The sequence below is a fragment of the Pantoea sp. ICBG 828 genome (assembly GCF_002928355.1).
GTDB classification, from domain to species: Bacteria; Pseudomonadota; Gammaproteobacteria; order Enterobacterales; family Enterobacteriaceae; genus Pantoea; species Pantoea dispersa.
Genome location: NZ_POWN01000003.1, coordinates 1 through 57,671, shown reverse-complemented (window position 1 = coordinate 57,671; position 57,671 = coordinate 1). Strand labels below are relative to the sequence as shown.

Here is a 57,671-nt window from a genome sequence, read left to right as displayed (position 1 = left end):
GTTTGCGGATAACCACCAGGCCATGGGTTTGTATCAGCAGTTTGGTTTTGAGATTGAAGGTACCGCCAGAGGTTTCGCGGTCCGCGACGGCCAGATGATCGATACGCACTACATGGCGCGTCTGAAAGGGAATGCGCGATGAATCGCGCCGCTACCGGCCGGTGCACGGTGAGGTAGCGGCGCAATTTATTGCGCGACGTTAATACCCGGCACTCAAATCATCCACCGAGCGCGGGTCGGATGCGCCGTAACGCATGCCGTCCGGGCCAATCATGATGCTCTGCGTGCTGCCCATCGCCGGCAGCACTTTGACATGCTGACCTTTTGCTTCCAGCAGACGCAGCGTATCCGGGCTGAAGCCCTTCTCGACGCGCAGCTGATCCGGCAGCCACTGATGGTGGAAGCGCGGCGCATTGGTGGCTTCCGCCACGTTCATGCCGAAATCGATACTGTTCACCACCATTTGCAGCACCGTGGTGATAATCCGACTGCCGCCCGGGCTGCCGGTCACCAGCCAGGTTTTACCGTCTTTCGCTACAATGGTCGGCGACATTGATGACAGCGGACGTTTGGCCGGCTGAATCGCGTTCGCCTCACCGCCCACCAGACCATACACGTTTGGCGTGCCCGGCTTGGCGGAGAAGTCATCCATTTCATTGTTCATCAGAATGCCGCTGTTTCCGGCCACCACGCCGCTGCCAAAGTAGGTATTCAGCGTATAGGTCACCGCCACCGCGTTGCCGTCTTTATCCACCACCGAGAAGTGAGTGGTTTGATTGCTCTCGTACGGTGCCAGCTTGCCGGGCTTGATGTCGGCTGAGGGGCGCGCCTTGTTGACGTCAATCTGCTGGGCCAGCGTTTTGGCGTAGGCTTTGCTGGTCAGCGCCTGCTGCGGCACCTTAACGAAGTCGGGATCGCCGAGATACTCGGAGCGGTCGGCGTAGGCATATTTTTCCGCTTCGGCCATAACCTGCATCGCGTCCGCGCTGCCGAAGCCCCATTTCGCCAGGTCGAAGTTTTCCAGGATATTGAGGATCTGCACAATATGAATGCCGCCGGACGACGGTGGCGGCATGGAGAACACCTCGTAGCCACGGTAGCTGCCGCTTACCGGCTTGCGTTCCACTGCGCGGTAGGCCGCCAGATCCGCCTTGCCAATCAGTCCGCCGTGCTGCGCCATTTCGGCAGCGATCTCATCGGCAATTTTGCCTTTGTAGAACGCATCCGGCCCCTGCTGGGCAATCAGCTGCAGGCTGTGCGCGAGGTTTTTCTGCACCAGGCGATCGCCCTTCTGGTAAGGCTGACCGTCGGCTTTGTAGAAAATGGCGCGACTGTTGTCGTGGTTGATCAGGTTCTCTTTACCATAGGTAGCGAGATCGTCAGCCAGCGCATCGTTAACAATGATGCCGTCGCGCGCCAGCTTGATCGCCGGCGCCAGCAGCGTGCTGAGCGGCAGCGTGCCGTACTTTTGCGCCGCCAGGGCAAAACCGGCTACGGTGCCCGGCGTGCCGGAAGCCAGATGAGAAGTGAGTGATAACTTACTATCCGCGTTGCCCTGCTTATCAAGGAACATATCGCGCGAGGCACGCGCCGGCGCCATCTCGCGGAAATCGATGGCGGTGGTGCGGCCGGCAGCGGTGCGCAGCAGCATAAAGCCGCCACCGCCCAGGTTGCCCGCCTGCGGGTGGGTGACCGCCAGCGCAAAGCCCACCGCAATCGCTGCATCTACCGCGTTACCCCCCTGTTTGAGGATATCGACGCCCACCCGGGTTGCCATGGCGTCCACTGATGCAACCATCCCGTGCTGCGCTTTCACCGGGTGAAAGGTGTCGCTGTCGACGCCATATGACACCGGCGGTGCGCTGGCTGGCGCCGCCTGCGCCCCCTGCACCACGGTAAAACTCATTAACAGCGCCCAGCCGAACTGGCGCACACCGTTATGTATCCTCATCCCGCCACCATCCTTTCAGTTGTTTACATTTGTTATTGATTGCTGCAAGTGTTTGCAAATACTGTAAAAAAGATAGCAGTTAAGCCAAATTAGGTGCACTCCTGGTTTTGGGGTTTGTGATATCGCATAAACTTATGGTTGCGGCGGTTGCTGCCGGGTGGCGAGCAACCTCACACAGCAGGCCGCACTGATGGAGGAACACCATGAAAAAATGGCTGATTGTTATCGCGGCACTGATGCCGCTGAGCGGCATGGCGAACATGCTGAACAACACTAACCAACCGAATCAACCCGGCTATAACCCAAGCCAGCAGCGGATGCAGACGCGCATGCAGGTCCAGCAGCAGCAACAGCAGCAGCAGTTGCGTCAGGATCAGCAGCAGCAAAATCAGGAGATGCAGCGTAAGCTGCAGGAGCGGCGCGATAGCGCCCGGCAGCGCGTGATTCAGTCGCAGCCGGGCCAGCAGAACAGCAATACACAAACGCAGTACGGCAATTAACGGAAGTCCGGGCCGATAGCATCAATGCGATCGGTACAGATGGCATCCACGCCCCAGCTCAGCAGCTCGCGCGCCCGCGCGGGCTGATTCACGGTATACACCAGAATACGCAGACCGGCGGCTTTAAGCGCGGCGGTGCGTCCGGCGTCCAGTAAGCGATGATTTAAATGGATGGAGACGCAGTCGAGCGCGGCGGTAAGCGTCTGCCAGTCGTCGTGCCACTCATCCAGCAGCAGGCCGCGCGGCAGCTCCGGCGCGGCCTGCATCGCCGCTTCCAGCGCCGCGTACGAGAACGAGGACAGCAGCGGTGCCGTTTGTCCCTGCCACAGCGTTCGTGCGGCCAGCGCCACATCACGTCCGGTTTCCACCTCTGTACCGCTGCTGGGTTTGATCTCAATGTTGGCCATCATCTGATGCTGGCGGCAGCGCGCGGCCACCTCGCTCAGCAATGCCAGCGGTTCACCGTCAAATTCACGGCTAAACCAGCTGCCGGCATCCAGCTGCGCCAGCTGCTGCCACGGCAGATCGCCCGCCACGCCCCAACCGTTGCTGGTGCGGTCCAGCGTGTCATCGTGCAGCAGGAAAATCTGCTTATCCTGTGACAGTTTGGCGTCGAATTCGATCATGGTATGACCGTAGTGCGCGCCGACATCAATCGCCGCCAGGGTGTTTTCCGGGGCCAGCTTGCCGCCGCCGCGATGCGCAACAATGTGCGGATAGGGCCAGTTTTTTACACTCATTCCAGACGCTTTCCATGGGTAGAATCGAAGAAGTGTAACGCATCTGGCGGCAGTTGTAGCCACAGGCTGCTGCCAGCCTGCGGCCGCTCGCTATGCGGCAAACGCACCACCAGCCGCGTGTTGCCAATGTGGCCATGCGCAAGATTGTCCGCGCCGAGGATCTCCAGCGTATCCACCACCAGCGGCACACCGCCGGCCTCACGACTGCTGAGCTGAATATGCTCGGGACGAATGCCGAGCGTCAGCGGACGGTTGGCCCATCGTGCTTTGCCGGCGCCGAGCGGCAGGCTGTTGAGCGCATCGAGCGTAAAGCGCGAGCCATCGCTATTGATCTGACCGGGTAGCAGGTTCATCGCCGGCGCGCCGATGAACGACGCAACAAACTGACTGGCCGGACGCTCATACACCTCCACCGGCGTGCCCACCTGCTCCACCACGCCTTTATTCATCACCATCACGCGCTGCGCCAGCGTCATGGCTTCAACCTGATCGTGCGTGACGTACAGGCTGGTGGTTTTCAGCCGGCGGTGCAGTTGCTGCAGCTCCAGACGCATCTGCACGCGCAGGCGCGCATCCAGGTTCGACAGCGGCTCATCAAACAGAAACACCGCCGGTTCCCGCACGATGGCGCGGCCCATGGCCACGCGCTGACGCTGGCCGCCGGAGAGCTCGCGCGGACGGCGCTGCAACAGGTGATCAAGCTCCAGACTGCGCGCCGCATCCATCACCCGCTGGGTAATCTGTTCCTTGCCCATGCCGCGGATCTTCAGGCCGTAAGCCATGTTTTCTCCCACCGTCATGTGCGGGTAGAGCGCGTAATTCTGGAATACCATGGCGATGCCGCGATCTTTCGGCTCCATGTCGGTGACGCGCCGATCATCGATGTAGATATCGCCCGACGTGACGCGCTCCAGCCCGGCCACCATGCGCAGCAGCGTCGATTTTCCACAGCCGGATGGGCCGACCATCACCATAAATTCACCGTCATTGATGGTGATGTTCAGCGGCTGAATGATTTGGTTTTTGCCGTCATACGATTTCGTCACGGTCTGAAGGGTTACCGCTGCCATCTATTTCTCACTCTCCACCAGGCCACGCACAAAAGCGCGCTGCATCACAAGCACCACCACCACCGGTGGGATCAGGGTTAATAACATCGCCGCCATCACTTCGTTCCACTGCGTCGGACCGCCGCTGGTGTTGATCATACTTTTCACCCCCGCCACGGCAGTGCTCAGGCCGGCATCGTTGATGATCAGCAGCGGCCACAGATACTGGTTCCAGCCGTAAATAAAGGTGATGACAAACAGCGCGGCGAGATTGGTTTTTGACAGCGGCAGCACGATATCCCAGAAAAAACGCATCGGACTGGCGCCGTCAATGCGCGCCGCTTCAATCAGCTCATCCGGCAGCGACATAAAAAACTGGCGGAACAGGAACGTGGCGGTCGCGGAGGCCATCAGCGGCAATGTCAGACCGCTGTAACTGTCCAGCATGTGCAGCGTGGAGATCACCTCCACCGTCGGGAAAATACGCACTTCTACCGGCAGCATCAGGGTGATAAAGATCAGCCAGAAAAACAGCGTGCGCAGCGGAAAGCGAAACCACACCAGCGCAAACGCCGAGAGCATCGACACCGTGATTTTGCCCACGGTGATGCCCAGCGCCATGATCAGGCTGTTCAGCATCATCAGGCCAAACGCCGCGCTGCCGTTGACGCCATCGCGCCAGATGTGGGTGATGTTGTCGATGAGATGCGGGCCCGGCACCAGCGTCATCGGCACCTGATACACCGCGTTGTTATCCAGCGTCGCGGCGACAAACGCCACGTACAGCGGGAACAGAATGGTCAGCACCCCCAGCGCCAGCAGCGTGTGGGCGAAGATATCCAGCCCGCGTCGGTTTTCAATCATTGGTATTGCACCTTACGCTCGACAAAGCGGAATTGCAGAATGGTCAGGCCGATAACCAGCAACATCAGCACCACCGACTGCGCGGCGGACGACGAGAGATCGAGTCCGGTGAAGCCTTCGCGGTAGATTTTGTAGATCAGCGTGGTGGTGGCCTGTACCGGCCCGCCGCCGGTGGCGGCATCGATCACCGGGAAGGTGTCGAAAAAGGCGTAAACCAGATTCACCACCAGCAGGAAAAAGCTGACCGGCGTAATCAGCGGCAGCGACAGATTAAAGAAACGGCGCACCGGTCCGGCACCGTCAATCGCCGCGGCTTCCACCAGCGATTTAGGAATGGACTGCAGCGCGGCAAAGAAAAACAGGAAGTTGTAGCTCATTTGCTGCCAGATCGACGCAAGTACAATCAGGAACATCGCCTGACCGCTGTTCTGCGCATAGTTCCAGTTGTAGCCAAGCTGGTTCAGCAGATGGCTGAACAGCCCCAGCCCCGGATTGAACAGGAACATCCATAGCACCGCCGCAACTACCGGCGCCACCGCATAGGGCAGCAGCAGCAGCGTCTGATAGAGCTTTTTCAGCCGGATAACGTAATCCACCAGTGCCGCCAGCAGCAGCGAGAATGTCATGCCGCATACCGTCACCAGCGCGCTAAACACGAGGGTGGTCCAGAACGAATCAAGGTAGTAGTCGTCACTGAACAGGCGGCGGAAGTTATCAAGGCCAACAAAGGTGCTGGAGATGCCAAACGGATCGATGCTTTGCAGCGAGTACCACAGCGCCTCTCCGGCGGGCCAGAGAAAAAAGATCGCGGTGATCGCCAGTTGCGGTGCCACCAGCAGATACGGCAACAAACGGGCGCGGAAAACCGGACGTGATGATGAGGACATAGCAGGCTCGTCAGAATGAGACAGCGGGACGGACTTACCCGTCCATCCCGCCATTACGGAGTTACTTCACTTGCTGTTCAAAGCGACGCAGCAGTTCGTTGCCGCGTTTCACCGCGTTGTCCAGCGCTGCCTGTGGCGACTGTTTGCCGGTCCACACGCCTTCCAGCTCTTCGTCGACGATGGTACGAATCTGCGGCATGTTGCCCAGACGCATCCCTTTGGTGAACGGCAGCGGATCTTTATTCAGCATCTGCCGCGTGGCGATGTCCGCGCCCGGGTTTTTGTCATAGAAGCCCTGCTGTTTGGTCAGCTCATAAGCCGCGGTGGTGATCGGCAGATAACCGGTTTTCTGGTGCCATTCTGCCGCGATATCCGGCTGGGCGAGGAACTTCATGAACTCCGCCGCACCTTTATAAGTCGCTGCATCTTTGCCTTTCATCACCCACAGGCTGGCGCCACCGATAATGGCGTTCTGCGGTGCGTTCGGCACAGTGTCATCGTACGGCATCATGCCCACGCCAAAGTTGAATTTGGCGTAATGCTTAATGTCGGCCAGCGAACCGGATGAGGCGGTGGTGATACCGCAGTCGCCGTTATAGAACTTGGACGTCGACTCATCTTTACGGCCAAAGTAAGTGAAATCACCTTTCTTATTCATCTCTTCCAGCAGCTGGATGTGGCGCACCTGCACGGGTTTGTTGAACTCCAGCACCGCGTCGGTACCGTCAAAGCCGTTGTTTTTGGTGGCAACCGGCAGGCCATGCCAGGCGCTGAAGTTTTCGATCTGAATCCAGCCCTGCCAGCCGCTGGCATAGCCGCAGCTCATGCCGGCTTTACGCAGCGCGGCGGCATCCTGCGCCAGCGCCTGCCAGGTTTTCGGTGGCTGATCCGGGTTAAGACCGGCTTTTTTGAACGCGTCTTTGTTGTAGTACAGCACCGGCGTGGAGCTGTTAAACGGCTGTGAGATCAGCTGGCCGTTGCTGTCGCTGTAGTAACCGGCAACCGCAGGAACAAACTGTTTCGGGTCCATCGGCACGCCGGCGTCTTTAAACACTTCATGCACCGGCACGATGGCTTTAGAGGCCATCATGGTGGCGGTGCCCACTTCGTAAACCTGCAGAATGGCCGGTGCCTTACCGCTGCGCACCGCAGCGATACCCGCAGCCAGGCTCTGCTCGTAGTTGCCTTTGTAGGTCGGAACGATTTTGTAATCCGGGTGAGCCTGGTTAAAACGCTGTGCCAGAGAATCGACTTCTTTGCCTAACTCGCCTTCCATTGAGTGCCAGAAAGGGATTTCGGTAGCAGCCAGCGCATTACCGCTGATCGCCAGACCGAGCAGCAGACTCATCAGGCGGGGACGAAGCGTAAAAGCGGACATAAGGGTTTCCTGTGCTTGTGGCGCGCGCGATATCACGCATTTTTTGTTCGCGAAGTAACATGACACGAGGAAATGACGGAAAAATAACAGGATTATGACGGGAATATGACGGGGTTAGTGCGCGCTGATGCCCTCACCCCGGCCCTCTCCCACGGGGAGAGGGAGATGAAAGGCCGTGCGTGCTGATGCCCTCACCCCGGCCCTCTCCCACGGAGAGAGGGGGATAAAAGGCGGTGCGCTGATGCCTTCTTCTGCAGGGCGAGAGAAGTCCGGGAGGATGCCAGGATAGCAACCTGGCCTGAAAAACGCTGCCGTACGGTTCCCTCTCCCGCGTGCGGGAGAGGGTTAGGGTGAGGGCAAATCACCGCACCAACGTCATGACCAAAGCCAGGTCAGGCGCCTAAATACGCGCTTCGCACCGCTTCATTGGATAACAACGCTTCACCGCTATCCTCCAGCACCACGTGACCGTTCTCCAGCACGTAACCACGATCGGCCAGCTTCAGTGCCTGGTTGGCGTTCTGCTCGACGAGGAAGATGGTCATGCCCTCTTTACGTAGCTGTTCGATGGTGTCGAAAATCTGCTGGATAATGATCGGCGCCAGACCCAGCGACGGCTCGTCCAGCAGCAACAGGCGCGGCTGGCTCATGAGCGCGCGGCCAATCGCCAGCATCTGCTGCTCACCGCCGGACATGGTGCCGGCGCGCTGCACTTTGCGCTCCGCCAGCCGGGGGAACAGCTGATAAACGCGCTCAATGCGCTCCTGATACTGCTGACGCGTCGCGAAAAAGCCGCCCATCGCCAGGTTCTCTTCCACCGTCATGCGCGAAAATACGCGCCGGCCTTCCGGTACGATGGCAATCGCTTCACGCATGATTTTTGCCGTCTGCCAGTCGGTAATGGTTTTGCCATCAAAGGTGATGGTGCCGCTGGTGGCGCGCGGTTCGCCACACAGCGTCCCGAGCAGCGTGGTTTTACCCGCGCCGTTAGCGCCAATCAGCGTCACGATTTCGCCCTGGCTGATGTGCAGATTAATGTTATGCAGTGCCTGGATCGGGCCATAGTGCGCACTGACGCCCTGTAAAGTTAAAATCGGGTTCGCCATGTTACGCCTCACCTAAATAAGCACGGATCACATCCGGGTTGTTACGCACTTCTTCCGGCGTACCGTTGGCCAGCGGCGTTCCCTGATTCACCACATAAATGCGGTCAGAAATGCCCATCACCAGTTTCATATCGTGTTCAATCAGCAACACTGTCACCTTGTGTTCGCCGCGCAGTTCAGCGATCAGCTCATCCAGCTCGTGCGTTTCGCGCGGATTGAGGCCGGCCGCCGGTTCGTCGAGCATCAGGATTTCCGGACGCGTCACCATGCAGCGGGCGATCTCCAGCCGGCGCTGCTGGCCGTAAGCCAGATTGCCGGCCTGGCGGTTAGCCAGCTCCAGCAGGCCAATGCGCTCCAGCCAGCTGGCCGCGCGGTCCAGCGCTTCGCTCTCGCCGCGCCGGAACGCCGGGGTTTTAAACAGCCCGGAGAACACGCCGCTTTTCAGATGCTGATGCTGCGCCACCAGCAGGTTTTCAATCACCGTCATCTCACGGAACAGGCGCACGTGCTGGAAAGTTCGCACCACGCCCATGCGCGCAATCTTCTGCCCCGGCAGGCCCTGCAATGGCTGATCGCGCAGTTTGATGGTGCCGCCCGTTGGCTTATAGAAACCGGTCAGGCAGTTGAATACCGTGGTTTTCCCCGCCCCGTTCGGGCCAATCAGCGAGACGATCTCCTGCGGATGCAGTTCCAGCGCCACGTTGTTGACGGCCAGCAGGCCGCCGAAGCGCATCATCAGGCCTTCAACGGCTAATAAAGGCTGACTCATGCCTGCTCTCCTTGTTTTGCCTGTTTCAGCTTCAGGTGCGGACGCTTCATCGGCAGCAGCCCCTGCGGACGCCAGATCATCATCAGCACCATCAACCCACCGAGCACCAGCATGCTGTACTCGTTCAAATCACGCATCAGCTCGCGCGACACCACCAGCAGAATCGCGGCCAGGATCACCGCCAGCTGCGAACCCATGCCGCCCAGCACCACAATCGCCAGCACAAACGCGGACTCGACAAAGGTAAAAGATTCCGGGCTGACAAAGCCCTGACGCGCGGCAAACAGCGTACCGGCGAAACCGGCGAACACCGCGCTGATGGTAAAGGCCGTCAGCTTGATGCGCGTTGGGCTGAGACCGAGCGAACGGCAGGCGATCTCATCTTCACGCAGCGCTTCCCACGCACGCCCCAGCGGCATGCGCAGCAGACGATTGATGACGAACAGCGTCAGCACCACCAGCAGCAGCGCCACCAGATAAAGGAAAATCACGCGGTGATTGGGATCGTACGCCAGGCCTGTCAGATCGTGGAAGGTGGTCCAGCCGCCTTCACTGACGCGCCGGCCAAATTCAATACCAAACAGGCTCGGCTTGGGAATCTGCGCGATTCCATTGGGACCGCCAGTGATTGATGTGCTGTTCAGCAGCAGAATACGCACGATCTCACCAAAGCCGAGCGTCACAATCGCCAGATAGTCACCGCGCAGCCGCAGCACCGGGAAGCCCAGCAGCAGGCCAAAGGCACCGGCAACAATGCCGGCCAGCGGCAGACTTTCCCAGAAGCCAAAACCGTAATAGTGATTCAGCAGCGCAAAGGTGTAAGCACCGATGGCGTAAAAGCCGCCGTAACCCAGCACCAGCAGGCCGGACAGGCCCACTACCACATTCAGGCCGAGACCGAGCATCACGTAGATCAGCGTCAGGGTGGCAATATCCACGCTGCCGCGCGACACGAAGAAGGGCCAGGCGACGGCGGCAACAATCACCAGCAGCATCAGCAGCTTTTGTTTTGGTGTCGAACCGTCAAAACCCGGTAGCACCAGCCCTTTGCCACTGCGTTTGAGCTTGCCCTGCAACAGCGGACGCAGCAGCTGGAATACAAACACCACTGCGCAGCCGAGGAAGATCCAGTTCCAGCGCACGGCGCCTGCATTCGCCACTACCAGTTTGGTACCGTCGAGATCGAGGCGCATACCCATAAAGAAGCTGGCGAGTACCAGCAGCATCACCGTGGAGACCACGGCGTTAACCAGACCGAGGCGTTTCATACTTTCTCCACCTCCGGACGGCCAAGGATACCGGTTGGCATCACCAGCAGCACCACGATCAGCAGCGCGAACGACACCACGTCTTTATATTCGGTCGACAGATAGGCTGATGTCAGCGCTTCCGCAATGCCCAGCACCAGGCCGCCAATCATCGCGCCCGGAATGCTGCCAATGCCGCCCAGTACCGCCGCGGTAAAGGCTTTCATGCCAGCCATAAAGCCGATGAACGGGTTAATGGAGCCGTAAAACTGCCCCAGCAGCACGCCAGCCACGGCCGCCATCGCTGCGCCGATCACAAAGGTCAGTGAGATGACGCGGTCGGTGTTGATGCCCAGCAGGCTGGCCATTTTCAGATCTTCAGCGCAGGCACGGCAGGCGCGGCCCATGCGCGAATAGCGGATGAACAGCGTCAGCGCCAGCATCGCGAGGAAGGTGACGACCCAGATAACCAGCTGCATGGTGGTGAGCGTGGCGGCAAAGCCGTTGCTCTCACCCAGCGTCCACTGGCCGGTGATCAGGCTGGGCAGCGCCAGATCGCGCGAGCCCTGCGTCAGGCTGACGTAGTTCTGCAGAAAGATCGACATACCAATCGCCGAGATCAGCGCGATCAGGCGTTTGGAGGAGCGCACCGGCTTATACGCCACGCGCTCGATGCTCCAGCCGTAGGCGCTGGAGATAATCACCGCCATCACGAACCCGGCGGCAATCATCAGCCACGAGGTGTCGATACCCATCATCATCAGGGCGGCAATCACGATAAAGGAGACATAGCTGCCGATCATGTACACCTCGCCGTGGGCGAAGTTGATCATGCCGATGATGCCGTAAACCATGGTGTAACCGATGGCGATCAGCGCGTAGGTGCTCCCGAGTGTGACCCCGTTGAACATCTGCTGAATGAAATAGAGAAACTGCTCGGACATAGTGAGGACCTGCATGTAAACGGGAAATCCCCGGTGCGTTCGACACCGGGTTAGGGTGAGAGCACCGCGTCGCAGCGCCTCATTCAGCGCGTGCGCGCGGTGCCGCACCCTGCCCTCGCCCATCAGGAGAGGGACAATTCAGGAGCGTGCTTACTTAACTGCGGTAGAAGAACCGTCTTTGTGCCATTTGAAGACGCCAAATTCGAAGCCCTTCAGATCGCCCTTCTGGTCCCAGCTCAGGTTACCCATCACGGTGGGCACCGGCGCACCCTCTTTCAGGTTTTTAGCAATCGCATCAGGCTCATCGCTTTTGCTGCGCTCAATGCCCGCCACCAGTGACTGAATAGCCGCATAGGTGGTCCAGACGAACGGGCCGGTTGGATCTTTGCGGTTTGATGCGCTGTTGGCTTTGATCGCGTCCACAATCGCTTTGTTGTCTGGCAGCTGGTCGTAGCGCTTCGGCAGCGTCACGTACAGGCCTTCAGACGCATCACCCGCGATGTTAGACAGGGAAGCGTTGCCGACACCTTCTGGTCCCATAAAGCCGGCTTTCAGACCGGCGGTTTTGGCCTGACGCAGAATCTGGCCCAGTTCCGGGTAGTAACCACCGTAGTAAACGAAATCGACGTTCTCTTTCTTCAGGCGCGCAATCAGCGTGGAGAAGTCTTTATCGCCAGCGGTGATCCCTTCGAACAGCACCACGTTGCCGCCTTTCGCCTTCAGGGTTTTCTGCACGGATTCCGCCAGGCCCTGACCGTACTGCTGCTTGTCATGCACCACGGCAATACGTTTTGGTTTGATCTGATCGAGGATGTAGTTGGCAGCGGTCGGGCCCTGATCGGAATCCAGACCGGTGGTACGCATCACGTCGGCATAGCCGCGCGCGGTCAGTTCAGGCGCGGTCGCCGCCGGGGTGATCATCAGAATGCCTTCATCGTTATAAATGTCTGATGCTGGCTGAGTGGAGGAGGAGCACAGGTGGCCGATAACGTATTTGATGCCGTCATTGACCACTTTGTTGGCCACCGCAACCGCCTGTTTCGGGTCACAGGCGTCGTCATATTCTACGCCGACCAGCTTGTCACCGTTTACGCCGCCTTTGGCGTTGATGTCCTTGATCGCCTGGGCCGCACCGGTGAACTGCATATCACCGTACTGCGCCACCGGGCCGGTTGCCGCACCGACAATCGCAATTTTGATGTCTTTCGCCAGTACCGCATGGCTCATCGCCAGCGCTACGCAACCCGCCAGTAATGCGCGTCCTTTACTCATTTTCATGCGAACTTCCCCATCTGTTGTGTCGTGTCTGTTGTGATTGGTTATTTATCTGCCAGTCAAAGAGCAAAACTGATTTGAGAATAATGAGTTAGCGCTCTTTTCTGGCATTTTTTGTTAAGAAGGCTTTATTTTTCAGGTTATTAAACAGGAACTTTCTTCTGTAAATCAACTGACATATTCAGTAAAAGCTGACGGGAACAGCAGATTACTCTGGTTTTTATGGCCGGTTTTTCACCACCAGGCCAGCGCGTTATGCTGGCTTTTTCAGCGATCGATGCTGGCTTACTCCACAATCCTGGCAAAGTGGCTGGCATTTGACCTCTTTTCATCGCAAAAAAGTGACAGCGCTCTGACTGTCTAAATTCGCTACACTAAGGCCTTTCTGCCAGTACAGGTAAGGGTTATGAAGCTCACTATTCAGCGCATCAGCACGCTGACACCGCAGGATCGACTGGATTTAGCCAAAGTCTGGCCGCAGCAGGATATCGCGCAGCTGGAAGCCAGCCTCAGTGAAGCGCAGCGGCTGTATGCAGCGCGCTTTAACGATCGCCTGCTTGGGGCGCTGCGGCTGGAGATTCGCGGCACGCTGGGCAAGATTACGCAGCTGGAAGTGCGTGAAGTCACGCGGCGGCGCGGCGTAGGGCAATATCTGCTGGAAGAGACGATAGCGCAGAACAGCGCGCTGGATCACTGGTGGGTTGCCGATGACGGCGAAGACGATCAGCGCGTACGCGCGGCGTTTATGCAGGCGTGTGGCTTTCGCGCGCAGAGCGACGGGTGGGTGCGTTGAGCGGCGAATTTACGCTGTGCAGAGCGGTGCGCATGAATGCGCCCTGCGAACGAGCGTACAGATTGCGTGGGATCGTGATTAACGATGCCTATGCATGCGTGTCCTGCAGGGACGTCATTCATGGCGACCGTGCTGTAATCCGCACAGGTCATACGTCGTCGCCGGTTATTGCGCGCATAAAAAAGGGCGACCCGCTGGTCGCCCCATTTATCTGTCAGCCGTTAATCAGGCTTCAATCGCCATACGCAGTTTCTTCATGGCGTTCTTTTCCAGCTGACGCACGCGCTCGGCAGACACACCGTACTGGTCAGCCAGCTCCTGCAGCGTGGTTTTGTTGTCATCATCCAGCCAGCGGGCGCGGATAATATGCTGGCTACGCTCATCGAGGCTCAGCATTGCATCGCTCAGCTTGTCAGCGGCGTGCGCATCCCAGTTATCCTCTTCAATGCCGTCGGCAAAGTCAGAGGTTTTATCCTGCAGATACAGCACCGGTGCCATCGGCTTGCCTTCGCCCGCATCGTCATCAGACGACATGTCGAAGGTCATATCCTGGGCCGCCATGCGCGACTCCATTTCCAGCACGTCTTTGCTGCTGACACCCAGCTCGCGCGCCACCATTTCGACTTCATCCTGATTGAACCAGCCGAGACGCTGCTTGGTTTTACGCAGGTTAAAGAACAGTTTGCGCTGTGCTTTGGTGGTGGCAACTTTCACGATACGCCAGTTACGCAGCACGTACTCGTGAATCTCCGCTTTGATCCAATGTACGGCAAATGACACCAGACGCACCCCGACTTCCGGGTTGAAGCGACGCACCGCCTTCATCAGGCCGATGTTACCTTCCTGGATCAGGTCCGCCTGCGGCAGGCCGTAACCGGAATAGTTACGAGCGATATGAACAACAAAGCGCAGGTGAGACAGGATCAGCGTCTTAGCTGCATCCAGATCGCCCTGGTAATGCAGCCGCTCAGCCAGTGCTTTTTCCTCTTCTGCCGTTAATACCGGCCAGTTGTTAGCAGCCCGGACGTAAGATTCCAGGTTGCCCAGAGGAGCAATCGCTAAAGTTTGCATTTCTTTGGTCATTCAAACCCTCACAAATTCAATGGACTTGCTGCTCGTTTCCCTGCGCAGCCGTTACATTATGTCAACGACGCGTGAAAACCAAAAGCAATCTGTGCTACTTGGACGTCAAAGTTATCCACAAGTTCAATTATAGCAGTGAATATTTTACACACAGATGACGGCGGGGGAAATCGGAGAAATCCTCTGCTCCCAGGTCGTCGGCAGCAGAGGAAGAGTATATCAAAAAATCGTTGCTATGGGTTACTGCGGCGTAAAACGACGTAAATGTTGCACCGTCGCCAGCCACGCGGCAATCCAGCCGATGATGGCCGCGATTAACAGCAGCAGCAGACCTTCATCCCACGAAAAGCCCTCCAGCGCGAAGCTGGTACCGAAGACGGAGGCGACCTGCGCCACCACCGACTGCAGGCGCAGCACCAGCACTTCCGACAGAATCAGCGACAGCACCGCACCGCTGAAACCGAGCAGCGCGCCGCCGTAGAGGAAGGGCCGCAGAATAAAGCCATCGGTCGCGCCAATCAGCTTCTGCACATTGATGGTGTCGCGCCGGGCAAAAATGCTCAGACGCACGCTGTTGCCAATCACCAGGAACACCGCCACCACCATCAGCAGGCCGATCATTGACGCCACCTGCCCCACCAGCCCGGTGAGTGCGGCTAAACGCGCAAACCAGCTGTCATCCATGCGCACCTCATCCACGCCCTGCACTTTCGCCACGCGATCGCGCAGATTGGCCATGGTATCGGAGTTCTGGAAGTTCAGCTTCGGCGTGATGATCGCCACCGCCGGCAGCGGGTTCTGCTCCAGCATATCCATCGCACCACCAAAGCCGGACCAGTTGCGGAACTCGCTTTGCGCCTCTTCACGCGTCAGGTAGTTCACCTTGTCCACGCCATCGAGTTTTTTCAGTTCGGCGGTCACGTTCTCTGCCGCCGTGTCATCCAGCGCTTTGTCGAGGTAAACCGTCAGCTGCGGCGCCGGGTACCACTGTGCGGCGGCCTGGCTGACGTTTTTCCACACCATGTAGCACACGCTGGGCAGCGTCAGCGAAATCGCGATCACCATTACCGTCAGCAGCGTCGCCAGCGGCTGACGATACATGTCGGACAGCGTACCGCGCCACGCGTAGCGCCACTGCTCCTGCCAGCCGCCCTTCAGCGCTTTGCTCTTTGACGGCTGCTTCGCCGCTTTCGGCGCAGCCGGACGCTTGTTACGTTTATTGACCATCGTGGCCTCCGTGCAGACGTCCCTGATTAAGCGTCATCACGCGATAATTGCGGCGTGCGATCAGCCCGATGTCGTGCGTCGCCATCAGTACCGTAACGCCCACGCGGTTGAACTCTTCAAACAGGCGCAAAATATCTTCCGACAGCGCGTTATCGAGGTTACCGGTCGGTTCATCCGCCAGCAGCACGGCCGGTTTATTCACTACCGCGCGGGCAATGCCGACGCGCTGCTGTTCACCGCCAGACAGCTGAATCGGATAACTTTTTGCTTTGTCGAGCAGGCCGACTTTGTCCAGCGCCGCCGACACGCGACGGCGAATATCCTCGCCGCTGGCCCCGGAAATAATCAGCGGGATCGCCACGTTGTCGTAGACCGAACGATCCATCAACAGGTGGTGATCCTGGAAAATCATGCCGATCTGGCGGCGCAGGAAAGGCACTTCGCTGTGACGCAGCCGGGAAATATCGTGACCGCTGAACCAGATTTGCCCGGCGCTCGGGCGCTCAATGCCACAAATCAGCTTCAGTAAGGTACTTTTCCCCGCGCCTGAGTGGCCGGTCAGAAACGCCATCTCACCGGGACGCAAATGGAAATCCACGCCCTGCAGCGCCTGGCGTCCTCCCAGATAAGCCTTACTGACCTCTTCAAAGCGAATCATGCCAATTATTCCTCTCGGGCAAACAGTGCCTCAATAAAGTCGGCGGCCTTAAACGGCCGTAAATCTTCGATGCCTTCCCCGACACCGATATAACGAATCGGAATGCCAAACTGATCGGCCACCGAGAAGATCACGCCACCTTTTGCGGTGCCGTCGAGCTTGGTCAGGGTGATACCGGTCAGGCCGACCGCTTCGTGGAACAGCTTCGCCTGGCTGATGGCGTTCTGGCCGGTGCTGGCGTCAATCGTCAGCATCACCTCATGCGGTGCCTCTTCGTCCAGCTTCTTCATCACGCGGGTGATTTTCTTCAGCTCTTCCATCAGGTGCGCTTTATTCTGCAGGCGGCCGGCGGTATCGGCGATCAGCACGTCAACGTGGCGCGATTTCGCCGCCTGGATGGCATCAAAAATGACCGACGCGGAATCCGCGCCCGTATGCTGCGCGACCACCGGAATATTGTTGCGCTGGCCCCAGACCTGCAGCTGCTCTACCGCCGCCGCGCGGAAGGTGTCACCCGCCGCCAGCATGACGGACTTGCCCTGCGCCTGATACTGACGCGCCAGCTTACCGATGGTGGTGGTTTTACCCACGCCGTTAACGCCGACCATCAGGATAACGAACGGTGTTTTGCCCGCCACGTCCAGCGGAGCATCGACCTTTTCCAGAATGCCGGCCATTTCAGCCTTCAGCAGGCCATACAGCGCTTCGGCATCGCGCAGCTGCTTACGGCTGGCCTGTTGCGTCAGGCTGGTGATGATGCGGCGCGTCGTTTCCACGCCGACATCGGCAATCAGCAGCTGCTCTTCCAGCTCTTCAAACAGCTCGTCATCGATTTTTTTGCCGCGGAACAGGCTGATAAAGCCGGATCCGAGGTTTTCACGCGTTTTGACCAGGCTGCGTTTCAGGCGGGCAAAGAAGCCCTCTTTGGTGGGGCGCTCCTGCTCCTGGGCCACAATCGGCGCGGCCGCCAGCGGCAGATCGCTCACGGTGTCTGTCGCCACGCGCTCTTCAGCCGCGTCTTCGGCGTAGGTTTCCGCTAACGCCAGCGCTTCCAGTTCTTCATCGCTCAGCGGTGCGTCTGCGTCCTCTGCGTCCTCTGCGTCCTCTGGCTGAGGCTCCCCAGATAAAACCGGTGCTTCAATAATCAGTTCTTCAGCCTGCGGCTCCTCTTCAACCGGCATCAGCTCCGGCTGCGGATGATCTTCCGGCAGTACCTCTTCTTCAATCGCGCTGACGGCAGCGATTTCTGCGTCATCAGCGTTAGCGTCGGATTCGGCTGCGGTTTCTGCTTCCGCAACGGGATGCGTTTCAGCGTCGGCGTGAACCGGCGATTCGGCCTGCTGTTCTGCCACCTGTTCAGTGACGATCACGGTTTCGGCGGCCTGCGCTTCGGCGCTTGCTAACGCGCTCTCTTCAGCGGCGGGTGCCGGTTGATCGGTCGGCTGCTGCTGCGCCTGCTCTTCCGCTGGCTGCTGCTCTTCTTTGCCAAAGCCCAGCCAGGAAAAAAAGCCGCGTTTTTTCTCTTTTGCCATTGTGTGACCACACTCCTCGATGGCTTATTCCCGGTAGCACGCTGTTCCCAGGGGATAAAAAATTCACTTTTTCGCGCGTGAGCGGCGTAAAAATCAGGCAATTACGTCCGCTTTATCAACTTAGTAGTCTAACACTTTCCTGCCAGCGCACCACAGCACCCTTTTTTAACGTTTCTTCTGCCTGCTACGCCCGTTAAACTACGCAACAAATTATGACGAGTTGTGAGCGAAATGAGTAAATCCCCCCGCAACAGCGGCGCGGCAGGCCAGATTCGCCTGATTGGCGGACAGTGGCGCGGCCGCAAATTGCCGGTGCCGGACAGCGCCGGCCTGCGCCCGACCACCGATCGCGTGCGTGAAACGCTATTCAACTGGCTGGCGCCGGATATCCAGCAGGCGCGCTGCCTCGATTGCTATGCCGGCAGCGGCGCGCTGGGCTTAGAAGCGCTGTCGCGCCATGCCGCCTCCGCAACCCTGCTGGAACTGGAACGTCACGTGGCGCAGCAGCTGACGCAAAACCTGCACACGCTGCGTGCCACCAACGCCAGCGTCGTCCAGACCAATACGCTGCAGTGGCTGAGCCAGCCCGGCGAGCCATTCGACGTGGTGTTTGTTGATCCGCCGTTCCGCAAAGGCCTGCTGCAGGAGACACTAACGCTGCTGGAGAACAATGGCTGGCTCGCCGCCCACGCGCTGATTTATGTTGAAAGCGAAGTGGAGCACGGCACCCCGCTGGCACCGGCTAACTGGGATCTGTATCGCGAGAAGATTGCCGGTCAGGTGGCCTATCGCCTCTATCAACGCCAACAGGAGACCGATGATGTGGCTTAATCTGGGACGTTTGCTGATGATTTGCGTCTGGGCATTTCTGCTGCTTAACCTGGTGCATCCCTTCCCGACGCCGCTGCGCTACTTTGTCCATGTTGCGCTGTTCTTTATGGTGGTGATGCACGGCCTGCAGCTGGTGCTGCTGCGTGCCACGCAACCGAAGGAAGCGCCAAAGCTGAGCCGCGCCACGCAGGCGAAAATCTTCTTCTTTGGCGTATTTGAACTGCTGGCGTGGCAGAAAAAGCACTATCCGTCGTAACGCAAGGCAGCGCGCGCGGCTTCAGCCCCGTGCGCTTTAGCGTCTATTGCGCCGGGGTAAAGCTGACAAAGCGCGTGCCCTGCATTTTCAGCTCGCCCTTCACGCCTTTGTCCATCTGGTGATAATCGCTGGCGCTGACGTTGACCTTAAAATCACCGGCGCCGTTCAGCGGATGGAACCAGGCTTCATACTTCATCTCTTCCGCCACAATCTCTTCGCGCTGACGCGAACGGCGATTGGGGGCCGGAAACTCTCGCTTGGTTTTCACTTCCACACTCATTGAGCGCACCGGTGAAGCGTCGTTGACCGCGGCTTCGCGGCGCTGCTTGATAAACTGACGGGTTGCCAGGATGGCAATTACAGCCAGGACGATAAAAAAGATTAGCGGTGGTTTGCTCATGTTTTCTCTCGCACTTTACGTCGGGGGTTAACAGATAAAAGACGCCAAAGCATACAACCAGAGTTGCCCGATTGTCACATTTGCCGCCAGTAACTTAAACTGAGATCGCGATTTTGGGAAAATTCATCAATGTGGGCGACACGTTCACAAAAGGGAGAAAAAATGCTTTGGTCTTTCCTTGCAGTCCTTTTTTCCGGTTGGCTGTATGTCGATGCCTCCTACCGCGGCCCGCAGTGGCAGCGCTGGCTGTTCAAACCCGTTACGCTGCTGTTGCTGGTTGCCTGGGCGTGGCAGGCTCCCACGCTTAACACCACCGACTACCTGATTCTGGCTGGCCTGGTCGCTACGCTGGTGGGCGATGCGTTAACCCTGCTGCCGCGTCAGCAGATGCTGTATGCGCTCGGCGCCTTTTTCCTTTCGCATCTGCTGTACACCATCAGCTTTGCCGCGCACATGACCATGAGCTTCTTCTGGCCGATTCCGCTCACCTTCCTGGTGATTGGTATCATTGTGATCGCCATTATCTGGTCAAAACTGGATACGCTGCGCTGGCCGATTTGTACGCTGATTGGCATGACGCTGGTGATGAACTGGATGGCGGCGGAAAATTACTTCTTCCGTCCGACCGATTACAGTTTCTCGCTGCTGGTGGGTGCCGTGCTACTGTTGCTGGCTAACATCGTGTGGTTTATCTCGCACTATCGCCGCCGCTTCAGCGCTGACAGCGCGATTGTCGCCGCCTGCTACTTTGCCGGTCACTTCATGATTGTGCGTTCACTGTGGCTGTACTGAAAAAAGTGACCTCACCGCTTGACTCTGGAGTCCACTCCAGAGTGTAGCATGCAGACTGCGGGCATCGGCCCGCTTCTGCAACCGGAGGTCACATGCATCAACATGCCCACTCTTGCCGCTGTGGCAAATCACACCGTCAGCCAAAACCGCTGTGTGCGGTACGCAGCGTTCAGCCTGCATCCCTGAAGATTTCCGCCGCGCAGCCGGTGGCCGCGTCCAGTGATTGCGGCTGCTGCACCAGCGATGACGATAGTCCCGGCGGCGGCGACGCCGACAGCGACAGGCGCGCATCCGCGTCCTATCAGTTCCGCTGGCAGATTGCCGGCATGGACTGCCCGAGCTGCGCCCGCAAAATCGAAACCGCCGTGCAAAAGCTGCCGCAGGTCGCCAGCGCGCGGGTGATATTCGCCAGTGAAAATCTGCTGGTGGAGGCGCACAGCGATATTCGTCCGGCTATTGAACAGGCCGTTAACCATGCCGGCTTTAGCCTGAAATCCACAGAGAACCCCGCACCGACGGCGCGCCGCTGGCGCGATAATGCCTCGCTCATACTGCTCACGCTGTTGATGATTGCCAGCTGGCTGCTGAGCCAGCTCACGCCGCTGTGGGGCGATCGCCTGTTTGTGCTTACCACGCTGGTCGGTCTGGCGCCGGTAGCCCGCAGCGCATGGCAGGCCATACGCAGCGGCTCACCGTTCAGCATTGAAACCCTGATGACCCTCGCCGCCGCGGGCGCGCTGGTGATTGGCGCCCACGCCGAAGCTGCCATGGTGCTGCTGCTGTTCCAGCTGGGAGAACGGCTGGAAGCCTATGCCGCCGCGCGGGCGCGCCGTGGCGTCACCGCGCTGATGGCGCTGCGTCCGGACACCGCCACGCGCGTCAATGGCACACAGCGTGAGCAGGTGGCACTGGCGGCGCTCAAGCCCGGCGATGTGATTGAAGTGGCGGCAGGCGGTCGTCTGCCCGCCGATGCCGAGCTGCTGCACGCCAGCGCCAGCTTTGATGAAAGCGCCCTGACCGGCGAATCGCTACCGGTGGCCCATCAGCCGGGCGATGCCGTGATGGCAGGCGCCACCAGCGTGGATCGGCTGGTGACGCTGCGCGTGACCTCACAGCCGGGCCACAGCGCTATCGACCGCATTCTGCAGCTGATTGAAGAGGCCGAAAGTCACCGCGCGCCGGTGGAGCGTTTTATCGATCGCTTCAGCCGCCTTTACACGCCGGCCATCATGCTGCTGGCACTGCTGGTGATGGTGCTGCCGCCGCTGCTCGGATTCGGCGCCTGGCTGCCGTGGATCTACAAAGGGCTGACGCTGCTGCTGATTGGCTGTCCGTGCGCGCTGGTGATCTCCACGCCTGCCGCTATCACTTCCGGCCTGGCGGCGGCGGCTCGCCAGGGCGCGCTGATTAAAGGCGGCGCGGCGCTGGAACGCCTCAGCCGGGTGCAGGCGCTGGCGTTTGATAAAACCGGCACCCTGACCGCCGGTAAACCGCAGGTCACCGACGTGCAGCCGTTTGGCGCGGATGCACAGCAACAGCTGCTCAGCCTTGCGGCCGCCATTGAGCAGGGCTCCGGCCATCCGCTGGCGCGGGCGATAGTGGCGGAAGCACAGCGCCAGCAGCAGGTGATTCCGCCGGCGCAGCATCAGCTAACGCTGGCCGGCAGCGGCATTCGCGCGCAGATCAACGGCGTGATGCATCAACTGCTGGCACCGCGTGATGCGGCGGCGCTGAATGACGCGCAGCAGCAGCAGATTGCACAGCTGGAGGCACAGGGCAAAACTGTGGTGGTGCTGTTGCGCGAAGCACAGCCGATCGGGCTGCTGGCGCTGCAGGATTTGCTGCGCGAGGAGGCGCGCAGTGCGCTGGCGGCGCTGCAGGCGCTGGGAATTCGCAGCGTGATGCTGACCGGCGATAACCCGCGCGCCGCCGCCGCGATTGCCGCCGAACTCGGCATCAGCTATCGCGCCGGTCTGTTGCCTGCGGATAAGGTAGCCGCCGTGCGTGAACTGGGCGAGCAACAGCCGCTGGCGATGGTCGGCGATGGCATCAACGATGCGCCAGCCATGAAGGCCGCAACGCTGGGGATTGCCATGGGCAGCGGCACCGATGTGGCGCTGGAAGCGGCCGATGCGGCTCTGACGCAGAATAACCTGGCGATTCTGCCGCGCACCGTGCAGCTGGCACGCCGCACGCGCGCCATCATCCGTCAGAATATTGCGCTGGCGCTGGGGCTGAAGGCGATTTTCCTCGTCACCACGCTGCTCGGCTTTACCGGCCTGTGGCTGGCAGTGCTGGCCGATTCCGGTGCCACCGCGCTGGTCACCGCCAACGCACTGCGCCTGCTGCGTCAGCGCTGAGGCGGGCGGATGCCGCGGTCAGGCATCCGCGCCTTTCTGGATCAGATACTGGTACGGCAGGCTCTCGGTCTGCTGTGCCAGCAGCTGATGCTCCATAAAGCGGCAGAAGCCGGGAATATCACGCGTGGTCGCCGGATCGTCGGCGATGATCAGCAACGTTTCGCCCGCCTGCATGGTACGCACGGTTTTGCGCACCATCATCACCGGCTCCGGGCAGCGCAGCCCAAGCGCATCAAGCGTATGGTCCGCAGCGGAAAAAGGATCGCTCATGATTCTCTGTCTTTATTCAGGGTGGGCGCTCATTCTAACGCGCTACAGCGCGCGCGCAAGGCGAGAACGATTGCGCTAAAATTAACCATTGCATTTGTTGCGCAACACGCTAAGATGCCGTCCGATTTTTTAATGTTACTGCCAATTCCTCAAAATAATTCAGGTTTTAGGAAGGCGGCAAGCCTGCTCACCTCAGGAGCTTACTGAAGTAAGTGACTGGGGTGAGCAGGCGCAGCCAACGCACATAAAACCTGAAGTATGAAGAGGATGGGTTCCCTCACCCCATTTTTAAAAAAAGGCCTTTATGATCAACTTCTCTGCTCGTCAGCGCATGCATGCGCTATTCTGGCTATCGCTGTTTCACCTGCTGGTGATTACCTCCAGTAACTATCTGGTGCAGCTGCCGGTCGCGATTTTCGGCTTCCACACCACCTGGGGTGCGTTTAGCTTCCCGTTTATTTTTCTCGCCACCGATCTCACCGTGCGTATTTTTGGCGCACCGCTGGCACGGCGCATTATCCTTGCGGTGATGATTCCGGCGCTGTTTATCTCCTACATCGTGTCGTGTGTGTTTTATCAGGGCGCGTGGCAGGGCTGGGCCTCGCTGCAGGAGGTCAATCTGTTCGTGGCGCGTATCGCCTGCGCCAGCTTTATGGCCTATGCGCTGGGGCAGATTCTTGATGTGCACGTGTTCAACCGCCTGCGTAAACTGCCGCAGTGGTGGATTGCGCCTGCCTGTGCCATGTTCCTCGGCAATATCAGCGATACGCTGGCCTTCTTCTTTATCGCCTTTTATAAGAGTCCGGACCCGTTCATGGCCAGCCACTGGGTGGAGATCGCGCTGGTGGATTACAGCTTCAAAGTGCTGATCTGCATGGTTTTCTTCCTGCCTGCTTACGGTGTTCTGCTCAATGCGGCACTTAAGCGCCTGGCGGAACGTTCGGCTCAGCGCCAGATGAATTTCGGCTAATTGAACGTAGACGAAACGCCACGGCACGCTAAGATTTCCTGACAAAGCGCTGATTGCTTTTAAGCACCGATTCCGTTTTGATAACGGCTGATGGAAACCTTACGAAGGGATAAGAATGCGTAACTTAGTGAAATATGCGGGCATCGGCCTGCTGGTGTTAGGCCTGGCGGCGTGTGATCAGAAGAAAGACGACACGGCGGCAAACAGCAACGGCGCCAGCGCCAGTCAGTCAGCACAGACAGTAAACCTGATGGACGGTAAGCTGAGTTTCAGCCTGCCAGCAGGCATGTCAGATAAGAGCGGCAAGCTGGGTTCGGAATCCACCAATATGCACGTGTATGCCGATGAAACCGGCCAGCGCGCAATTATCGTGATTGCGGGCGATCCGACCAGTGAAGGACTGGATGCGCTGGCTCAGCGTCTGGAGCAGCAGCAGCGCAACCGCGATCCGCAGCTGCAGGTGGTGTCGAATAAAGCGGTGACGCTGAAAGACCAGCCGGCACAGCAGCTGGATACGGTGATTTCCGCCAATAACCAGACCTCCTGGTCCTCGGTTATTCTGGCGAAGGTGGACGGTAAACTGCTGACACTGCAGATCACCCTGCCCGCCGACAATCAGCAGCAGGCGCAGAGCGATGCCGATGCGATTGTGAAGAGCATTACCCTGAAGTAAGTTTGCACCAACGGTAGCGGCGCGATTTATCGCGCGTTGTTAAAAACCGCGCAATGAATTGCGCCGCTACAGAATGTGCCTCGTTTATAACCTCACCGGCGAAATATGCCAGATCTCATCCGCGTACTCCTGAATGGTACGGTCGGCGGAGAAATAGCCCATATTGGCGATGTTCAGCGCCGCACGCCGCTGCCACTCTTCCGGCTGGCGATAAAGCTTATCCACCTTATCCTGGGTATCCACGTAACTGCGGTAATCCGCCAGCAGCTGATAGTGATCGCCAAAGTTGACCAGCGCGTCGAACAGGTTACGGTAGCGCCCCGGCTCCTGCGGGCTGAAGACGCCGCTGGCGATTTGCGTCAGCGCCTGGTGCAGTTCCGCATCCTCTTCATAGTATTTACGCGGGTTATAACCCTCAGTGCGCAGCTTCTCCACCTGCGGCGTGGTGTTGCCGAAGATAAAGATATTCTCTGCGCCGACGTGCTCGCGCATCTCCACGTTGGCCCCGTCCAGCGTACCGATGGTCAGCGCGCCGTTTAGCGCAAATTTCATGTTACTGGTGCCGGAGGCTTCGGTGCCGGCGGTAGAGATCTGCTCGGAGAGATCCGCCGCCGGAATGATGATCTGCGCCAGGCTGACGCCGTAGTTAGGGATAAACACCACCTTCAGCTTGTTCTTCACCTGCGGATCGTTGTTGATCACGTTGGCGACATCGTTGATCAGGTGAATGATGTGCTTGGCGACGTAATAGGCCGACGCCGCTTTCCCGGCGAAGATATTGACGCGCGGCACCCACTCTGCGGTCGGATCGGCTTTGATGCGGTTGTAACGCGTGATGACGTGCAGCACGTTCAGCAGCTGACGTTTGTATTCGTGAATACGCTTGATCTGCACGTCGAACAGCGCCTGCGGATCCAGCACGATATCCATATTCTTCGCCACCCACTCCGCGAGGCGCTTCTTGTTGGCGAACTTGGCATCGGCGATCTGTTCAATAAACGCCGGATAGTCAATGTGCGGCACCAGCTCGCTTAGCTGAGCCAGATCGGTACGCCAGGTGCGGCCAATCGCGTCATCCAGCACTTCTGACAAGGCCGGGTTGGCCAGCGCCAGCCAGCGGCGCGGCGTCACGCCGTTGGTTTTATTGCAGAAGCGCCCCGGGAACAGACGGGCAAAATCGGCGAACAGCGACTGCACCATCAGATTAGAGTGCAACTCCGACACGCCGTTGACCTTGTGGCTAACCACCACCGCCAGCCACGCCATGCGGATGCGGCGACCATCGTTTTCGTCGATGATCGAGATGCGCGCCATCAGATCCCAGTCGTCCGGATAGTAGTCCTGAATGGTCTTCAGGAAGTAGTCATTGATTTCGAAGATGATGCTGAGGTGACGCGGCAGGATCTTGCCGATCATGTCCACCGGCCAGGTCTCCAGCGCTTCGCTCATCAGCGTATGGTTGGTATACGAGAACACCTGGCAGGTGACTTCAAAGGCGTCGTCCCAGGTAAACTTGTGCTCATCAATCAGCAGACGCATCAGCTCGGGAATCGCCAGCACCGGATGGGTATCGTTGAGGTGGATGGCAATTTTGTCGGCCAGGTTGTCCCAGGTTTCATGCATCTGCCAGTGGCGATTGAGGATATCCTGCACCGTGGCGGAGACGAGAAAATACTCCTGGCGTAGACGTAGCTCGCGCCCGGAGTAGGTCGAGTCGTCGGGATAGAGCACGCGCGACACGTTCTCCGAGTGGTTTTTATCTTCCACCGCCGCGAAGTAGTCGCCCTGATTAAACTTGCCGAGGTTGATTTCGTTACTGGCCTGCGCGCCCCACAGCCGCAGCGTGTTGGTGGCATCGGTATCGAAGCCAGGGATGATCTGATCGTAGGCCATCGCCACGATCTCTTCGGTCTCAACCCAGCGTACCCGGCTGCCTTCATGCTGCAACCGCCCGCCAAAACGCACTTTGTAACGGGTGTTAAAGCGCTGGAACTCCCACGGATTGCCGTACTCCAGCCAGTAATCCGGCGATTCACGCTGCTGGCCGTCAACAATGTTCTGTTTGAACATGCCGTAATCGTAGCGAATACCGTAGCCGCGTCCGGGCAGGCCCAGCGTGGCCAGCGAGTCGAGGAAGCAGGCCGCCAGCCGGCCAAGACCGCCGTTGCCGAGCCCGGGGTCGTTCTCTTCTTCCATCAGCTCGCTGAGGTCGAGTCCCATCTCATCCAGCGCCTGGTTGAGATCGTCATAGATGCCCATCGCCAGCAAGGCATTGCCCAGCGTACGCCCCATCAGGAACTCCATCGACAGGTAATAAACCTGGCGCACATCCTGCGACAGTTGCGCACGGCTGGAGCGCAGCCAGCGCTCCACCATGCGATCGCGTACCGCCAGCAGCGCGGCGTTAAGCCACTCATGCTTGTTGGCGATCGACGGATCTTTACCAATGGTAAACATCAGCTTATAGGCGATTGAGTGCTTGAGGGCGTCAACCGTCAGCGTGGGTGAGGCATAGGTGAAAGGTGCGTTCATATGCGGTATCCCAATCTCTCATTACAGCAAGCGTTGATAAAGATCGCGGTAGGCTTGTGCTGCCACCTGCCAACTAAAATCCATCCCCATCGCCTGGCGCTGAACATAACGCCAGAGTGAAGGACGGGACCATAAAACAAAAGCACGACGAATCGCGCGCAGCAGTGACCAGGCATTGCTGTCTTCGAAGCTGAAACCGCTGGCTACGCCGTCGGCGAGGTTTTCCAGCGAGCTGTCCTGTACGGTATCCGCCAGTCCACCGGTGCGCCTGACCAGCGGCAGCGTGCCATATTTCAGGCCGTACAACTGCGTCAGACCGCACGGTTCGAAACGGCTGGGCACCATAATGACGTCCGCACCACCGACAATGCGGTGCGAGAACGCTTCGTGATAACCAATTTGCACGCCGACGCTACCCGGATGCTCAGCGGCTGCGGCGAGGAAGCCCTGCTGCAGTTCCGCATCGCCCTGGCCCAGCAGCACCAGTTGCCCGCCCTGCGCCAGCAGTCCCGGCAGCGCTTCCAGCACCAGATCCAGCCCTTTCTGTTTGGTTAAACGGCTGATAACGCAGAACACCGGCACTTTGTCATCGACCTTCAGCCCCATGGCAATCTGCAGCTGACGTTTATTCTCCGCTTTGCTCTCCAGCGTGTCGCGGTCGTAGCGGGCGGTCAGCAACAGGTCGTGTGCCGGATCCCAGATGCCGGGATCGACGCCGTTGAGAATCCCGCTCAGCCGTCCTTCGCGCAGCCGCTGCTCCAGCAGCGCTTCCATGCCGTAGCCGAACTCCGGCCGGGTGATCTCCAGCGCATAGGTCGGGCTGACGGCAGTTATATGATCGGCATAAAACAGGCCGGCCTTTAGGTAAGAAATCTGGCCGTAGAATTCCAGCCCGTGCATTTCAAAATAGGCGCGCGGGATCTGGATTTCGTCCAGATGCCGCGCGGAAAACAGCCCCTGATACGCCAGGTTATGCACGGTAAACACCGTTTTCGCCGGACGTCCGCGTGCGGCGATATAGGCCGGAGCCAGACCGGCGTGCCAGTCGTGCGCGTGCACGATGTCCGGTTGCCAGTAAGTATCCAGCCCGCTGGCCAGCTCGGCCGCCATCCAGCCGAGCAGCGCAAAGCGCAGGTAGTTATCGACATAGGCAAACTGCGACGTATCGTGGTACGGGCTGCCGGGACGATCGTACAGTCCCGGCGCATCAATCAAATATATCCCCACGCCGTTGAAGGGCCCAAACAGCAAGCGGACCGGCCCGGCAAAGGTTTGCAGCTCCGCCACCACTTCGGTATCAGGAATCCCTTTACGCAGATCCGGAAACGCCGGAATCAGCACCCGCGTGTCCATACCTTCGGCAATTTGTGCCTGAGGCAATGCGCCGACGACATCAGCCAGTCCGCCGGTTTTTAGCAGCGGGAAAAGCTCTGAACAGACATGTAAAACCTGCATCCTGAACCCCTATTGTGTTATCGCCCGCGTTCCACGCGGCAATGTTCTTTGCCTTTCGTCACTTACTGACCCGCAGCGGCCAATTTGGCCAGCATGGCGCGCGTCACCAGTACGATGCCCTCTTCTGAACGGTAAAAACGGCGACTATCCTCATCCGGATTTTCGCCAATCACCATGCCTTCCGGAATGACGCAGGCACGGTCTATGACGCAGCGACGCAAACGGCACGATCGCCCGATAACCACATCGGGCAGCAGCACCGCCGAATCAATATTGCAAAACGAGTTAACGCGCACACGCGGGAATAGCACCGAATTCACCACCACCGAGCCGGAAATAATGCAGCCGCCGGAGACCAGCGAGTTCATGGTCATGCCGTGACTGCCGGATCGATCCTGGACAAATTTGGCCGGCGGCAGCGGCTCCATGTGGGTACGAATCGGCCATTCGTGGTCATACATATCGAGTTCGGGCGTCACCGAGGCCAGATCGAGGTTGGCGCGCCAGTAAGCTTCCAGCGTACCGACATCGCGCCAGTAAGGTTCCGCGTTTTCGTCGTTCTGTACGCACGACAGCGTGAAGGAGTGCGCGTAGGCTTCGCCGCTGGCGACGATCTTCGGCAGCAGATCTTTACCGAAATCGTGGCTCGAGTCGGCGATCTGCAAATCCTCCTCCAGCAGCTCATAGAGGTAATCGGCGTTGAACACGTAAATGCCCATGCTGGCCAGCGCTTTGCTGTCGTCGCCCGGCATGGACGGCGGCTGCGCCGGTTTCTCAACGAAATCGATTACATTGTTGTCCGCATCGACTGCCATCACGCCAAACGCGGTGGCCTCATGCAGCGGTACGGGCAGACAGGCGATGGTGCACTTGGCGCCACGATCGGCGTGGTCGAGCAGCATGCGCGAGTAATCCATTTTGTAGATGTGATCCCCGGCGAGAATCACGATGTACTGCGCGTTATAGCGGCGAATGATGTCGAGATTCTGCGTGACCGCATCGGCGGTACCGCGATACCAGTGTTCGGTCGAGGCGCGCTGCTGCGCCGGCAGCAGATCGACAAACTCATTCATCTCTTCGTTGAACAAGGACCAGCCGCGCTGAATGTGCTGCGTCAGCGTATGTGACTGATATTGAGTGATGACGCCGATGCGCCGAATCCCGGAGTTGATACAGTTGGAGAGCGCAAAGTCGATGATGCGGAACTTGCCGCCGAAGTGCACGGCAGGCTTGGCGCGTTTGGCGGTAAGATCTTTCAGGCGCGTACCGCGCCCGCCAGCAAGGATCAGGGCAACCGTCTGTGTAGGGAGCTGGCGCGCCAGCATCAGGGGGTCGTTTCTATCTAATTTCACCATGTCTGACTCCTTATGATTGCTTTAGGAACACACACACGCCGTGTGCGGGCCCGTGCCAGACAGTTGTCAGGATGGGGTTATCTTCCCCGGCGAAAGGAGGAATGGCTCGCCATTCTCCGTCTGGTAAGGCAAGGTCACTAACCGAATCCGTGGCGTTTATCGTTAGTAACCAGCGGCCGGAGAGCAGGATCTGCAGTCTGTGCATCCCCTGTTCCCACTCATCCCTTTCCAGTGGTTTGCCGCTGGCATTCAACCACTGCACGTTACCATCGCCCTCCTGCCACCAGCTGTCCTGCGTCAGCGCGGGAATATGCTGACGCAGCCGGATTAACGCGGCTGTGAAGTCGACCAGTCCAAAATCATCCTGTTGCCAGTTCAGCCAGGTGAGTGGGTTATCCTGACAGTACGCATTATTGTTGCCGTGCTGGCTGTGACCGCGTTCGTCACCGGCCAGCAGCATCGGCGTGCCCTGCGCTAGCAGCAGCGTGGTCAGCAATGCGTGCACGCTGCGCCGCCGCCGCTCGACCACATCGAAGTTGCCCTGCAGCCCTTCAAAACCATGGTTATGGCTGAAATTACTGCTGCTGCCGTCGCGATTATCTTCGCCGTTGGCCTGATTATGCTTCTGGTTATAACTCACCACGTCACGCAGCGTGAAGCCGTCGTGCGCGGTGATCAGATTAATGCTGGCGTGCGGCAGACGCGCCGCGCGCTGAAATACATCGCTGGAGCCGGCAAAGCGGCGGGCAAAATCACCGTTACTCAACTCACCGTGCAGCCAGTAGCGGCGCGCCGTATCGCGAAAGTGGTCGTTCCATTCGGCGAAGCCGGGCGGAAAGTTGCCCACCTGATAGCCGCCGGGCCCGATATCCCAGGGTTCAGCGATCAGCTTCACCTGCGACAGCACCGGACAGGCCTGCATGGCCACAAACAGCGGTGCATCCTGGCGATAATCCGGCGTGCGCCCGAGCACGCTGGCCAGATCGAAACGAAAGCCGTCAACGTGGCAGGTTTGCACCCAGTAACGCAGCGCGCCCAGCGCCCAGTCAAGCACCTGCGGATCGCTGAGGTTCAGCGTATTACCGCAGCCGGTCCAGTTGTGATATTCACCGTTATCTCCCAGCCAGTAATAGCTGGCGTTGTCGACGCCGCGCAGCGACAGCGTCGGGCCAATCTCTTCCAGCTCGGCGCTGTGGTTGAACACCACGTCCAGAATCACTTCAATGCCCGCCGCGTGCAGCGCTTTTACCGCCTGCTGAAACTCCTGCAGCGGCGTCTGGCCCGCTTCACCCGCCGTGTAATGCGGATGCAGCGCCCACAGCGCAAACGGGTTGTAGCCCCAGTAGTTGCTCAGGCCGAGCCGTTGCAGGCGCGGTTCGCTGGCAAACGCGGCTATCGGCAGCAGCTCCAGCGCGGTGATACCCAGCCGGCGCAGATAGCTCACCATAGCAGGATGCCCCAGCGCCGCATATGTCCCGCGTAGCCTTTCCGGAATTTCCGGATGCTGCTGCGTCAGGCCGCGAACGTGCGCCTCGTAAATCACCGTCTTGCCCCACGGCGTGCGCGGCGCACAATCGTCCTGCCAGTCAAAATCGTCGGCGATCACCAGCGATTTGGGGGCAACGCCAGCGCTATCGGCATTATCCTGCTGCCACTCTCCACCCAGCAGGCGCGCGTCGTCTGGCACCGCGCCGCATACCGCTTTGGCACAGGGATCGACCAGCAGTTTGGCCGGATTGAAACGATGACCGCGCTCTGGCTGCCACGGTCCATGCACGCGGTAGCCATAGCGCTGCCCCGGCTTTAGCGCCGGAACATAGCCGTGCCAGATGTCACCACTGCGCGCCGGCAGAGGGAAGCGTTGTTCACTCCCTTGTTCATCAAACAGGCACAGCTCTACCCGCTCCGCGTGGCGCGAGAACAGCGTAAAGTTAACGCCGCGCCCGTCATAATGGGCACCCGGCGGTACCGGCTGGCCCGGCTGGAGCATCAATCGCCCTCCCGCACCAGCCACAGCGTGGCGAGTGGCGGCAGCGTCAGGCTTAGCGACTGCGCGCGCCCGTGGCTGGCGATGTCATCGGTATGTACGATACCGTGATTGCGCAGATCGCTGCCGTGATAATCATGCTGGTCGGTGTTCAGCACTTCGCGCCAGCCGCCGCGCTGATTCACGCCGAAGCGATAGTTGTGACGCGGCACCGGCGTAAAGTTACTGGCGACAATCAGTTCGTTGCCCTCGCAGTCGCGGCGCACAAATACAAAGACCGAGTTTTCGTGATCGTCGACCACCAGCCACTCGAAGCCGCTGGCATCGAAATCGAGCTGATAGAGCGGCGAAAAGTGGCGATAGCTGTGGTTCAGGTCACGTACCAGACGCTGCACGCCGTGGTGCCAGTTATCCAGCCCCTCCAGCAGATGCCAGTCGAGGCTGGTGTCGTGGTTCCATTCCCGCCCCTGAGCGAATTCGTTGCCCATAAACTGCAGTTTTTTGCCGGGAAAGCCCCACATCCAGCCGTAATAGGCGCGCAGGTTGGCAAACTTCTGCCAGGTATCACCCGGCATGCGGTCAAGGATCGACTTTTTGCCGTGTACCACTTCGTCGTGCGACAGCGGCAGCACAAAGTTTTCCGTGTAGTTGTACAGCATGCCGAAGGTCATCAGCTGATGATGGTAGCGGCGATGCACCGGATCGAGCTTCATGTAGTCGAGGGTGTCGTGCATCCAGCCGAGGTTCCATTTGAACCAGAAGCCCAGGCCGCCATCTTCGGATGGCCGCGTCACGCCCGGATAATCGGTAGACTCTTCCGCCACGCTGATGCTGCCGGGTGCGGCGCGGCCCAGCGTGCGATTGGTATGGCGCAGGAAGGCGATGGCTTCGAGGTTTTCGCGGCCGCCAAACTGGTTGGGTACCCACTCCCCCTCTTTACGGCTGTAGTCGCGATAGATCATCGACGCCACCGCATCGACGCGCAGGCCATCAATGCCGAAGCGCTCCATCCAGTACAGCGCATTGCCGGAGAGATAGTTGCTGACCTCGCGCCGGCCAAAGTTGTAGATCAGCGTATTCCAGTCCTGATGGTAGCCTTCACGCGGATCGCTGTGCTCGTACAGCTCGGTACCGTCGAATTTGGCGAGGCCAAAATCGTCGCTGGGGAAATGGCCCGGCACCCAGTCGAGCAGCACGTTGAGACCTGCCTCGTGGGCAGCGGCGATAAAGTGACGAAACTCATCGCGCGTGCCGAAGCGGCGCGTCGGCGCGTACATGCCGAGCGGCTGATAGCCCCAGCTGCCGTCGAACGGATGCTCGTTGATCGGTAACAGTTCGATATGGGTAAACCCCATCTCTTTGACATAGGGCACCAGCTGTTCGGCCAGCTCTTTGTAACTCAGCCAGAAATTGTTGTCGGTGTGGCGACGCCACGAACCGAGATGCACCTCGTAAATGGAGATCGGCTGGTCAAAGCCGTTGGCGATTTTGCGCTGTGGCTGCATCTCCAGCTTCGGCGGCAGGCCGCAGATCATCGAGGCGGTCTGCGGACGCATTTGCGCCTCGAAGGCGAACGGATCGGCTTTGATGCGCATCTGACCGTGCGCATCAATGATCTCGAATTTGTACAGCTGGCCGTTAACCGCGCCGGGGACAAACAGCTCCCAGATGCCGAGTTCGCGGCGGAAACGCATCGGATGGCGGCGGCCATCCCAGAAGTTAAACTCGCCTACCACCGAAACGCGCTGCGCGTTCGGGGCCCAGACGGCGAAGCGCGTGCCGGCAACGCCATCAATGGTGGTGCCGTGCGCGCCGAGCGTTTCATACGGCCGCAGGTGCGTGCCTTCGGCCAGCAGCCAGGCATCCATCTCCGCCAGCAGCGGGCCAAAGCGGTAGGCATCGTCGATCAGGTTTTGCTGGCCGTGCCAGTTGACTGCCAGCTGGTAGCGAAACAGGTTTTTACGGCGCGGGATCACGCCGCTGAAGAAGCCGCGCGAATCAAGACATTTAAGCTGGGCGCATTTGCGGCCGGTGTTGGTTTCAATCACCCAGACTTCGGATGCATCCGGTAACAGCGCACGCACTTCGAGACCTTGTGTGGTCTGGTGCATCCCCAGTACTGAGAAGGGGTCGGCATAATTCCCGGCGAAAAGGGCATTGATCGCATGGCGATCGGGAAGCTCTGACATGACTTTCTTCCTATGATTTTTTGCGCAGGCGACCGGAGAGACAGGATTGTCGCTATAGGTGCGCTGCTTTTCATGAGCCATACATACAGCAGCAAGGAAGGACACCCTCCGTGGGAAAGATCCTGGCCGTGTACAACAACTATTCCATTCGCAAAGTAAAAACAGTTAACAACCGGCACATCACTGTTAAATCATAGCTTGGGGTTGGCAGAAGCCAGGGTGGAACGCAAAAAATTGTTATCGGGCGAGCAAAAAGGGGAAGCTGATCACTTGTCGGGCGCAATTTGGGTTAAGTTTTGCACTCCCGTGGAAAGAAAAAAGGCCGGGAAACCCCGGCCTGTCTGGATTCGCGCTGCGCTTAGTCGATCAGCAAACGCAGCATGCGACGCAGCGGTTCGGCAGCGCCCCACAGTAACTGATCGCCGACGGTGAAGGCCGACAGATACTCCGGCCCCATGTTCAGCTTACGCAGACGGCCCACCGGCGTGGTCAGCGTACCGGTCACCGCGGCAGGCGTCAGTTCACGCATGGTGATGTCGCGATCGTTCGGCACCACTTTCACCCACTCGTTGTGCGCGGCCAGCAGCTGTTCGATTTCGTTCAGCGGCACATCTTTCTTCAGCTTCAACGTGAACGCCTGACTGTGGCAGCGCAACGCGCCGACGCGCACGCACAGGCCATCGACCGGAATGGTGTGACGGGTCGAGAGAATTTTGTTGGTCTCCGCCTGGCCTTTCCACTCTTCGCGGCTCTGGCCGTTGTCCAGCTGCTTGTCGATCCACGGGATCAGGCTGCCGGCCAGCGGTACGCCGAAGTTGTCGGTCGGCAGCGTGCCGGAACGGGTAAAGTCAGTCACGCTGCGCTCGATGTCGAGAATAGCGGAGGCCGGATTTTGCAGCGAAGTCGCAACGTGATCGTGCAGCATGCCCATCTGGGTCAGCAGTTCGCGCATATGGCGCGCGCCGCCGCCGGAGGCCGCCTGATACGTCGCGACGGAGGCCCACTCGACCAGATCGTTAGCGAACAGTCCGCCCAGCGACATCAGCATCAGGCTGACGGTGCAGTTACCGCCGACAAAGGTTTTGATGCCGCTGTCGAGGCCCTGACGAATCACCTGATGGTTGACCGGATCGAGAATAATGATGGCGTCATCTTTCATGCGCAGCGTGGAGGCCGCATCAATCCAGTAGCCCTGCCAGCCGCTCTCGCGCAGCTTCGGGTAGACTTCACTGGTATAATCGCCGCCCTGGCAGGTGATGATGATATCCAGCGCCTTCAGCGCCTCAATATCAAACGCATCCTGCAGCGCACCGGTCGACTTACCGCCAAACGTCGGCGCAGCCTGACCCAGTTGCGAAGTGGAGAAGAAGACCGGATTGATCACATCGAAATCGCGTTCTTCGCTCATACGTGACATCAGCACAGAGCCGACCATGCCACGCCAACCAATAAAACCTACATTCTTCATTTTCTGTCCGTCTCTAGAACTCGGGCCGGGGCCTGGGTGGTGCGAAAAAAGACCAGCGCCAGCAATGCGCCAGTCTGCGTAATAATCAGGTTTACCTATGACCCACAACTCTACAAAATGCAGCACTTCTGGCAAGTGAATTAATTCGATTGCGCTAACTTTTTCAGCAGTACAACTTATAACGGCTGTGGCCGACCTGAAGGGATGGTTTACCTCTGATGACTGAAATGATATCCGCGACCATATTGTTGCTGTTGATTATGGACCCGCTGGGCAACCTGCCGATTTTCATGTCGGTGCTGAAGCACCTGGAGCCGAAGCGCCGCCGCGTGGTGCTGATGCGCGAGATGCTGATCGCCTTGATTCTGATGCTGCTGTTCCTGTTCGCCGGTGAACGCATCCTGGCGTTTCTTAATCTGCGCACCGAAACGGTGTCGATTTCCGGCGGCATCATTCTGTTTCTGATCGCCATTCGCATGATTTTCCCGTCCGGCGAGACCAGCACCAGCGGCCTGCCCGCCGGCGAAGAGCCGTTCCTGGTGCCGCTGGCGATCCCGCTGGTCGCCGGGCCCTCGCTGCTCGCCACCCTGATGCTGCTGTCACACCAGTATCCCAACCAGATGACGCACCTGGTCGGCGCCCTGCTGATTGCCTGGGGTGTCACGGTAGTGATTCTGCTGATGTCCGGCCTGTTCCTGCGCCTGCTGGGGGATAAAGGCGTCAACGCGCTGGAGCGATTAATGGGCCTGATCCTGATAATGCTGGCGACGCAGATGTTCCTGGACGGGATTCGGGTTTACCTGAAGCTATAGCGTTTCGCATGGTGGCGGCGCTAATTAATAATACCAGGAATGGCATGATTCAACACATGTTATTGCCTGGTATTTAATAGACAACATTCAGGTTCACAACACGCGTTATCCGTTTTATCGTAAAATCTCTACTTTACGTGTTTTTCGACGGTGAACAGCTTGCTGTCTCTCATCATTTTTGTGGTGGTTAGAATAAAATGGCGCTGACTCTCTTATTAACATCCATAAAGAATGGATTGATTAAGACATTTGATTATAGTGGCAAAGATAGCCGCTTATGCTACATCATTTTTATGATGTTCCAGATTATCTGGTTTTGTTGTTATCTCAGTGTGTTCGCTTCATCCACGAATGAAATAGCATGGATTCCTTTACTGCTTTTCGTTCTGCCATCGCTGGCTTGTGGCAGCAGAAGAATAAACGATGCGGGATATTCACGGGGAGTGTTTATTCTTTTGATCGTTGCGCCTTATTTACTATTTCCCTTTCTGGCTTTTCCTGCATCAGTAAAAAAAGAATAAATCGGGCTGGCCCGTGTAGGGGTTCCTGGTGCTTGCATATTTATATGAGGTAAGAATTAGTGCGCCAGTGGAATATTGTTGAATGACGATTTATGACGCCACGCTGTCCGTTGCGTGTTTGCGGTCGCCATGAATGGCGACCCTACAAGATTATTGCGCGTTTTGCAGAGGGCGGATTTATTGCGCCCCTGCAAGATCATTGCGCGTTTTGGTAGGGTGCGCATTTATGCGCACCGGCATCAACAGGTCGATGGTGCGTAACCGATCGTCATTGATGGCGACCGGTACGCATGCCACGTTATTTCTGCTTCTTCTCAATCGTTTTACCCGACCAGTAACCCGCCAGCAGGGAACCGGACAGGTTGTGCCACACCGAGAACAGTGCGCCGGGCAGTGCGGCCAGCGGTGAGAAGTACAGTTTGCCCAGCGTGGCCGCCAGTCCGGAGTTCTGCATACCGACTTCCAGCGCCAGCGTGCGGCAGGTGGATTCGTCAAAGCCAAACAGCTTGCCACCCCAGTAGCCGCCGAGCAGCCCAATGGCGTTGTGCAGGATCACCGCCGCGATCACCATCAGCCCTACCGAGCCGATAAAGCCCTGACTACCGGCGACCACCGCGCTAATGATCAGCAGAATACACACCATCGAAAACGCCGGCAGATACGGCTCAACGCGGCGCACCACGCTGTTCATGGAGTGGTGAATAATCAGGCCAAGCCCAATCGGGATCACCACGATTTTGACGATGCTGAGCAGCATGCCCACCACATCGACCTGAATGTGGGTATCTACGTAGAAGCGCGTCAGCAGCGGCGTCGCGAACACCCCCACCAGCGCCGAAACCGACGAGATGGTCACCGACAGCGCCACGTCGCCCTTCGCCAGATAAATCATCACGTTCGAGGCTGTCCCGCTGGCCACGCTGCCGACCAGAATCATCCCGGCGGCCAGATCCGGTGGCATCTGGAACAGTTTCGCCAGCGCCCAGGCAGCCAGCGGCATTACCAGATAGTGCAGGAACGTGCCGGCAATCACCGGCGCCGGACGCACCAGCACGCGTTTAAAATCGTCAATGTTGAGCGTCACGCCCATGCCGAACATGATCAGCATCAGCAGGTAGGTTACCCACGGCCCGATGCCGAGGAAGGTGGACGGCGAATAATAGGCTGCAACGGACAGCAGTACGGCCCAGAGCGGAAACAGGCGGGTGAGTTTGGCGAGCATGAAGAAATGTCCTTAGCGTTTTACTTAATTGGTTTTTTGCCACAGATGAAACGGCGCGCGGGGAACGACCGCAGCGACCTGCGCCGGATCATAACATTTCATTATCATAAGCGTGGCCGACGACAGAAAATGCCTATCGGCTGCTAAAGATCGCCGGGCAGACACGGGCATTCCGCTGGCATTTGTCCGAAATAGCGTCAGGCTGAACGGCAGAGATAAAAAAAGCCGGACATTGTCCGGCTTCGGGTGACTTACGCATCAATTAAGATTCGAACAGATTCTTATGCAGCGCGCGCACCACCTCTTCCGCGTCCGGCGTTGGCACCAGGAAGCACAGGTTGTAGCTGCTTGCGCCGTAGCAAATCATGCGCAGGTTAAACGGCTCCAGCGCGCCGAACACCTCTTTGCCGACGCCGCAGGCTTTCGACAGGTTGTTGCCGATGATCGCCACCAGCGCCAGATTCTCTTCCACTTCCACCCGGCACAGGGAAGAGAGCTCGGTCAGCAGCGCCTGGGTCAGCAGACTGTCGGCGGTGCTGGTCGAACCGGTGGTATCCAGCGTCAGCGCCACGCTCACTTCCGAGGTGGTAACCAGATCAACCGAAATACTGTGGCGTGCCAGGATAGCAAACACTTCGGCCAGGAAGCCGTGCGCGTGCAGCATGTTCAGGCTGTGAAGTGTCAGCAGCGTCTGTTTGCGCCGCAGCGCCAGCGCGCGGAACAGCGGCGGATTTTTAGTTTCGTTGCAGACGCGCGTGCCGCCCGCCGCCGGATCTTTGCTGGAGCCGACAAACACCGGAATATCACTGCGCACCGCCGGCAGCAGCGTCGCCGGATGCAGCACTTTCGCGCCGAAGATTGCCATCTCCGCCGCTTCTTCAAAGGTGATCTCTTCGATGCGTTTCGCCTGCGGCACCACACGCGGGTCAGTGGTGTAGATGCCCGCCACGTCGGTCCAGATATCCACACGCGTCGCCTGCAGCGCTTCGCCGAGCAGCGCAGCGGTGTAATCGCTGCCGCCACGGCCGAGCGTGGTGGTGCGACCTTTGCCTTCGCTGCCGATGAAGCCCTGCGTGATCACCAGCGCTTCTGCGGTGCGCGGCTGCAGCTGAGCCGCTGCCAGCGTTTTCAGCTCGGCTACGTCCGGCTCGGCGCGGCCGAAACGGTCGCTGGTGCGCATCACTTTGCGTACGTCAAACCACTCGGCATTCACCTGGCGCTCGCGCAGAATCTCCACGAACAGCAGGCTCGACATCAGTTCGCCGTGGCTCACCAGCTCATCGGTCAGCGCGGTCGAACGGGCTAATGCCGCCGCTTCCGCCAGCATGATGATGTTCTCCAGCATGCGATCAATCTCCTGACGGATGACGTCCGGCGACTGCAGGCGATCGATGATGGAATATTGAATGGTGCGGATTTGATCCAGCAGATAAGCGCGCTGCTCGAGTTCCTGGCCTTCAGCCAGCGAAACCAGCAGGTTAGTCACGCCCGCCGAGGCAGAGAGCACCACCAGACGGGTATTGGCATCAGACAGCACGACGTCCGCGCTGCGGTTCATGGCATCGAAATCGGCAACGCTGGTGCCGCCAAATTTTGCCACGATCAACGATTGAGACATGTAACAAAACCTCGTGTCAGGTTATCTCCTCCCATTCGCGGAAGAGAAGATCGGGTAACAGCCTTGGCACAAGAGAAGAGCAGAATTGGACAGACAAGATCAGGAGATGAGTCACCAAAAGCACTTCACCTTGCGAAACGTCCGACTGCGGACGCTTCTGGTGACAACCCAGAGGATTCAGCCCCTGCAGCCGACAGCACAACACTCCGCGTGTTGCACCACCTCGGCGTCGCACCCCCTGATGTGTTCTCGCTGGATACGGATCCTCAAACACACTGCCTGGGCGACGCGCCTCTTCTGGCTTGCACCCGGAGGTGCAAGTCGCGCGCACAAAATACTGATTAATTGTTCCGCTGTCCAGCCTTGCGGCGCCGGGAAAATTCATTTTTACACTTATGCAGCGCATTGCTAAACAAACCCGGAAGCCGCCAGCCGCCTAAAGTAGTCAGCGGTGCGAAAAAACCGGTGTTTTGCTGATGCCGCGCAGAGTAATGCGCGGCGAACCGGCCGACAATCGCCGCCGGATTTACCTGAAACGCTGCGGCTGGCGTCACAAATTTTTTCCTTTCAGTTGCAACTGTGGTCATACTGAAACGCGTGCAAGCCGTAACAAATGCTCAGCATGCCGGGCCAGACAGGATGCGCCCGGATGGAATGACGGTTCTTATATCAACAAGAGTGTTGCCATGAAAAATATCAATCCGACACAAACCGCAGCCTGGAAAGCGCTGCAGCAGCATTTTGATCAGATGAAATCGGTAGAGATTGCCGACCTGTTTGCGCAGGATGCCGATCGTTTTGCGAAATTCTCTGCCACCTTTGATGATCAGATGCTGGTGGATTTCTCAAAAAACCGCATCACCCAGGAAACCCTCGACAAACTCCAGGCGCTGGCGAAAGAGACCGATCTGGCGGGCGCCATCAAATCCATGTTCTCCGGTGAGAAAATTAACCGCACCGAAGATCGCGCCGTGCTGCACGTAGCCCTGCGCAACCGCAGCAACACGCCGATTCTCGTGGATGGCAAAGATGTAATGCCGGAAGTGAACGCGGTGCTGGCGAAGATGAAAGCCTTCTCAGAGCGCATCATCAGCGGCGAGTGGAAAGGTTACACCGGCAAGCCGATTACTGACGTGGTGAACATCGGTATCGGCGGTTCAGACCTCGGCCCGTTCATGGTGACCGAAGCGCTGCGTCCGTATAAAAACCACCTCAACATGCACTTTGTTTCCAACGTTGATGGCACGCACATTGCCGAAACGCTGAAACCGCTTAGCCCGGAAACCACGCTGTTCCTCGTGGCGTCGAAAACCTTTACCACGCAGGAAACCATGACCAACGCCCACAGCGCGCGCGACTGGTTCCTGAACACCGCCGGCGATCAGCAGCACGTGGCGAAGCACTTTGCCGCGCTCTCAACCAACGCGAAAGCGGTCGGCGAGTTTGGTATTGATACCGCCAACATGTTCGAGTTCTGGGACTGGGTCGGCGGCCGCTACTCACTGTGGTCCGCGATTGGTCTGTCGATCATCCTGTCCATCGGCTTCGAAAACTTCGAACAGCTGCTGAGCGGCGCGCATGCCATGGACCAGCACTTTGCGAACACGCCAGCGGAGCAAAACCTGCCGGTGCTGCTGGCGCTGATCGGTATCTGGTACAACAATTTCTTTGGTGCCGAAACCGAAGCGATTCTGCCGTACGACCAGTATATGCACCGTTTTGCCGCTTACTTCCAGCAGGGCAACATGGAATCCAACGGTAAGTACGTCGACCGCGACGGCAACCCGGTGGATTACCAGACCGGTCCGATTATCTGGGGTGAACCCGGCACCAACGGGCAACACGCGTTTTATCAGCTGATCCATCAGGGCACCAAACTGATTCCATGCGACTTCATTGCGCCGGCGCAGACCCACAACGTGCTAGCCGATCACCACCAGAAGCTGCTTTCCAACTTCTTTGCTCAGACCGAAGCGCTGGCGTTTGGTAAAGCCCGCGAGGTGGTAGAGAAAGAGTTTACCGATGCCGGTAAATCGGCAGAGTCCGTCGCGCATATCGTGCCGTTCAAGGTGTTTGAAGGTAACCGCCCGACCAACTCGATTCTGCTGCGTGAAATCACTCCGTTCAGCCTCGGCGCGCTGATTGCGCTGTACGAGCACAAGATCTTCACTCAGGGCGCGATTCTCAACATCTTCACCTTCGATCAGTGGGGCGTTGAGCTGGGCAAACAGCTGGCTAACCGCATTCTGCCGGAGCTGGAAAACGATGCGCAGATTAACAGCCACGATAGCTCCACCAATGGCTTAATTAATCGCTACAAATCCTGGCGTTAATTTAACCCCCAGGCTCATCAGGCGGCAGCACATGCCGCCTTTTTTTGTTCCGATCAACTGCCCCGCGGCAAATAAGCGGATTTTGCTGCCACGCTGCGGTTAGATAATTCTTAAAATGCCCTAAGGAAAATCGGAAGATGCCATCATGCGTGGCGGGCTTATCTGATAAAAAATGGATCTGATTCATCCATCTCACCCACCTAAACAACTGATTAAATTTACCTTTCTATTTTAACCCTTTCAGGAAAATCTGATTATTCCTATTCCGTGCCATTTTTTAATGCAAAAGTGAAAAATGCTGCCGTGCCATAACGTCCTGCGCAAATATTCCAGCCAGCGAAAAAAGCGCAATTAAAAAAAGCAGCTAACGCCAATTCGCCTTATTTATCACCAGAAATGTCCCGCTTAATCCCCCTCTTTTTCTGGCGCTGAACTCTGGTAATTTGTTGCCCTATACTGAACGCGCCTTCAAGGCTGCCCTGAATACTTCCCCGCTGTCGCCCGGCGGCCCGGGAAACATTATTGCGCGCTGACCACGGTTAGCCAGCTGCATGCGGCCCAGCGGCCATCGGACGGCAGCGTACGGTATGACGGGTAATATCCTTCATTCACGTTTTATCAAGATACAGGAAACGTTGTTATGAAAAAACTGATGGTTGCCGGTGCAGCCTTACTTTACGTTGCCGTTTCTTCCGCTGCGATTGCCGCACCGGAAGAAGCCGGTGCTGCAGCAGGCGCGCAGGCGGGAGCAATCTCGACCGGTGCGACCACCGCTGTGGGTATCGGCGCACTCGGTGCGTTAGTGGGTCTCGGCGTTGCCGCTGCTGGCGGTGGCGACGGTGCAAATACCGGTACAACAACCACTACCACAACGAGCACCACTCGTTGATGTAGCACCTTTAAACATAACCACACAGTCGTGTGGTTATTTTTTGTTTTTTGCCTCTATTGAGACAGGGATACACAGTGCGCCGACTCTCTTTGCTGCTTCTTTGCCTGTTGCTGCAGGCTTGCACACAAACGCAAAAAGGCCTCGAACAGACCGTGATGCTCGCCATCAGCGGTCCGGACGATGTCACCGTCAGCGATGAACAAATCGCTAACCTGCCCTATGCCAGCCTGTATGCGCGCGTCGACAACGGTCCGCGCATTTTTGTGGTGCTGGGCTACCTGGAAAACGGCCAGCAGAAATGGGTAACCCAGGATAAAGCCATGCTGGTGATGCAGCACGGCCGCCTGGTGAAAACCCTCGGCCTGCGCGACAACCTGCAGGCCGTCAGTAACCTGGCGCAGGATCCGCTGGCCGATGCGCTGCGGCTGCAAAATGGCGCGCAGTGGACGCGCGTCGTGCAGTGGCGCGAGCAGGACAACGTGCGCGCCGCCACCGCTCACTCCACCTTTCAGCGCGGCGACGATGAAGTGCTGAACCTCGCCGGCGAGCGGGTGCCCTGCCGCGTCTGGCACGAAACGGTAGAGATGGAGAGCCCCGGCGTCAGCTGGCAGAACACCTTCTGGATCGATAACCGCGACGGTACGGTGCTGCAGGCGCAGCAGATGCTGGCGGCTGACCAGTTCCCGATTGCAACCACCCTTCTGAAGCCGGCGAAATCATGAAAAAAATCAATTCTTTGCTGGCGGCATTCGCCCTCACGGCGGCCAGCCACGCGCTGGCGGATAGCCAGGTGACGGTACACCCTGCGCACGATCAGCGCAGTTTCCAGATCGATCATGCCAGCACGCTTAGCGAACTGGTAACGAACCCGGCGCTGCACAGCTGGTGGCCGGGCACGGTGATTGCCGAACGCGGTGCGACCGCCGTGGCGCAGCAGCAGCACGCTCAGCTGCTGGCGGATCTGCGCGCCTGGCAGGCCGACAGCGGTACTTCACTGGCCGCAACCATCGGCAGCGTAATCCAGCAGCTCAGCGCCCTGCAGGTTACCGGGCGCCAGTTTACTTCGCTCGATCCCGACTGGGTGCGGCTGCGTCCGGAAGCCAACCGTAAACTGCAGGGCAGCTACGACCTGTACATCGTGGCAGCGCCGACGCAGGTACGGGTGATGGGCGCACTCAGCCATCCCGGCAGTGAGAGCTGGCAGCCAGGACGCACGGTGCGTGACTATCTCGCGCCGCATGCGCGTTTATCGGGTGCCGAACGCAGCGTGGCCACGGTGATTGCGCCGTCAGGTGAGACGCAGCAGGTGCCGATCGCTTACTGGAATCAGCGGCATGTTGAAGTCGAGCCTGGCAGCATCATCTGGCTGGGCTTTTCCACATGGAGCCTGCCCTGGGGCCAGCCTGATTTGAATGCGCGCATGCTTTCCGTTCTGACTCACCGGATGCCAGACTGATGAAAAAACAATTACTCCTCAGCCTGTTGGCTGCTTCTGTCGCCGCCGCATGCCAGGTGCAGGCGGAAACCTGGCCGGAACCGGTCGGTCCTTCACAATCTGATTTTGGCGGCGTGGGCCTGATGCAAACGCCGACCGCGCGCATGGCAAAAGAGGGCGAATTTAGCCTGAACTTCCGCGATAACGATCAATATCGCTACTATTCTGCGTCATTGCAGCTGTTCCCATGGCTGGAAACCACGGTGCGCTATACCGACGTACGCACCCGCCGCTACAGTGCGGTGGAAGGCTTCAGCGGTAACCAGAGCTATAAAGACAAAGCCTTCGACCTGAAACTGCGCCTGTGGCAGGAGAGCTTCTGGCTGCCGGAAGTGGCGGTCGGCTCGCGCGATTTGGGCGGTACCGGCCTGTTCGACAGTGAATATCTGGTGGCGAGTAAAGCCTGGGGGCCGTTTGATTTTAGCCTCGGGCTGGGCTGGGGCTATCTCGGCAACAGCGGCACCATCAAAAACCCGTTCTGCTCCTACAGCGATAGCTTCTGCAGCCGCACCGGCGGCGGTTCGGCGGGTTCCATTAACGGCTCGCAGATGTTCCACGGCCCGGCAGCACTGTTTGGTGGCATCGAATACCAGACGCCGTGGCAGCCGCTGCGTCTGAAGCTGGAGTATGAAGGCAACGATTATCAGGACGATTTTGCCGGCCGGCTGGAGCAGCGCAGTAAGGTCAACGTTGGCGCAATCTATCGCCTTACCGACTGGGCGGATATCAACGCCAGCTACGAGCGCGGCAATACCTTTATGTTTGGCGTGACCGTGCGCACCAACTTTAATTCGTTACACCAGTCGCACCTTGATAGCGCAAAACCGGCTTATCAGCCACAGCCGCAGGGCGATCTGCTGCAGCCGACGGTGGTCGCTAATCAGCTTACCGATCTGAAATACAATGCCGGACTGGATGGTCCGCGCATCCAGACTAAAGGCCGCACGCTGTACGTTTCCGGTGAGCAGACCAAATATCGCGACACGCGCGAAGGCGTTGACCGCGCTAACCGCATCATCATGAACAATCTGCCGGCTGGCATTGATACGATTGAAGTCACCGAGTCGCGCTTTAACATGCCGCAGGTCACCACGCGCACCGATGTGGCCAGCCTGAATAACGAACTGCGCGGCTATCCGCTCGGTCACGAGCAGCCGCTGCAGCAGACGCGTGAAGAACCGATCGATCCGGGCACCACCGAACAGGGCTATTTCATCCGTAAGGATCGCCTTAACTACAGCCTGTCGCCGGTGCTGAACCAGTCGGTCGGCGGTCCGGAAAGCTTCTACATGTACCAGCTCGGCGTAATGGGCAATGTCGATTACTGGCTGACCGATCACTGGCTGATTGGCGGCAGCCTGTTTGGCAACATCGCCAACAACTATGACAAGTTCAACTACAACGGCGCGCCAGCCGACTCGACGCTGCCGCGCGTGCGCACCCACATTCGCGACTACGTGGAGAACAACGTTTACGTGAATGATCTGCAGGCCAACTACATGCGCTATCTCGGCAATGGCTTCTACGGCCAGGTGTATGGTGGCTACCTGGAAACCATGTATGGCGGCGTGGGCGGCGAGCTGTTGTATCGCCCGGTGGACAGCAACTGGGCTTTCGGTCTCGATGCGAACTACGTGAAGCAGCGTGACTGGGACAACATGATGCAGTTCACCGATTACAAGGCACCGACCGGGCACCTTACCGCTTACTGGCGTCCGTGGTTCATGCAGGATGTGCTGGTGAAAGCCAGCGTCGGAGAATATCTGGCGAAGGACAAAGGGGTCACGCTGGATGTGTCGAAGCGCTTTGACAGCGGCGTGATGGTCGGCTTCTACGCCACCAAAACCAACGTGTCAGCCGAAGCGTATGGCGAAGGGGATTTCACCAAAGGTTTCTATATTTCGATTCCGATGGATCTGTTTACCGTCACGCCAACCCGTGGCCGTGCGCAGGTGAACTGGGTGCCGCTGACGCGTGACGGTGGTCAGATGCTGGGCCGTAAGTACCAGCTGTACGATCTGACCGCCGATCGCGATGCGCGTTTTAATTAAATCGTAGCGCGGGGTTAAACCCGCGCCATTTAACGGTGCGCATTAATGCGCACCCTACGTGAACCATGTAGGGTCGCCATTGATGGCGACCGCCTGCCAGCATTTGATTGCGCGCGCTCTGCGCCGGCAATTCATCAATCCGCGTCGTAGCCTAAATTCGGTGCCAGCCAGCGCTCCACGTCGCTGACGCTCATGCCTTTACGCGCCGCGTAATCTTCCACCTGGTCGCGCTGAATCTGCGCCACGGCGAAATATTTACTCTCCGGATGACTAAAATACCAGCCAGACACCGCAGCACCGGGCCACATGGCAAAAGATTCGGTCAGCTTCATGCCGGTGTGATGCTCCACATCCAGCAGCTGCCAGATTTGTGCCTTCTCGGTGTGTTCCGGGCAGGCCGGATAGCCCGGCGCCGGACGAATGCCCTGGTAATTTTCGCGAATCAGCTCATCGTTGCTGAGATTTTCATGGGCGGCATAGCCCCAGATCACCTTACGCACGCGCTCATGCAGATATTCGGCAAACGCCTCCGCCAGGCGATCCGCCACCGCTTTCACCATGATTTTGTTGTAATCATCGTGCTGCTGGTCGAACGCCGCCGCCAGCGCATCCTCCTCCAGCCCGCCGGTGACGGCAAACGCGCCGAGATAGTCCGCTTTACCGCTGGATTTCGGTGCCACGAAGTCCGCCAGACAGTAATTGGCGAAGTCGGTTTTTTCCGTCTGCTGGCGCAGATGATGGCTGACGCACAGCACCTCGCGCCGGGTCTCGTCACGGTAGATTTCAATGTCGTCGCCAACCCGGTTAGCCGGGAAAATACCGACCACACCGCGCGGCCTGAGCGTGCCCTGCGCGCTGAGGTTATCCAGCATCGCATTGGCATCGGCAAACAGCCGCGTGGCTTCTTCGCCCACCACCTCATCTTCCAGGATACGCGGATATTTGCCGGCCAGCGACCAGGTCATAAAAAACGGCGTCCAGTCAATGTAGTTGCGCAGCGTATCGATACTGGCCTCCACTGCGCTGACGCCGGTGCGATGCGCCACCGGTGGCGTGTAACGTTGCCAGTCAATGACGTAATGATTATCGCGCGCGGCCTGCAGCGTGACCGGCGGCGTACGCGGCTTTTTACGCGCGTGCTGGATCCGCACGGTTTCGTACTCCTTACGCGTGCGCGCCACAAACGCCTCTTTCAGCGTGGGTGACAGCAGCGAAGAGACCACGCCGACGGTGCGCGAGGCGTTCTGCACATAGACCGTCGGGCCGCTGTAATTCTGCTCAATCTTCACCGCCGTGTGCGCTTTCGAGGTGGTGGCCCCGCCAATCAGCAGCGGCAGCGTAAAGCCCTGGCGCTCCATCTCTTTTGCCACGTTCACCATCTCGTCGAGCGACGGGGTAATCAGGCCGGAAAGTCCGATGATGTCGGCGTTTTCCTCACGCGCGGTTTTCAGGATTTTGTCGCCCGGCACCATCACGCCCAGGTCGATGATTTCGTAGTTGTTACACTGCAGCACCACGCCAACAATGTTTTTGCCGATGTCGTGCACGTCGCCTTTTACCGTCGCCAGCACGATTTTACCGTTGCTGCGGCCGGCCTCTTTGCTCGCCTGGATAAAGGGTTCGAGGTAGGCCACCGCCTGCTTCATCACGCGCGCCGATTTCACCACCTGCGGCAGAAACATTTTGCCCTCGCCAAACAGATCGCCGACCACATTCATGCCAGACATCAGCGGCCCTTCAATGACTTCAATCGGCCGTGCCGCGGCCTGGCGCGCCTCTTCGGTGTCCTGCTCGATAAACTCGGTGATGCCTTTCACCAGCGAATATTCCAGCCGCTTCACCACGTCCCAGCTGCGCCATTCGGCCTGCTGCTTGTCCTGCTCACCCTCGCTTTTGTTGCCGCGATACTTCTCCGCCAGCGTCAGCAGTCGCTCGGTGCCATCGTCGCGCCGGTTGAGGATCACGTCCTCAACCGCATCGCGCAGCTCCGCCGGCAGATCGTCATAAATCGCCAGCTGACCGGCGTTGACGATGCCCATGTCCATGCCGTTGCGGATGGCGTAGTAGAGGAACACCGCGTGAATCGCCTCACGCACCGGTTCGTTACCGCGGAACGAGAACGACACGTTGGAGACGCCGCCGGAGATCATCGCATGCGGCAGTTCGCGTTTGATGTCTTCACAGGCACCGATGAAATCCATCGCGTAGTTGTTGTGCTCTTCGATGCCGGTAGCGACGGCAAAGATATTGGGGTCGAAAATGATGTCTTCCGGCGGGAAACCAACCTCTTCGGTAAGGATGTGGTAGGCGCGGCGGCAGATCTCAATTTTGCGCGCGCGGGTGTCCGCCTGGCCCACTTCGTCGAACGCCATCACTACCACCGCCGCGCCGTAGCGCCGCACTTTGCGCGCGTGCGCAATAAACGGCTCGACGCCCTCTTTCATCGAGATGGAGTTGACGATGCCTTTGCCCTGAATGCACTGCAGGCCTTTTTCAATCACCTCCCATTTCGAGGAGTCGATCATGATCGGCACACGCGCGATATCCGGCTCACCGGCAATCAGGTTGAGAAAGCGCACCATGGCCGCTTCCGCGTCCAGCATGCCTTCATCCATATTGATATCGATAATCTGCGCGCCGTTTTCCACCTGCTGGCGCGCCACGTCCAGCGCTTCGTTGTACTTCTCTTCTTTAATCAGGCGCTTAAATTTGGCCGAGCCGGTCACGTTAGTGCGCTCACCCACGTTGACGAACAGTGAATCGGCCTGAATATTGAGCGGTTCGAGGCCAGACAAACGGCAGGCGACGGCTATTTCCGGCAGCGGCCGCGGTGGCACGCCCTCGACCGCTGCCGCCATCGCCGCAATGTGCTGCGGCGTGGTGCCACAGCAGCCACCGATAATGTTGAGGAAGCCGGCGCGCGCCCACTCGCCAATCTGCGCCGCCATCGTCGCCGCATCAAGGTCATATTCGCCGAAGGCATTCGGCAGACCGGCGTTGGGGTGAGCGCTGACATAGCCTTCCGCAATACGCGACAGCTCCTGCACATACTGGCGCAGTTCGTCCGGACCAAGCGCGCAGTTGAGGCCGAACGACAGCGGCTCCGCGTGGCGCAGTGAGTTGTAGAATCCTTCCGTGGTCTGGCCGGAGAGCGTACGGCCTGACGCATCGGTAATGGTGCCGGAGATCATCAGCGGCAGCGTCACGCCCATCGCTTCCATCTCGCTCTGTACCGCATAGATCGCCGCTTTAGCATTCAGGGTATCGAACACCGTTTCGATCATGATGATGTCAGCACCGCCGCTAATCAGCGCATGGGTCGATTCGCGGTAGGCGTCCACCAGCTGATTGAAGGTGATGTTACGAAACGCGGGATCGTTGACGTCAGGCGAGATCGAGCAGGTGCGGTTGGTCGGGCCGAGCACGCCAGCAACGTAGCGCGGGCGATCGGGCGTTTTTGCCGTCCACGCGTCGGCGCAGGCGCGCGCCAGTTTCGCCGCTTCGAAGTTGATCTCCGCCGACAGCGCGGCCATTTCATAATCGGCCATGGCAATCGGGGTGGCGTTGAAGGTGTTGGTTTCGAGAATATCCGCGCCAGCCGCCAGGTAAGCATCGTGGATTTCGCGAATGACGTCCGGCTTACTCAGCACCAGCAGGTCATTATTGCCCTTCACATCGCACGGCCAGTCAGCGAAGCGGCTGCCGCGGAAATCCTGCTCATCCAGTTTGTAACTCTGGATCATGGTGCCCATGCCACCGTCCAGAATCATGATGCGTTGTGCCAGCTGCTGCTGTAGCGTTGCGGTTTTATTGCTCACTCTTGCCCCATCCACGTCATTACGCTGGCTAAATGCCAGCCAGTCATACTGGCACAACTTTCAAATGAGCAAAAGTCACCCGTTTGCGGCCACCGGCGGCAAAATGACCAGCAGATCCGACCAGTCAGCCAGCGTTTGCATTCATACCATTAAAAACGAAAATGGTTTCCATACCTGCAATGACTGTGGAGATGTTATGGCAACCCCTGCGCCCGCGAAACGCGGCAAAAAACCCCGTACGGCTCCGGCGGCCAGTGCCCCTGCCGGCGGCCAGGTACAATCTCTGACGCGCGGGCTGCGTTTGCTGGAGCTGATTGCCGAATCACACGGTAGCGTGGCGCTGACCGAGCTGGCGCAACAGGCCGGGCTGCCCAACTCCACCACTCATCGCCTGCTGACTACCATGCAGCAGCAGGGATTTGTGCATCAGGTGGGCGATCTCGGTTTATGGACCATTGGCGCTCATGCCTTTGTGGTCGGCAGCAGTTTTCTGCAGAGCCGCAATCTGCTGGCGATCGTGCACCCGATTCTGCGCCGGCTGATGGAAGAAGCCGGCGAAACCGTGAATCTGGCGGTGCTGGATCTCAGTGATTATCAGGCGGTGATTATTGACCAGGTACAGTGCACCCAGCTGATGCGCATGTCAGCGCCGATTGGCGGCAAGTTGCCGATGCATGCGTCCGGTGCCGGCAAAGCGTTTCTCGCTCACCTTAGCGATGATCAGGTCACCGCTCTGCTGCATCAGAAGGGATTACATCACTACACGCCGAAAACCCTGATGTCGCCGCATAGCCTGAAGGAGAATCTGGCGCTGATCCGTAAGATGGGTTTTTCGCACGACGACGAAGAGCACGCGCTCGGCCTGCGCTGTGTGGCGGCACCGATTTATGATGAACACGGCGAACCGTTTGCCGCCATCTCCATCTCCGGCCCGCTGGCGCGCATGACCGACGACCGCATTACTGAACTCGGGGCGCTGGTGATCCGCGCGGCGAAGCAGGTAACACTGAGCTATGCCGGCCGCTAGGCGGCCACTGACGCGTAGCGCGCGCTGAAACGCTGTCCGGCGCGCCACGCCATCACCTCTTCGATATGCCCGGCACGGATCCGCGCCTGCAGTGCGCGCCACCAGCCGGGATCGAACAACTGCGGATGCAGCGCCTGCAGCAGTTTTCCGGTCGCCGGTTCGCTGCACAGCGCGTAGCGGAAGGTTTCCGGAAACACATCATCCGGCCCGACGCTGTACCACGGCTCGGCCTGCAGCTCATCCTCTTCGTAACGCGCCGCCGGGACATCGCGGAACACCAGCTCGGTCATCGGGCGGATTTCATCATAGTCGTAAAACACCACGCGGCCATGGCGCGTCATGCCGAAGTTTTTAAACAGCATATCGCCGGGGAAGATATTGGCCGCCGCCAGCTGACAAATCGCATCGCCGTACTCCTCAATGGCGTGCTGGCGCTGTTCCGGCGTCGCCTGCATCAGCCACAGGTTAAGCGGCTGCATACGACGCTCCAGCCATAAGTGGCGGATGATCACTACGTCATCGCGCAGCTCGATTTTTTCCGGAATCTCGCGCTCAAATTCCGCCATCAGCGCCGCCGGAATGCGCGCGCGCGGGATGGCGAAATGCTCAAACTCCTGGGTGTCAGCCATGCGCCCGACGCGGTCATGCTCTTTGACCAGCCGGTAACAGGCGCGCACCTGCGCATCCGTCACCTCTTTTTGCGGCGCGAAGCGATCTTTAATCACCTTAAATACCCGATCAAAACCGGGCAGCGTAAATACCAGCATCACCATACCGCGCACGCCGGGCGCGATGGTGAACGCTTCCTGACTGTGCGCCAGGTAATCTAAATATTCGCGATAGCATTCGGTTTTACCGTGTTTCTGGCAGCCAATCGCCATATAGCGCTCGGCGAGGGTTTTGCCCGGCAAAATCGGCTGCAGCCAGGCCACCAGCGCGGCCGGCACCGGCGCATACACCATGAAATAGGCGCGGGCAAAGCCAAACACGATGCTGGCGTCATTGCTGTCGGTGAGACAGGTATCAATCCACAACCGGCCGGCGTCATCGCGCTGGATCGGCAGCAGGCACGGCACGATTTCGCCCGCGCTCAGCTGTAGCCGCGCCACAATCCAGGCGGTTTTGTTGCGATAAAACAGCTCGCTGGCGACATCCAGCGTGGCATGGGCCAGCTGTGCCGCGCTGAACTGCTCGTGCAGGTGACGCACAATCCAGCCGATGTCGCGCGTCTGATCCTGCCACGTCAGCCGCAACGGAATGTCATTCAATACCTGACGCAGCGTCTCATGCCAGCTGTGCTGCGGCCGGTACAGGCGCGACAGCGGTCGCTGCGCCGGCGGCGCGGGCGCGTACGGCTGTGACGGCAGGATAAACAGCCGCTCAGGCAGTAAGTGGCTGTGCCCCAGCAAGCGACAATAGACAGAATTAAAAAAGCTTTCGGCAATTTCATGACGCGGATAGCCCGGCAGCAGCGTGGCATAGTGGCTTTTCACCCGCAGCCAGAAGGCGTCATCCCAGTCGGCCATCTCGTTGAGGATGCGCAACTGATTGGCGACCAGCCCGACGTGATGATCATACAAATGGATACGCGCTTTCATCGCCTGCTGCACCGCCTGCCAGTCCGCCTGTTCAAAGCGCTGCTGCGCGCCTGCGGTAATATCGAGAAAGCGACCGTACTGCGCATCAAAACCCTGCAGAATCGTGTGGGCGATAAGGGATTCTCTCGGTGACATCGGCAATCTCCGGCAAGCGTGAGCCAGTGAAACGGTGCGCCATGCTGCGCACCGGGAGTACGCTGATCAGAACTGTGCGGCTTCGGTGGAGCCGGTCAGCGCGGTAACCGACGAGCTGCCGCCCTGAATCACCGTGGTGATGCGGTCAAAATAACCGGTGCCCACTTCCTGCTGATGCGCAGAGAAGGTGTAGCCGCGTTCGCGTGCGGCAAATTCCGGCTGCTGCACCTTTTCCACGTAGTGGCGCATGCCTTCGCCCTGCGCATAAGCGTGCGCGAGGTCGAACATGTTGAACCACATGCTGTGAATGCCGGCCAGAGTGATGAACTGAAAGCGGTAGCCCATCTCGCTCAGTGCCTGCTGGAAGCGGGCAATGGTGCGATCGTCGAGATTCTTCTTCCAGTTAAACGAAGGCGAGCAGTTGTAAGCCAGCAGCTTGCCGGGATACTGCGCGTGAATCGCCTCGGCGAAGCGCTGCGCCAGCGCCAGATCCGGCGTGGAAGTTTCGCACCACAGCACATCGGCATACGGCGCATACGCCAGGCCGCGGGCAATCGCCTGTTCGATACCGGCATGGGTGCGGAAGAAGCCTTCAGCGGTCCGTTCCCCGGTAATAAACGGCGCATCGCGCTCGTCGCAATCGGAGGTAATCAGATCGGCAGCGTCGGCATCGGTGCGTGCAATCAGCACCGTGGGCACATCCATCACATCGGCCGCCAGCCGCGCCGCCACCAGTTTCTGAATCGCTTCCTGCGTCGGCACCAGAACTTTGCCGCCCATGTGCCCGCACTTCTTCACCGCCGCCAGCTGATCTTCAAAGTGCACCGCGCCGGCACCGGCCTGTATCATCGCTTTCATCAGCTCAAAAGCATTGAGCACCCCACCAAATCCGGCTTCCGCATCGGCGACAATCGGCAGGTAGTAATCGATAAAGCCGTCATCGTCCGGCGACAGCCCGCTCGCCCACTGGATTTGATCGGCGCGCTGAAAACTTTGGTTAATACGTTCCACCACGTTCGGCACCGAATTGACCGGGTACAGCGACTGGTCCGGATACATCTGCCCGGCCAGGTTTGCATCGGCCGCCACCTGCCAGCCGGAGAGATAAATCGCCTCAATGCCGGCTTTCGCCTGCTGCACCGCCTGCCCGCCGGTCAGGGCACCGAGGCTGTTGATATAGCCTTTGCGCGCGTCACCGTTGAGCAGTGCCCACAGCTTTCTCGCGCCGCGATCCGCCAGCGTGCAGGCGGGATTGACGGAGCCGCGCAGGTTAATGACCTCTTCGGCACTGTAAGGACGGGTAATGCCCTGCCAGCGTGATGCCAGCCAGCTGTTTTCCAGTTGAGCGATCTGTTGGGTACGATTTGACATAGCAGTATCTCCAGAGTCAGGGCAGCAGGCGGTAGCCCGGCAGGGTGAGGAAAGGAACCAGTTGTTCGTCGGTGGTGATTTGCGCCATCAGCGCAGCCGCATCTTCATAGCGACCGGCGTCAAAGCGCGAGTCACCCAGGCTGTGGCGCAGGGCCGCCAGCTCTTCATCAAGAAACTGTTCGAACAGCGCGGCGGTCACCAGCTGACCATCGCTGAGGATTTGCTTGTGGTGAATCCACTGCCAGATGGAGGTGCGGGCAATCTCCGCGGTAGCGGCGTCCTCCATCAGCCCATCAATAGGCACGCAGCCATTGCCGCTGATCCACGCTTCCAGATACTGCAGCGCAACACGGATGTTGGCACGCATTCCGGCTTCGGTGCGCTGACCACGGCACGGGCGCAACAGGCGCTCGGCGGTGATCGGCGTATCCTGTTCACGACTGACGTTCAGCTGATTGGGGCGATCGCCCAGCTGACGGTCAAACTCCGCCATGGCGATATCCGCCAGGCCAGGATGGGCGACCCAGGTACCGTCATGGCCGTTGCCCGCTTCACGTGCTTTGTCCTCCTGCACTTTCTGCATCACCCAGGCGTTGCGTTCAGCGTCTTTGGCCGGGATGAGCGCCGACATGCCGCCCATCGCCAGCGCACCGCGCCGGTGGCAGGTTTTGATCAGCAGGCGCGAATAAGCCTCAAGGAACGGCTGGTCCATACTGATCTGCTGACGATCCGGCAGAATGCGGTCACCATGCTGGCCCAGCGTTTTGATGTAGCTGAAGATGTAATCCCAGCGACCACAGTTGAGGCCAACTACGTGATCGCGCAGTTCCCACAGGATCTCATCCATCTGGAATACCGCGGGCAGCGTCTCGATCAGTACCGTGGCTTTGATGGTGCCGCGCGGCAGATCGAAACGATCTTCACTGAAGCGGAAGATTTCCCGCCACCATGCCACTTCCACCGCATGTTCAGTTTTCGGCAGATAGAACCACGGACCGTGGCCCTTATCCAGCAGCGCGGTGACGTTGTGAAACAGATAGAGCGCAAAGTCGAATAACCCGCCGGGAATGGCCCGATCGCGCCACTCAACATGCTTCTCATCCAGATGTAAGCCGCGAACCCGGCACATCAGCAGCGCCGGATCGGATCGTAACTGGTAGATCTTGCCGTTTTCGCTGGTGAAGCTCAGCGTGCCGTTAACCGCATCGCGCAGCGCCAGCTGGCCATCAAGCAGTTTTTGCCAGGTCGGTGCCAGCGAATCCTCAAAATCGGCCATGAACACTTTGACGTTAGCGTTCAGCGCGTTGATCACCATTTTGCGATCTGGCGGACCGGTGATTTCGACGCGGCGATCGCGCAGCAGCTGAGGAATGGGTCTCACCTGCCAGTCACTTTGCCGAATGGAAGCGGTTTCCGAATCAAAGTCTGGCAACGCCCCCTGATCGTAGCGCTGCTGGCGCTGCTGACGCGCTTTCAGCAGACGCTCGCGCTCGGGTGCAAAGCGCACTACCAGCGAGTGCAGGAAATCAATGGCTTCGGGCGTGAGCAGCTGCTTTTCCGCGTGGGTAAAGGGCTGGCTAAAGGTCAGTGTCGGGCTGATAACCGTGTCTGTCATGCGGGCTGCCTCCTGGTTTGATCCTTTTTCTAACAACAGGATCGGGCTGTAGGGTGTTTTTTAACCGGCAAGATCAGAGCATAATCATTTTTATTTTAATTTCAAAAACTATTTCCATTTTAGTGTTTATTTGATTTTATTTATCTGATTTAACTGTAATTTAATCTCACGAAATAAAGGCAATACGTTCCATCATAGAAAAAAGGCAAAAAAAAGCCGCGACAACACGCGGCTGTCACGGCAGGTTTAAACGCGTTGTTAGCAGGCGTTTTACTCGAGCGTTGGATTCATGTGGCGCAGATCGAATGGCGTAATCTGGTAGACGTAGTAGTTGAGCCAGTTGGAGAACAGCAGGTTGCCGTGGCTACGCCAGGTGGCGCGCGGCGGCAATTCCGGGTTGTCCTGCGGGAAGTAGTTGAACGGCACCTCAGGGTGCAGGCCGGCCTCGTAGTCCCGATGGTACTCACCCGACAGCGTGAGAGCGTCATATTCCGGATGGCCGGTAACAAAGGCCAGGCGCTTGTCTTTACTCGCCATCAGATAGGCACCGGTGCTTTCTGATTCGGCAAACAGCTCGAGATCGGTATAGTCACGAATCAGCTGGCTGGGAAAATCAGCATAGCGTGAATGCGGTGCCAGGAAGTTGTCATCAAAACCGCGCGTCAGTAGCGCGTGCGGATGAAGGATCTGATGCTCATAGACGCCAGACAGCTTGTTCTGTCGCGTCTGTTTAGGAATGCCATACAGGATGTTAAGCGCCGCCTGCACCGCCCAGCAAACGAACAGGGTAGAAGTGACGTGCTCTTTCGCCCAGTGCAGCACGCGCTGAATCTGTGGCCAGTAGGCAACATCATTGAAATCAACCAGCCCCAGCGGCGCGCCGGTGACAATCAGGCCGTCAAAGTTATCGTTAGCGATATCGTCGAAGTTGCAGTAGAAGTTGTTCAGATGCTCGCTTGGCGTGTTGCGCGACTCGCGGCTGTCGATGCGTAACAGCTGAACATCGATCTGCAGTGGCGAGTTAGAGAGCAGGCGCAGAAACTGGTTTTCGGTTTCAATTTTCTTAGGCATCAGGTTAAGGATCAATACTTTAAGCGGACGAATCTCCTGAACACTGGCGCGCGATGAGGTCATGACAAAGACATTCTCATTACGCAAAAAATTCACTGCCGGTAATTCGTCGGGGATCCTGATTGGCATAACCTGCTGACCTCTTGCTGATAACCATATAAACGTTTAGACATCCAGATGCCCGAGATTAGCCTGGCTGCCGCTGGATGTCGAGTCTTCATGCGGTTTATGAAAATGTTTCAGCATTGAGCGGCAATAGCCGTGAGCGCCGCGCGGTGAGTAGCAGCAATAAGGTCGGAATAAGAGCGCGTTAGAATTTTTTCAGGATTAAATAAGTCGTTATGGAGGGGTTTTTTAGCGGGAAATTTGCCGGAGTACGGACGTAAAAAAGCCCCGGACTCTCGTCCGGGGCTTCTTTACTGGTTTGATGCCTGGCAGTTCCCTACTCTCGCATGGGGAGGCCCCACACTACCATCGGCGCTACGGCGTTTCACTTCTGAGTTCGGCATGGGGTCAGGTGGGACCACCGCGCTGTTGCCGCCAGGCAAATT

General features: G+C 58.5%; 49 protein-coding genes, 1 rRNA gene and 1 riboswitch (1 of these 51 running past the window's edge). Of the genes, 17 read left to right on the top strand and 33 right to left on the bottom strand.

The features are described 5' to 3' along the window. Nucleotides 1-142, top strand: partial view of a GNAT family N-acetyltransferase gene (locus C1Y43_RS07985; RefSeq protein WP_104187820.1) — the 3' end only. Its footprint begins 362 nt before the window's first position; 142 of the gene's 504 nt are visible here — the last part of the coding sequence; its start codon lies off the left edge, out of view; it ends in the stop codon at nucleotides 140-142. A 57-nt stretch (nucleotides 143-199) separates the two neighbouring features. Here the strand turns inward: C1Y43_RS07985 and ggt are convergent, their stop codons facing one another. Next, nucleotides 200-1,951, bottom strand: coding sequence for a gamma-glutamyltransferase (gene ggt / locus C1Y43_RS07980; RefSeq protein ID WP_021507998.1), 1,752 nt, complete (start codon nucleotides 1,949-1,951; stop codon nucleotides 200-202). A 203-nt stretch (nucleotides 1,952-2,154) separates the two neighbouring features. On the opposite strand from ggt, the gene C1Y43_RS07975 reads away from it, so the two are divergent. Beyond that, nucleotides 2,155-2,451: a DUF2756 domain-containing protein gene (locus C1Y43_RS07975; RefSeq protein ID WP_058757576.1), complete on the top strand. Its 297-nt coding sequence runs from the start codon at nucleotides 2,155-2,157 to the stop codon at nucleotides 2,449-2,451. Here the strand turns inward: C1Y43_RS07975 and ugpQ are convergent. The 11 genes from ugpQ to C1Y43_RS23790 form a co-directional block, all read right to left on the bottom strand. Further along, a complete protein-coding gene (gene ugpQ, locus C1Y43_RS07970; protein WP_104187819.1) occupies nucleotides 2,448-3,191 on the bottom strand; it encodes a glycerophosphodiester phosphodiesterase in 744 nt (247 codons plus the stop codon). The genes C1Y43_RS07975 and ugpQ overlap by 4 nt on opposite strands. Further along, nucleotides 3,188-4,261: a sn-glycerol-3-phosphate import ATP-binding protein UgpC gene (locus C1Y43_RS07965; protein ID WP_021508001.1), complete on the bottom strand. Its 1,074-nt coding sequence runs from the start codon at nucleotides 4,259-4,261 to the stop codon at nucleotides 3,188-3,190. Before C1Y43_RS07965 ends, ugpQ begins: the two co-directional genes overlap by 4 nt. Continuing rightward, nucleotides 4,262-5,104, bottom strand: a complete 843-nt coding sequence (gene ugpE, locus C1Y43_RS07960; protein WP_021508002.1) for a sn-glycerol-3-phosphate ABC transporter permease UgpE — start codon at nucleotides 5,102-5,104, stop codon at nucleotides 4,262-4,264. Then, entirely contained in the window at nucleotides 5,101-5,991 is an 891-nt protein-coding gene (gene ugpA, locus C1Y43_RS07955) for a sn-glycerol-3-phosphate ABC transporter permease UgpA (protein ID WP_031279792.1), read from the bottom strand. Before ugpA ends, ugpE begins: the two co-directional genes overlap by 4 nt. 61 nt (nucleotides 5,992-6,052) lie before the next feature. Next, on the bottom strand, nucleotides 6,053-7,369 hold the full coding sequence (gene ugpB / locus C1Y43_RS07950) for a sn-glycerol-3-phosphate ABC transporter substrate-binding protein UgpB (RefSeq protein WP_058757579.1): 1,317 nt from the start codon (nucleotides 7,367-7,369) through the stop codon (nucleotides 6,053-6,055). Nucleotides 7,370-7,761: 392 nt separating this feature from the next. After that, on the bottom strand, nucleotides 7,762-8,475 hold the full coding sequence (livF, locus tag C1Y43_RS07945; protein WP_010615896.1) for a high-affinity branched-chain amino acid ABC transporter ATP-binding protein LivF: 714 nt from the start codon (nucleotides 8,473-8,475) through the stop codon (nucleotides 7,762-7,764). A gap of 1 nt (nucleotide 8,476) precedes the next feature. After that, nucleotides 8,477-9,244: a high-affinity branched-chain amino acid ABC transporter ATP-binding protein LivG gene (gene livG, locus C1Y43_RS07940; RefSeq protein WP_021508005.1), complete on the bottom strand. Its 768-nt coding sequence runs from the start codon at nucleotides 9,242-9,244 to the stop codon at nucleotides 8,477-8,479. After that, the gene (locus C1Y43_RS07935) at nucleotides 9,241-10,512 is read right to left on the bottom strand and encodes a high-affinity branched-chain amino acid ABC transporter permease LivM (protein ID WP_058780903.1); all 1,272 of its coding nucleotides are present in this window, start codon (nucleotides 10,510-10,512) and stop codon (nucleotides 9,241-9,243) included. Before C1Y43_RS07935 ends, livG begins: the two co-directional genes overlap by 4 nt. Beyond that, nucleotides 10,509-11,435, bottom strand: coding sequence for a high-affinity branched-chain amino acid ABC transporter permease LivH (livH, locus tag C1Y43_RS07930; RefSeq protein WP_010615899.1), 927 nt, complete (start codon nucleotides 11,433-11,435; stop codon nucleotides 10,509-10,511). The genes C1Y43_RS07935 and livH overlap by 4 nt, the downstream gene beginning before the upstream one ends. A 150-nt stretch (nucleotides 11,436-11,585) precedes the next feature. Next, complete coding sequence (locus C1Y43_RS07925) at nucleotides 11,586-12,713, bottom strand: branched-chain amino acid ABC transporter substrate-binding protein (protein ID WP_021508007.1); 1,128 nt, start codon at nucleotides 12,711-12,713, stop codon at nucleotides 11,586-11,588. Nucleotides 12,714-12,853: 140 nt separating this feature from the next. Further along, entirely contained in the window at nucleotides 12,854-13,027 is a 174-nt protein-coding gene (locus tag C1Y43_RS23790; RefSeq protein ID WP_158252660.1) for a hypothetical protein, read from the bottom strand. Nucleotides 13,028-13,116: 89 nt separating this feature from the next. Here C1Y43_RS23790 and panM point away from each other — a divergent pair, with 89 nt between their 5' ends. Then, nucleotides 13,117-13,503, top strand: coding sequence for an aspartate 1-decarboxylase autocleavage activator PanM (panM, locus tag C1Y43_RS07920; RefSeq protein WP_021508008.1), 387 nt, complete (start codon nucleotides 13,117-13,119; stop codon nucleotides 13,501-13,503). Between the two features lie 225 nt (nucleotides 13,504-13,728). Here panM and rpoH read toward each other — a convergent pair whose 3' ends face one another. The 4 genes from rpoH to ftsY form a co-directional block, all read right to left on the bottom strand. Beyond that, nucleotides 13,729-14,586, bottom strand: coding sequence for an RNA polymerase sigma factor RpoH (rpoH, locus tag C1Y43_RS07915; RefSeq protein WP_021508009.1), 858 nt, complete (start codon nucleotides 14,584-14,586; stop codon nucleotides 13,729-13,731). A 240-nt stretch (nucleotides 14,587-14,826) separates the two neighbouring features. Continuing rightward, nucleotides 14,827-15,813, bottom strand: coding sequence for a permease-like cell division protein FtsX (gene ftsX / locus C1Y43_RS07910; RefSeq protein ID WP_058770000.1), 987 nt, complete (start codon nucleotides 15,811-15,813; stop codon nucleotides 14,827-14,829). Further along, a complete protein-coding gene (ftsE, locus tag C1Y43_RS07905; protein WP_021508011.1) occupies nucleotides 15,803-16,471 on the bottom strand; it encodes a cell division ATP-binding protein FtsE in 669 nt (222 codons plus the stop codon). The genes ftsX and ftsE overlap by 11 nt, the downstream gene beginning before the upstream one ends. Before the next feature lie 5 nt (nucleotides 16,472-16,476). Beyond that, a complete protein-coding gene (gene ftsY, locus C1Y43_RS07900; RefSeq protein WP_104187817.1) occupies nucleotides 16,477-18,003 on the bottom strand; it encodes a signal recognition particle-docking protein FtsY in 1,527 nt (508 codons plus the stop codon). Between the two features lie 231 nt (nucleotides 18,004-18,234). Between ftsY and rsmD the strand changes: the two genes are divergently transcribed. Next, nucleotides 18,235-18,834, top strand: a complete 600-nt coding sequence (rsmD, locus tag C1Y43_RS07895; protein WP_104187816.1) for a 16S rRNA (guanine(966)-N(2))-methyltransferase — start codon at nucleotides 18,235-18,237, stop codon at nucleotides 18,832-18,834. Then, nucleotides 18,824-19,090, top strand: coding sequence for a DUF1145 family protein (locus tag C1Y43_RS07890; RefSeq protein WP_021313674.1), 267 nt, complete (start codon nucleotides 18,824-18,826; stop codon nucleotides 19,088-19,090). Before rsmD ends, C1Y43_RS07890 begins: the two co-directional genes overlap by 11 nt. 43 nt (nucleotides 19,091-19,133) lie before the next feature. Here C1Y43_RS07890 and C1Y43_RS07885 read toward each other — a convergent pair whose 3' ends face one another. Then, the gene (locus tag C1Y43_RS07885) at nucleotides 19,134-19,490 is read right to left on the bottom strand and encodes a DUF2500 domain-containing protein (RefSeq protein ID WP_021508014.1); all 357 of its coding nucleotides are present in this window, start codon (nucleotides 19,488-19,490) and stop codon (nucleotides 19,134-19,136) included. A gap of 162 nt (nucleotides 19,491-19,652) precedes the next feature. Here C1Y43_RS07885 and C1Y43_RS07880 point away from each other — a divergent pair, with 162 nt between their 5' ends. Next, nucleotides 19,653-20,282 (top strand): lysoplasmalogenase, encoded by a 630-nt coding sequence (locus C1Y43_RS07880; protein WP_021508015.1) that lies wholly within the window; start codon nucleotides 19,653-19,655, stop codon nucleotides 20,280-20,282. Nucleotides 20,283-20,374: 92 nt separating this feature from the next. Further along, nucleotides 20,375-22,642, top strand: coding sequence for a zinc/cadmium/mercury/lead-transporting ATPase (locus tag C1Y43_RS07875; protein WP_104187814.1), 2,268 nt, complete (start codon nucleotides 20,375-20,377; stop codon nucleotides 22,640-22,642). 18 nt (nucleotides 22,643-22,660) lie between these two features. On the opposite strand, the gene tusA is transcribed toward C1Y43_RS07875, so the two are convergent. Then, complete coding sequence (gene tusA, locus C1Y43_RS07870; protein ID WP_021508017.1) at nucleotides 22,661-22,912, bottom strand: sulfurtransferase TusA; 252 nt, start codon at nucleotides 22,910-22,912, stop codon at nucleotides 22,661-22,663. Nucleotides 22,913-23,216: 304 nt separating this feature from the next. Here tusA and C1Y43_RS07865 point away from each other — a divergent pair, with 304 nt between their 5' ends. Both C1Y43_RS07865 and C1Y43_RS07860 read left to right on the top strand, forming a co-directional pair. Then, entirely contained in the window at nucleotides 23,217-23,882 is a 666-nt protein-coding gene (locus tag C1Y43_RS07865; RefSeq protein WP_021508018.1) for a 7-cyano-7-deazaguanine/7-aminomethyl-7-deazaguanine transporter, read from the top strand. Nucleotides 23,883-23,997: 115 nt separating this feature from the next. Then, on the top strand, nucleotides 23,998-24,555 hold the full coding sequence (locus C1Y43_RS07860; protein WP_021508019.1) for a DcrB family lipoprotein: 558 nt from the start codon (nucleotides 23,998-24,000) through the stop codon (nucleotides 24,553-24,555). Nucleotides 24,556-24,639: 84 nt separating this feature from the next. On the opposite strand, the gene glgP is transcribed toward C1Y43_RS07860, so the two are convergent. The 6 genes from glgP to asd all read right to left on the bottom strand — a co-directional run bounded on the left by glgP (nucleotide 24,640) and on the right by asd (nucleotide 35,541). Further along, complete coding sequence (gene glgP / locus C1Y43_RS07855; RefSeq protein WP_058769996.1) at nucleotides 24,640-27,087, bottom strand: glycogen phosphorylase; 2,448 nt, start codon at nucleotides 27,085-27,087, stop codon at nucleotides 24,640-24,642. A 21-nt stretch (nucleotides 27,088-27,108) separates the two neighbouring features. Beyond that, a complete protein-coding gene (gene glgA, locus C1Y43_RS07850; RefSeq protein ID WP_058757589.1) occupies nucleotides 27,109-28,542 on the bottom strand; it encodes a glycogen synthase GlgA in 1,434 nt (477 codons plus the stop codon). Between the two features lie 62 nt (nucleotides 28,543-28,604). Beyond that, complete coding sequence (gene glgC / locus C1Y43_RS07845; protein WP_058757590.1) at nucleotides 28,605-29,897, bottom strand: glucose-1-phosphate adenylyltransferase; 1,293 nt, start codon at nucleotides 29,895-29,897, stop codon at nucleotides 28,605-28,607. Nucleotides 29,898-29,907: 10 nt separating this feature from the next. Continuing rightward, nucleotides 29,908-31,887 (bottom strand): glycogen debranching protein GlgX, encoded by a 1,980-nt coding sequence (glgX, locus tag C1Y43_RS07840; protein ID WP_104187813.1) that lies wholly within the window; start codon nucleotides 31,885-31,887, stop codon nucleotides 29,908-29,910. Further along, complete coding sequence (gene glgB / locus C1Y43_RS07835; protein ID WP_104187811.1) at nucleotides 31,887-34,073, bottom strand: 1,4-alpha-glucan branching enzyme; 2,187 nt, start codon at nucleotides 34,071-34,073, stop codon at nucleotides 31,887-31,889. The genes glgX and glgB overlap by 1 nt, the downstream gene beginning before the upstream one ends. A gap of 358 nt (nucleotides 34,074-34,431) precedes the next feature. Next, nucleotides 34,432-35,541 (bottom strand): aspartate-semialdehyde dehydrogenase, encoded by a 1,110-nt coding sequence (asd, locus tag C1Y43_RS07830; protein ID WP_059009874.1) that lies wholly within the window; start codon nucleotides 35,539-35,541, stop codon nucleotides 34,432-34,434. A gap of 218 nt (nucleotides 35,542-35,759) precedes the next feature. On the opposite strand from asd, the gene C1Y43_RS07825 reads away from it, so the two are divergent. Next, nucleotides 35,760-36,353, top strand: a complete 594-nt coding sequence (locus C1Y43_RS07825) for a YhgN family NAAT transporter (protein WP_031279795.1) — start codon at nucleotides 35,760-35,762, stop codon at nucleotides 36,351-36,353. Between the two features lie 197 nt (nucleotides 36,354-36,550). Beyond that, a complete protein-coding gene (locus C1Y43_RS07820) occupies nucleotides 36,551-36,874 on the top strand; it encodes a DUF805 domain-containing protein (protein ID WP_071813607.1) in 324 nt (107 codons plus the stop codon). Between the two features lie 298 nt (nucleotides 36,875-37,172). Here the strand turns inward: C1Y43_RS07820 and panS are convergent, their stop codons facing one another. From panS to C1Y43_RS07805, 3 genes are all read right to left on the bottom strand, one after another. Next, nucleotides 37,173-38,096 (bottom strand): ketopantoate/pantoate/pantothenate transporter PanS, encoded by a 924-nt coding sequence (gene panS, locus C1Y43_RS07815; protein WP_021508027.1) that lies wholly within the window; start codon nucleotides 38,094-38,096, stop codon nucleotides 37,173-37,175. Nucleotides 38,097-38,358: 262 nt separating this feature from the next. Then, entirely contained in the window at nucleotides 38,359-39,714 is a 1,356-nt protein-coding gene (lysC, locus tag C1Y43_RS07810; protein WP_104187809.1) for a lysine-sensitive aspartokinase 3, read from the bottom strand. A gap of 110 nt (nucleotides 39,715-39,824) precedes the next feature. Further along, a riboswitch (Lysine riboswitch) is annotated at nucleotides 39,825-40,019 on the bottom strand. A gap of 36 nt (nucleotides 40,020-40,055) precedes the next feature. Continuing rightward, nucleotides 40,056-40,301 (bottom strand): hypothetical protein, encoded by a 246-nt coding sequence (locus C1Y43_RS07805; protein ID WP_125309290.1) that lies wholly within the window; start codon nucleotides 40,299-40,301, stop codon nucleotides 40,056-40,058. A gap of 99 nt (nucleotides 40,302-40,400) precedes the next feature. Here C1Y43_RS07805 and pgi point away from each other — a divergent pair, with 99 nt between their 5' ends. From pgi to C1Y43_RS07780, 5 genes are all read left to right on the top strand, one after another. Beyond that, entirely contained in the window at nucleotides 40,401-42,047 is a 1,647-nt protein-coding gene (gene pgi / locus C1Y43_RS07800) for a glucose-6-phosphate isomerase (protein WP_104187808.1), read from the top strand. Nucleotides 42,048-42,687: 640 nt separating this feature from the next. After that, a complete protein-coding gene (gene yjbE, locus C1Y43_RS07795) occupies nucleotides 42,688-42,936 on the top strand; it encodes an exopolysaccharide production protein YjbE (protein WP_021508031.1) in 249 nt (82 codons plus the stop codon). A 77-nt stretch (nucleotides 42,937-43,013) separates the two neighbouring features. Beyond that, nucleotides 43,014-43,661: a YjbF family lipoprotein gene (locus tag C1Y43_RS07790; RefSeq protein WP_058757594.1), complete on the top strand. Its 648-nt coding sequence runs from the start codon at nucleotides 43,014-43,016 to the stop codon at nucleotides 43,659-43,661. Continuing rightward, nucleotides 43,658-44,395 (top strand): capsule biosynthesis GfcC D2 domain-containing protein, encoded by a 738-nt coding sequence (locus C1Y43_RS07785; RefSeq protein ID WP_104187806.1) that lies wholly within the window; start codon nucleotides 43,658-43,660, stop codon nucleotides 44,393-44,395. Before C1Y43_RS07790 ends, C1Y43_RS07785 begins: the two co-directional genes overlap by 4 nt. Next, nucleotides 44,395-46,485: a YjbH domain-containing protein gene (locus C1Y43_RS07780; RefSeq protein WP_021508034.1), complete on the top strand. Its 2,091-nt coding sequence runs from the start codon at nucleotides 44,395-44,397 to the stop codon at nucleotides 46,483-46,485. Before C1Y43_RS07785 ends, C1Y43_RS07780 begins: the two co-directional genes overlap by 1 nt. Before the next feature lie 134 nt (nucleotides 46,486-46,619). Here the strand turns inward: C1Y43_RS07780 and metH are convergent, their stop codons facing one another. Continuing rightward, nucleotides 46,620-50,303, bottom strand: coding sequence for a methionine synthase (gene metH / locus C1Y43_RS07775; protein ID WP_104187805.1), 3,684 nt, complete (start codon nucleotides 50,301-50,303; stop codon nucleotides 46,620-46,622). Between the two features lie 196 nt (nucleotides 50,304-50,499). Between metH and iclR the strand changes: the two genes are divergently transcribed. After that, a complete protein-coding gene (gene iclR / locus C1Y43_RS07770; RefSeq protein WP_058757603.1) occupies nucleotides 50,500-51,330 on the top strand; it encodes a glyoxylate bypass operon transcriptional repressor IclR in 831 nt (276 codons plus the stop codon). On the opposite strand, the gene aceK is transcribed toward iclR, so the two are convergent. The 5 genes from aceK to rrf form a co-directional block, all read right to left on the bottom strand. Beyond that, nucleotides 51,327-53,063, bottom strand: a complete 1,737-nt coding sequence (gene aceK, locus C1Y43_RS07765; RefSeq protein WP_058780913.1) for a bifunctional isocitrate dehydrogenase kinase/phosphatase — start codon at nucleotides 53,061-53,063, stop codon at nucleotides 51,327-51,329. The two genes, iclR and aceK, sit on opposite strands and share 4 nt — an antisense overlap. 66 nt (nucleotides 53,064-53,129) lie before the next feature. After that, nucleotides 53,130-54,434, bottom strand: coding sequence for an isocitrate lyase (gene aceA, locus C1Y43_RS07760; protein ID WP_104187803.1), 1,305 nt, complete (start codon nucleotides 54,432-54,434; stop codon nucleotides 53,130-53,132). Nucleotides 54,435-54,450: 16 nt separating this feature from the next. Further along, a complete protein-coding gene (gene aceB / locus C1Y43_RS07755; RefSeq protein WP_104187802.1) occupies nucleotides 54,451-56,049 on the bottom strand; it encodes a malate synthase A in 1,599 nt (532 codons plus the stop codon). Nucleotides 56,050-56,319: 270 nt separating this feature from the next. Beyond that, nucleotides 56,320-57,249 (bottom strand): homoserine O-succinyltransferase, encoded by a 930-nt coding sequence (metA, locus tag C1Y43_RS07750; protein WP_031279798.1) that lies wholly within the window; start codon nucleotides 57,247-57,249, stop codon nucleotides 56,320-56,322. 300 nt (nucleotides 57,250-57,549) lie between these two features. After that, nucleotides 57,550-57,665: ribosomal RNA gene (gene rrf, locus C1Y43_RS07745) — 5S ribosomal RNA — on the bottom strand. Nucleotides 57,666-57,671 lie beyond the last annotated feature (6 nt).

Excerpts from the sequence above, each read along its gene's own strand:
- ggt (WP_021507998.1), bottom strand. The coding sequence starts at position 1,951 with ATGAGGATACATAACGGTGTGCGCCAGTTCGGCTGGGCGCTGTTAATG.
- C1Y43_RS07975 (WP_058757576.1), top strand. The coding sequence starts at position 2,155 with ATGAAAAAATGGCTGATTGTTATCGCGGCACTGATGCCGCTGAGCGGC.
- ugpQ (WP_104187819.1), bottom strand. The coding sequence starts at position 3,191 with ATGAGTGTAAAAAACTGGCCCTATCCGCACATTGTTGCGCATCGCGGC.
- C1Y43_RS07965 (WP_021508001.1), bottom strand. The coding sequence starts at position 4,261 with ATGGCAGCGGTAACCCTTCAGACCGTGACGAAATCGTATGACGGCAAA.
- ugpE (WP_021508002.1), bottom strand. The coding sequence starts at position 5,104 with ATGATTGAAAACCGACGCGGGCTGGATATCTTCGCCCACACGCTGCTG.
- ugpA (WP_031279792.1), bottom strand. The coding sequence starts at position 5,991 with ATGTCCTCATCATCACGTCCGGTTTTCCGCGCCCGTTTGTTGCCGTAT.
- ugpB (WP_058757579.1), bottom strand. The coding sequence starts at position 7,369 with ATGTCCGCTTTTACGCTTCGTCCCCGCCTGATGAGTCTGCTGCTCGGT.
- livF (WP_010615896.1), bottom strand. The coding sequence starts at position 8,475 with ATGGCGAACCCGATTTTAACTTTACAGGGCGTCAGTGCGCACTATGGC.
- livG (WP_021508005.1), bottom strand. The coding sequence starts at position 9,244 with ATGAGTCAGCCTTTATTAGCCGTTGAAGGCCTGATGATGCGCTTCGGC.
- C1Y43_RS07935 (WP_058780903.1), bottom strand. The coding sequence starts at position 10,512 with ATGAAACGCCTCGGTCTGGTTAACGCCGTGGTCTCCACGGTGATGCTG.
- livH (WP_010615899.1), bottom strand. The coding sequence starts at position 11,435 with ATGTCCGAGCAGTTTCTCTATTTCATTCAGCAGATGTTCAACGGGGTC.
- C1Y43_RS07925 (WP_021508007.1), bottom strand. The coding sequence starts at position 12,713 with ATGAAAATGAGTAAAGGACGCGCATTACTGGCGGGTTGCGTAGCGCTG.
- C1Y43_RS23790 (WP_158252660.1), bottom strand. The coding sequence starts at position 13,027 with ATGCCAGCCACTTTGCCAGGATTGTGGAGTAAGCCAGCATCGATCGCT.
- panM (WP_021508008.1), top strand. The coding sequence starts at position 13,117 with ATGAAGCTCACTATTCAGCGCATCAGCACGCTGACACCGCAGGATCGA.
- rpoH (WP_021508009.1), bottom strand. The coding sequence starts at position 14,586 with ATGACCAAAGAAATGCAAACTTTAGCGATTGCTCCTCTGGGCAACCTG.
- ftsX (WP_058770000.1), bottom strand. The coding sequence starts at position 15,813 with ATGGTCAATAAACGTAACAAGCGTCCGGCTGCGCCGAAAGCGGCGAAG.
- ftsE (WP_021508011.1), bottom strand. The coding sequence starts at position 16,471 with ATGATTCGCTTTGAAGAGGTCAGTAAGGCTTATCTGGGAGGACGCCAG.
- ftsY (WP_104187817.1), bottom strand. The coding sequence starts at position 18,003 with ATGGCAAAAGAGAAAAAACGCGGCTTTTTTTCCTGGCTGGGCTTTGGC.
- rsmD (WP_104187816.1), top strand. The coding sequence starts at position 18,235 with ATGAGTAAATCCCCCCGCAACAGCGGCGCGGCAGGCCAGATTCGCCTG.
- C1Y43_RS07890 (WP_021313674.1), top strand. The coding sequence starts at position 18,824 with ATGTGGCTTAATCTGGGACGTTTGCTGATGATTTGCGTCTGGGCATTT.
- C1Y43_RS07885 (WP_021508014.1), bottom strand. The coding sequence starts at position 19,490 with ATGAGCAAACCACCGCTAATCTTTTTTATCGTCCTGGCTGTAATTGCC.
- C1Y43_RS07880 (WP_021508015.1), top strand. The coding sequence starts at position 19,653 with ATGCTTTGGTCTTTCCTTGCAGTCCTTTTTTCCGGTTGGCTGTATGTC.
- C1Y43_RS07875 (WP_104187814.1), top strand. The coding sequence starts at position 20,375 with ATGCATCAACATGCCCACTCTTGCCGCTGTGGCAAATCACACCGTCAG.
- tusA (WP_021508017.1), bottom strand. The coding sequence starts at position 22,912 with ATGAGCGATCCTTTTTCCGCTGCGGACCATACGCTTGATGCGCTTGGG.
- C1Y43_RS07865 (WP_021508018.1), top strand. The coding sequence starts at position 23,217 with ATGATCAACTTCTCTGCTCGTCAGCGCATGCATGCGCTATTCTGGCTA.
- C1Y43_RS07860 (WP_021508019.1), top strand. The coding sequence starts at position 23,998 with ATGCGTAACTTAGTGAAATATGCGGGCATCGGCCTGCTGGTGTTAGGC.
- glgP (WP_058769996.1), bottom strand. The coding sequence starts at position 27,087 with ATGAACGCACCTTTCACCTATGCCTCACCCACGCTGACGGTTGACGCC.
- glgA (WP_058757589.1), bottom strand. The coding sequence starts at position 28,542 with ATGCAGGTTTTACATGTCTGTTCAGAGCTTTTCCCGCTGCTAAAAACC.
- glgC (WP_058757590.1), bottom strand. The coding sequence starts at position 29,897 with ATGGTGAAATTAGATAGAAACGACCCCCTGATGCTGGCGCGCCAGCTC.
- glgX (WP_104187813.1), bottom strand. The coding sequence starts at position 31,887 with ATGCTCCAGCCGGGCCAGCCGGTACCGCCGGGTGCCCATTATGACGGG.
- glgB (WP_104187811.1), bottom strand. The coding sequence starts at position 34,073 with ATGTCAGAGCTTCCCGATCGCCATGCGATCAATGCCCTTTTCGCCGGG.
- asd (WP_059009874.1), bottom strand. The coding sequence starts at position 35,541 with ATGAAGAATGTAGGTTTTATTGGTTGGCGTGGCATGGTCGGCTCTGTG.
- C1Y43_RS07825 (WP_031279795.1), top strand. The coding sequence starts at position 35,760 with ATGACTGAAATGATATCCGCGACCATATTGTTGCTGTTGATTATGGAC.
- C1Y43_RS07820 (WP_071813607.1), top strand. The coding sequence starts at position 36,551 with ATGGCGCTGACTCTCTTATTAACATCCATAAAGAATGGATTGATTAAG.
- panS (WP_021508027.1), bottom strand. The coding sequence starts at position 38,096 with ATGCTCGCCAAACTCACCCGCCTGTTTCCGCTCTGGGCCGTACTGCTG.
- lysC (WP_104187809.1), bottom strand. The coding sequence starts at position 39,714 with ATGTCTCAATCGTTGATCGTGGCAAAATTTGGCGGCACCAGCGTTGCC.
- C1Y43_RS07805 (WP_125309290.1), bottom strand. The coding sequence starts at position 40,301 with ATGACCACAGTTGCAACTGAAAGGAAAAAATTTGTGACGCCAGCCGCA.
- pgi (WP_104187808.1), top strand. The coding sequence starts at position 40,401 with ATGAAAAATATCAATCCGACACAAACCGCAGCCTGGAAAGCGCTGCAG.
- yjbE (WP_021508031.1), top strand. The coding sequence starts at position 42,688 with ATGAAAAAACTGATGGTTGCCGGTGCAGCCTTACTTTACGTTGCCGTT.
- C1Y43_RS07785 (WP_104187806.1), top strand. The coding sequence starts at position 43,658 with ATGAAAAAAATCAATTCTTTGCTGGCGGCATTCGCCCTCACGGCGGCC.
- C1Y43_RS07780 (WP_021508034.1), top strand. The coding sequence starts at position 44,395 with ATGAAAAAACAATTACTCCTCAGCCTGTTGGCTGCTTCTGTCGCCGCC.
- iclR (WP_058757603.1), top strand. The coding sequence starts at position 50,500 with ATGGCAACCCCTGCGCCCGCGAAACGCGGCAAAAAACCCCGTACGGCT.
- aceK (WP_058780913.1), bottom strand. The coding sequence starts at position 53,063 with ATGTCACCGAGAGAATCCCTTATCGCCCACACGATTCTGCAGGGTTTT.
- aceA (WP_104187803.1), bottom strand. The coding sequence starts at position 54,434 with ATGTCAAATCGTACCCAACAGATCGCTCAACTGGAAAACAGCTGGCTG.
- aceB (WP_104187802.1), bottom strand. The coding sequence starts at position 56,049 with ATGACAGACACGGTTATCAGCCCGACACTGACCTTTAGCCAGCCCTTT.
- metA (WP_031279798.1), bottom strand. The coding sequence starts at position 57,249 with ATGCCAATCAGGATCCCCGACGAATTACCGGCAGTGAATTTTTTGCGT.